The sequence below is a fragment of the Streptomyces sp. NPDC025721 genome (assembly GCF_055558595.1).
Genome location: NZ_JBVHMF010000036.1, coordinates 1 through 56,998, shown reverse-complemented (window position 1 = coordinate 56,998; position 56,998 = coordinate 1). Strand labels below are relative to the sequence as shown.

Annotated in this window: 48 protein-coding genes and 1 pseudogene; 28 read left to right on the top strand and 21 right to left on the bottom strand. The window is 72.6% G+C overall.

Annotation, left to right across the window (positions count from 1 at the left end; translation table 11 throughout):
* Positions 1 to 268 precede the first annotated feature (268 nt).
* The 6 genes from ACZ4EF_RS33585 to ACZ4EF_RS33560 all read left to right on the top strand — a co-directional run bounded on the left by ACZ4EF_RS33585 (position 269) and on the right by ACZ4EF_RS33560 (position 4,181).
* Entirely contained in the window at positions 269 to 700 is a 432-nt protein-coding gene (locus tag ACZ4EF_RS33585; RefSeq protein WP_467350003.1) for a hypothetical protein, read from the top strand.
* Positions 697 to 1,503 carry a transcriptional regulator gene (locus ACZ4EF_RS33580; protein WP_391162630.1) on the top strand — a complete coding sequence of 269 codons (807 nt, stop codon included), beginning with the start codon at positions 697 to 699 and terminating at the stop codon, positions 1,501 to 1,503. The genes ACZ4EF_RS33585 and ACZ4EF_RS33580 overlap by 4 nt, the downstream gene beginning before the upstream one ends.
* Positions 1,504 to 1,606: 103 nt before the next feature.
* Positions 1,607 to 2,008: a roadblock/LC7 domain-containing protein gene (locus ACZ4EF_RS33575; protein ID WP_467349955.1), complete on the top strand. Its 402-nt coding sequence runs from the start codon at positions 1,607 to 1,609 to the stop codon at positions 2,006 to 2,008.
* 170 nt (positions 2,009 to 2,178) lie between these two features.
* Positions 2,179 to 2,553, top strand: a complete 375-nt coding sequence (locus ACZ4EF_RS33570) for a hypothetical protein (protein WP_355334877.1) — start codon at positions 2,179 to 2,181, stop codon at positions 2,551 to 2,553.
* A 253-nt stretch (positions 2,554 to 2,806) separates the two neighbouring features.
* Complete coding sequence (locus tag ACZ4EF_RS33565) at positions 2,807 to 3,253, top strand: ATP-binding protein (protein ID WP_355334874.1); 447 nt, start codon at positions 2,807 to 2,809, stop codon at positions 3,251 to 3,253.
* Positions 3,254 to 3,518: 265 nt separating this feature from the next.
* Positions 3,519 to 4,181: a beta-glucanase gene (locus ACZ4EF_RS33560; RefSeq protein ID WP_391047733.1), complete on the top strand. Its 663-nt coding sequence runs from the start codon at positions 3,519 to 3,521 to the stop codon at positions 4,179 to 4,181.
* Between the two features lie 15 nt (positions 4,182 to 4,196).
* Here the strand turns inward: ACZ4EF_RS33560 and ACZ4EF_RS33555 are convergent, their stop codons facing one another.
* Complete coding sequence (locus ACZ4EF_RS33555; protein ID WP_355334871.1) at positions 4,197 to 4,532, bottom strand: STAS domain-containing protein; 336 nt, start codon at positions 4,530 to 4,532, stop codon at positions 4,197 to 4,199.
* Between the two features lie 167 nt (positions 4,533 to 4,699).
* A complete protein-coding gene (locus ACZ4EF_RS33550; RefSeq protein WP_401307379.1) occupies positions 4,700 to 5,416 on the bottom strand; it encodes an SDR family oxidoreductase in 717 nt (238 codons plus the stop codon).
* Between the two features lie 127 nt (positions 5,417 to 5,543).
* Here ACZ4EF_RS33550 and ACZ4EF_RS33545 point away from each other — a divergent pair, with 127 nt between their 5' ends.
* Entirely contained in the window at positions 5,544 to 6,155 is a 612-nt protein-coding gene (locus ACZ4EF_RS33545) for a TetR/AcrR family transcriptional regulator (protein WP_467349958.1), read from the top strand.
* A 40-nt stretch (positions 6,156 to 6,195) separates the two neighbouring features.
* Here ACZ4EF_RS33545 and ACZ4EF_RS33540 read toward each other — a convergent pair whose 3' ends face one another.
* The 4 genes from ACZ4EF_RS33540 to ACZ4EF_RS33525 form a co-directional block, all read right to left on the bottom strand.
* The gene (locus ACZ4EF_RS33540; RefSeq protein ID WP_401720502.1) at positions 6,196 to 7,032 is read right to left on the bottom strand and encodes a carbohydrate ABC transporter permease; all 837 of its coding nucleotides are present in this window, start codon (positions 7,030 to 7,032) and stop codon (positions 6,196 to 6,198) included.
* A 1-nt stretch (position 7,033) separates the two neighbouring features.
* Entirely contained in the window at positions 7,034 to 7,927 is an 894-nt protein-coding gene (locus ACZ4EF_RS33535) for a carbohydrate ABC transporter permease (protein ID WP_355334860.1), read from the bottom strand.
* Complete coding sequence (locus ACZ4EF_RS33530; RefSeq protein WP_401720505.1) at positions 7,924 to 9,183, bottom strand: ABC transporter substrate-binding protein; 1,260 nt, start codon at positions 9,181 to 9,183, stop codon at positions 7,924 to 7,926. Before ACZ4EF_RS33530 ends, ACZ4EF_RS33535 begins: the two co-directional genes overlap by 4 nt.
* 250 nt (positions 9,184 to 9,433) lie before the next feature.
* Positions 9,434 to 9,814 carry a MerR family transcriptional regulator gene (locus ACZ4EF_RS33525; protein ID WP_467507892.1) on the bottom strand — a complete coding sequence of 127 codons (381 nt, stop codon included), beginning with the start codon at positions 9,812 to 9,814 and terminating at the stop codon, positions 9,434 to 9,436.
* 205 nt (positions 9,815 to 10,019) lie between these two features.
* On the opposite strand from ACZ4EF_RS33525, the gene ACZ4EF_RS33520 reads away from it, so the two are divergent.
* On the top strand, positions 10,020 to 10,958 hold the full coding sequence (locus ACZ4EF_RS33520; RefSeq protein WP_467507890.1) for an alpha/beta hydrolase family protein: 939 nt from the start codon (positions 10,020 to 10,022) through the stop codon (positions 10,956 to 10,958).
* Positions 10,959 to 11,100: 142 nt separating this feature from the next.
* Here the strand turns inward: ACZ4EF_RS33520 and ACZ4EF_RS33515 are convergent, their stop codons facing one another.
* Positions 11,101 to 11,694 (bottom strand): TetR/AcrR family transcriptional regulator, encoded by a 594-nt coding sequence (locus ACZ4EF_RS33515; RefSeq protein WP_467507888.1) that lies wholly within the window; start codon positions 11,692 to 11,694, stop codon positions 11,101 to 11,103.
* 122 nt (positions 11,695 to 11,816) lie between these two features.
* On the opposite strand from ACZ4EF_RS33515, the gene ACZ4EF_RS33510 reads away from it, so the two are divergent.
* Positions 11,817 to 12,845, top strand: coding sequence for an NADP-dependent oxidoreductase (locus tag ACZ4EF_RS33510; RefSeq protein ID WP_467507907.1), 1,029 nt, complete (start codon positions 11,817 to 11,819; stop codon positions 12,843 to 12,845).
* On the opposite strand, the gene ACZ4EF_RS33505 is transcribed toward ACZ4EF_RS33510, so the two are convergent.
* The 5 genes and pseudogenes from ACZ4EF_RS33505 to ACZ4EF_RS33485 all read right to left on the bottom strand — a co-directional run bounded on the left by ACZ4EF_RS33505 (position 12,829) and on the right by ACZ4EF_RS33485 (position 16,632).
* Positions 12,829 to 13,503 carry a Type 1 glutamine amidotransferase-like domain-containing protein gene (locus ACZ4EF_RS33505; RefSeq protein ID WP_355334846.1) on the bottom strand — a complete coding sequence of 225 codons (675 nt, stop codon included), beginning with the start codon at positions 13,501 to 13,503 and terminating at the stop codon, positions 12,829 to 12,831. The two genes, ACZ4EF_RS33510 and ACZ4EF_RS33505, sit on opposite strands and share 17 nt — an antisense overlap.
* 90 nt (positions 13,504 to 13,593) lie before the next feature.
* Positions 13,594 to 14,655, bottom strand: a pseudogene (locus ACZ4EF_RS33500) (HAD-IC family P-type ATPase); the annotation flags it as partial.
* 81 nt (positions 14,656 to 14,736) lie between these two features.
* Positions 14,737 to 15,324 carry a DinB family protein gene (locus ACZ4EF_RS33495; protein WP_391162606.1) on the bottom strand — a complete coding sequence of 196 codons (588 nt, stop codon included), beginning with the start codon at positions 15,322 to 15,324 and terminating at the stop codon, positions 14,737 to 14,739.
* 40 nt (positions 15,325 to 15,364) lie between these two features.
* Positions 15,365 to 16,060 (bottom strand): class I SAM-dependent methyltransferase, encoded by a 696-nt coding sequence (locus tag ACZ4EF_RS33490; RefSeq protein ID WP_467507885.1) that lies wholly within the window; start codon positions 16,058 to 16,060, stop codon positions 15,365 to 15,367.
* Positions 16,061 to 16,230: 170 nt separating this feature from the next.
* The gene (locus tag ACZ4EF_RS33485; protein WP_355334838.1) at positions 16,231 to 16,632 is read right to left on the bottom strand and encodes an ATP-binding protein; all 402 of its coding nucleotides are present in this window, start codon (positions 16,630 to 16,632) and stop codon (positions 16,231 to 16,233) included.
* A 407-nt stretch (positions 16,633 to 17,039) separates the two neighbouring features.
* Between ACZ4EF_RS33485 and ACZ4EF_RS33480 the strand changes: the two genes are divergently transcribed.
* Positions 17,040 to 17,531, top strand: a complete 492-nt coding sequence (locus ACZ4EF_RS33480; RefSeq protein ID WP_355334835.1) for a peptidylprolyl isomerase — start codon at positions 17,040 to 17,042, stop codon at positions 17,529 to 17,531.
* 250 nt (positions 17,532 to 17,781) lie between these two features.
* Positions 17,782 to 18,816 carry an NAD(P)-dependent alcohol dehydrogenase gene (locus ACZ4EF_RS33475; RefSeq protein ID WP_467507905.1) on the top strand — a complete coding sequence of 345 codons (1,035 nt, stop codon included), beginning with the start codon at positions 17,782 to 17,784 and terminating at the stop codon, positions 18,814 to 18,816.
* Between the two features lie 87 nt (positions 18,817 to 18,903).
* On the opposite strand, the gene ACZ4EF_RS33470 is transcribed toward ACZ4EF_RS33475, so the two are convergent.
* Positions 18,904 to 20,397 (bottom strand): MFS transporter, encoded by a 1,494-nt coding sequence (locus ACZ4EF_RS33470; RefSeq protein ID WP_467507882.1) that lies wholly within the window; start codon positions 20,395 to 20,397, stop codon positions 18,904 to 18,906.
* A gap of 227 nt (positions 20,398 to 20,624) precedes the next feature.
* On the opposite strand from ACZ4EF_RS33470, the gene ACZ4EF_RS33465 reads away from it, so the two are divergent.
* Positions 20,625 to 21,038, top strand: coding sequence for a MarR family winged helix-turn-helix transcriptional regulator (locus ACZ4EF_RS33465; RefSeq protein ID WP_391048211.1), 414 nt, complete (start codon positions 20,625 to 20,627; stop codon positions 21,036 to 21,038).
* 42 nt (positions 21,039 to 21,080) lie between these two features.
* Here the strand turns inward: ACZ4EF_RS33465 and ACZ4EF_RS33460 are convergent, their stop codons facing one another.
* A complete protein-coding gene (locus ACZ4EF_RS33460; RefSeq protein ID WP_467507880.1) occupies positions 21,081 to 21,914 on the bottom strand; it encodes a phosphotransferase in 834 nt (277 codons plus the stop codon).
* A 214-nt stretch (positions 21,915 to 22,128) separates the two neighbouring features.
* Between ACZ4EF_RS33460 and ACZ4EF_RS33455 the strand changes: the two genes are divergently transcribed.
* The 4 genes from ACZ4EF_RS33455 to ACZ4EF_RS33440 all read left to right on the top strand — a co-directional run bounded on the left by ACZ4EF_RS33455 (position 22,129) and on the right by ACZ4EF_RS33440 (position 25,090).
* Positions 22,129 to 22,875 carry a DUF4232 domain-containing protein gene (locus ACZ4EF_RS33455; RefSeq protein ID WP_401307350.1) on the top strand — a complete coding sequence of 249 codons (747 nt, stop codon included), beginning with the start codon at positions 22,129 to 22,131 and terminating at the stop codon, positions 22,873 to 22,875.
* Positions 22,876 to 22,878: 3 nt separating this feature from the next.
* A complete protein-coding gene (locus tag ACZ4EF_RS33450; RefSeq protein ID WP_355334824.1) occupies positions 22,879 to 23,559 on the top strand; it encodes a class F sortase in 681 nt (226 codons plus the stop codon).
* A 189-nt stretch (positions 23,560 to 23,748) separates the two neighbouring features.
* Positions 23,749 to 24,252, top strand: coding sequence for an RNA polymerase sigma factor (locus tag ACZ4EF_RS33445; protein WP_355334821.1), 504 nt, complete (start codon positions 23,749 to 23,751; stop codon positions 24,250 to 24,252).
* Positions 24,236 to 25,090 carry a DUF4232 domain-containing protein gene (locus tag ACZ4EF_RS33440; RefSeq protein WP_401307343.1) on the top strand — a complete coding sequence of 285 codons (855 nt, stop codon included), beginning with the start codon at positions 24,236 to 24,238 and terminating at the stop codon, positions 25,088 to 25,090. Before ACZ4EF_RS33445 ends, ACZ4EF_RS33440 begins: the two co-directional genes overlap by 17 nt.
* 36 nt (positions 25,091 to 25,126) lie before the next feature.
* On the opposite strand, the gene ACZ4EF_RS33435 is transcribed toward ACZ4EF_RS33440, so the two are convergent.
* From ACZ4EF_RS33435 to ACZ4EF_RS33420, 4 genes are all read right to left on the bottom strand, one after another.
* Positions 25,127 to 25,399, bottom strand: a complete 273-nt coding sequence (locus ACZ4EF_RS33435) for a hypothetical protein (protein ID WP_391047703.1) — start codon at positions 25,397 to 25,399, stop codon at positions 25,127 to 25,129.
* Positions 25,396 to 27,102, bottom strand: coding sequence for an FAD-dependent oxidoreductase (locus ACZ4EF_RS33430; protein WP_467507877.1), 1,707 nt, complete (start codon positions 27,100 to 27,102; stop codon positions 25,396 to 25,398). Before ACZ4EF_RS33430 ends, ACZ4EF_RS33435 begins: the two co-directional genes overlap by 4 nt.
* Positions 27,099 to 27,857, bottom strand: a complete 759-nt coding sequence (locus ACZ4EF_RS33425) for a ferric reductase-like transmembrane domain-containing protein (RefSeq protein WP_402712620.1) — start codon at positions 27,855 to 27,857, stop codon at positions 27,099 to 27,101. Before ACZ4EF_RS33425 ends, ACZ4EF_RS33430 begins: the two co-directional genes overlap by 4 nt.
* Positions 27,858 to 28,234: 377 nt before the next feature.
* Positions 28,235 to 28,870, bottom strand: coding sequence for a TetR/AcrR family transcriptional regulator (locus ACZ4EF_RS33420; RefSeq protein WP_355334808.1), 636 nt, complete (start codon positions 28,868 to 28,870; stop codon positions 28,235 to 28,237).
* A 494-nt stretch (positions 28,871 to 29,364) separates the two neighbouring features.
* On the opposite strand from ACZ4EF_RS33420, the gene ACZ4EF_RS33415 reads away from it, so the two are divergent.
* Positions 29,365 to 30,030 (top strand): response regulator transcription factor, encoded by a 666-nt coding sequence (locus ACZ4EF_RS33415; protein ID WP_467507874.1) that lies wholly within the window; start codon positions 29,365 to 29,367, stop codon positions 30,028 to 30,030.
* On the opposite strand, the gene ACZ4EF_RS33410 is transcribed toward ACZ4EF_RS33415, so the two are convergent.
* The 3 genes from ACZ4EF_RS33410 to ACZ4EF_RS33400 all read right to left on the bottom strand — a co-directional run bounded on the left by ACZ4EF_RS33410 (position 30,010) and on the right by ACZ4EF_RS33400 (position 33,480).
* Positions 30,010 to 31,488: an amino acid adenylation domain-containing protein gene (locus tag ACZ4EF_RS33410; protein ID WP_391047695.1), complete on the bottom strand. Its 1,479-nt coding sequence runs from the start codon at positions 31,486 to 31,488 to the stop codon at positions 30,010 to 30,012. The two genes, ACZ4EF_RS33415 and ACZ4EF_RS33410, sit on opposite strands and share 21 nt — an antisense overlap.
* Positions 31,485 to 32,618: an acyl-CoA dehydrogenase family protein gene (locus ACZ4EF_RS33405; RefSeq protein ID WP_391047692.1), complete on the bottom strand. Its 1,134-nt coding sequence runs from the start codon at positions 32,616 to 32,618 to the stop codon at positions 31,485 to 31,487. Before ACZ4EF_RS33405 ends, ACZ4EF_RS33410 begins: the two co-directional genes overlap by 4 nt.
* 148 nt (positions 32,619 to 32,766) lie before the next feature.
* Positions 32,767 to 33,480, bottom strand: coding sequence for a thioesterase II family protein (locus tag ACZ4EF_RS33400; RefSeq protein WP_355334797.1), 714 nt, complete (start codon positions 33,478 to 33,480; stop codon positions 32,767 to 32,769).
* A 300-nt stretch (positions 33,481 to 33,780) separates the two neighbouring features.
* Between ACZ4EF_RS33400 and ACZ4EF_RS33395 the strand changes: the two genes are divergently transcribed.
* The 11 genes from ACZ4EF_RS33395 to ACZ4EF_RS33345 form a co-directional block, all read left to right on the top strand.
* Positions 33,781 to 34,074 carry an acyl carrier protein gene (locus ACZ4EF_RS33395; protein WP_355334794.1) on the top strand — a complete coding sequence of 98 codons (294 nt, stop codon included), beginning with the start codon at positions 33,781 to 33,783 and terminating at the stop codon, positions 34,072 to 34,074.
* Between the two features lie 116 nt (positions 34,075 to 34,190).
* A complete protein-coding gene (locus tag ACZ4EF_RS33390) occupies positions 34,191 to 35,534 on the top strand; it encodes an NAD(P)/FAD-dependent oxidoreductase (protein ID WP_355334791.1) in 1,344 nt (447 codons plus the stop codon).
* On the top strand, positions 35,534 to 44,440 hold the full coding sequence (locus tag ACZ4EF_RS33385; RefSeq protein WP_467507871.1) for a type I polyketide synthase: 8,907 nt from the start codon (positions 35,534 to 35,536) through the stop codon (positions 44,438 to 44,440). The genes ACZ4EF_RS33390 and ACZ4EF_RS33385 overlap by 1 nt, the downstream gene beginning before the upstream one ends.
* Positions 44,437 to 49,149, top strand: a complete 4,713-nt coding sequence (locus ACZ4EF_RS33380) for a type I polyketide synthase (protein WP_467507869.1) — start codon at positions 44,437 to 44,439, stop codon at positions 49,147 to 49,149. The genes ACZ4EF_RS33385 and ACZ4EF_RS33380 overlap by 4 nt, the downstream gene beginning before the upstream one ends.
* 64 nt (positions 49,150 to 49,213) lie before the next feature.
* Positions 49,214 to 50,851, top strand: coding sequence for an NAD(P)/FAD-dependent oxidoreductase (locus ACZ4EF_RS33375; protein WP_355334782.1), 1,638 nt, complete (start codon positions 49,214 to 49,216; stop codon positions 50,849 to 50,851).
* Positions 50,852 to 50,887: 36 nt separating this feature from the next.
* Positions 50,888 to 52,540, top strand: a complete 1,653-nt coding sequence (locus ACZ4EF_RS33370; protein ID WP_467507867.1) for an NAD(P)/FAD-dependent oxidoreductase — start codon at positions 50,888 to 50,890, stop codon at positions 52,538 to 52,540.
* Positions 52,530 to 53,114, top strand: a complete 585-nt coding sequence (locus ACZ4EF_RS33365) for a flavin reductase family protein (RefSeq protein WP_355334777.1) — start codon at positions 52,530 to 52,532, stop codon at positions 53,112 to 53,114. The genes ACZ4EF_RS33370 and ACZ4EF_RS33365 overlap by 11 nt, the downstream gene beginning before the upstream one ends.
* Before the next feature lie 2 nt (positions 53,115 to 53,116).
* On the top strand, positions 53,117 to 54,946 hold the full coding sequence (locus ACZ4EF_RS33360; RefSeq protein ID WP_467507865.1) for a fatty acyl-AMP ligase: 1,830 nt from the start codon (positions 53,117 to 53,119) through the stop codon (positions 54,944 to 54,946).
* Positions 54,947 to 54,980: 34 nt separating this feature from the next.
* A complete protein-coding gene (locus tag ACZ4EF_RS33355) occupies positions 54,981 to 56,582 on the top strand; it encodes an acyl-CoA carboxylase subunit beta (protein WP_391047674.1) in 1,602 nt (533 codons plus the stop codon).
* Positions 56,579 to 56,809: an acyl-CoA carboxylase subunit epsilon gene (locus tag ACZ4EF_RS33350; RefSeq protein ID WP_467507863.1), complete on the top strand. Its 231-nt coding sequence runs from the start codon at positions 56,579 to 56,581 to the stop codon at positions 56,807 to 56,809. Before ACZ4EF_RS33355 ends, ACZ4EF_RS33350 begins: the two co-directional genes overlap by 4 nt.
* 105 nt (positions 56,810 to 56,914) lie before the next feature.
* A partial coding sequence (locus tag ACZ4EF_RS33345; protein WP_355335748.1) for a biotin carboxylase N-terminal domain-containing protein occupies positions 56,915 to 56,998 on the top strand: 84 nt, incomplete at its 3' end.

Here is a 56,998-nt window from a genome sequence, read left to right as displayed (position 1 = left end):
GTCCCTGAGCACAACCGGCCCGGCCCCTCGCGTGCGATACGCGAGGGGCCGGTGGCGCTCCGGGGACGGCGACCAAGCGCGGACGGCCGGACGGAGGGGGAGCATTTTATGCCCAGTGCGGTCATGTACCGCTGGAAATTGCCAGAAGTCCTTCGCGCGAGTGCCACCGTGCGTAACGTGACGGTCACTGCCGATCCGTCGGCGGGCCAACAGCGGCCTCACGCAGGGGAGTCGGGTGTCCGGGATAGACGAGTGCCTGCGCGAGGCCATGACGCTGCCGGGAGCCCGGGGCGCCGCTCTCGTGGAGTGGATCAGCGGGCTCTCCCTCGGACAGGTCGGAGACGCGCCGGGCGGTGACCCCGAGACGGCGGCGGCCGAGACCGCGGAATTCGCGCGCATGGCCGTGGAGCACTCGGCGTTCGAACCGGCGGAACCCCTCGGCTCACCGCGCGGCGGGACCACGGGACCCGCCGCACCCGCCGCGCCCGCCGCTCCCTCAGGACCCGCAGACACCGCCAAGGGGCTGCCGGTCGAGGACGTCATCGTCGTCACCCGCACCGGCTACCACCTGCTGCGCTTCGTCGAAGCACCTTTCGACGGCGGGGTGTTCCTGCACCTGTGGCTCGACCGCGAGCACGCCAACCTCGCCCTCGCCATGATGCGCGTACGCGACCTCGCCGAACGGCTGGTGCTGGCATGACCGGGCCGCTGTCACCGATGCTGCTGCGCCTGGCCGAGGAGGGCGCGACCGGCGCGCTGCTCCGGGACAGCGGGGCGCTCTACCTCGCGGACGGCGTCGTGGTGCACGCCGAGAGCCCGGCCACCCCCGGCATCGACGTCCTGCTGACCGCCGGCGGCCGACTTCCCGTCGAGGTGTGGCAGGAGGCGGTGGACGCCGCCGGAGCCCGCTGCCGGACCGCCCGCCACCTCCTGGAGCACCGCAGGATCTCCGCCGCGGAACTGGAGATCAGCCACCTCGGCGCGCTCTACGACGCCGCCTTCTTCGTCCTCGCCGCGGGCAGCGGCCCCACGCGCTTCCGGCACGGTGTCGTCCACTGGTTCGGCCCCGTGCGCCCGGTGCGGGTGGCCGAGGTGGAGCGCGAGACCCGCCGCCGCCGCGGACTCCTCGACGCCCTGTGGCCGTATCCGCAGCTCGACACCGCCCCCGTCGTCCGCCGCAGGGCCGCGTGCCTGCCGCCCGTACCGCGTCGGCAGCGGGCCCTGCTGGACCTCGTGGACGGGGTACGCACCCCGTCCGCCATCGCCACCGTGCTCGGCAGGCCCACCTTCCACGCGCTGGTCGACGTACGGCGGCTGGCCGCCGCCGGGCACTGCGAGACCCCGCGGCGCGCGGCACCGCCACCAGGGCAGGGGCGGCCACCGGGACGGGCACAGGAAGCCGCATCCGCACCGGCCACCGCGGACCGCGCCGGGTACCTGCCGGGACCTCCCGACGTCGGCACGCTCCGCAGGGTCCTCGACGCCTTGGAGGCACGACCGTGAAGCGCACTCCCGCCCGCAGGACCGGGACCGCACAGATATGAGGCGCGTCGTGCGACAACGCGCCGACAAGAAGGTCGGAAGGAGAGAGGAGAGAAGGAATCTGATGGCGCAGGAGGCCGAGATACGCGAGGAACTGCGGCGGCTGCGGGCCCGGCTGCCGTACGCCACGGGCGCGCTCGCCGCGGGCGTCGACGGCATGGTGCTCGCCCAGGAGGCGGACACCGTGGAGGCCGAGGGAGTGGCGGCCCTCACCGCCGCGGCGCTGGGTGTCGGCCTGCGGCTGACCGACACCGCGTCCCACGGCCCCTTCCGGGAACTGCTGGTCCGCGGCGAGCAGGGATACGTCGCCATCTACGCCGCGGGCACCGCCTGCGTGCTCACCGTCCTGGCCGGACCGCAGGTCAACGTGGGCCGGCTGCACATGGAGGCCCGCCGCTCCGGCGCGCACATCGCGCACCTGGTCGACGGCGACCCCGAGCCACGGGAGGACGCCCCCACGCCATGACCACCCGACCCACCCGGACCAGCGGCGCCCGCCACCGCGCGCCCACCGCCCCCGACGCGGCAACGGCATCGACCGTATCCACCCCATCCACCCCATCGACCGCATCCACCGCGTCCACCGCATCCACGTCAGCACCGCACATGAACCGACCGGAAGGAAGCCCAGCCATCATGGCCAACACCGAAACCGCCCTCAAGGACGCGATGACCTCGATCGACGGCGTCATAGGCGTCGCACTCGTCGACTACACCAGCGGAATGGCGCTGGGCACCCTCGGCGGGGGCAAGGAACTCGACCTCAACGTCGCGGCGGCCGGCAACACCGACGTCGTCCGTGCCAAGGCGCGCACCATGGAACTGCTCGGCCTCAAGGACGAGATCGAGGACATCCTCATCACCCTGGGCTCGCAGTACCACCTGATCCGGCTGCTCAAGGGCCGGGGCAAGAACGGCCTCTTCCTGTACCTGGCGCTGGACAAGTCGCGCGCCAACCTGGCGATGGCCCGGCACCAGTTGAAGCGGATCGAGAACGACCTGGAGCTGTGACCGGGCCGTCGCGCCCGTACGCCGTCGGCCGTGCCCACCGGGCCGCCTGGAGACGGCCGTCCTGCCGGGCGGCCGTCTCCGCGCGTCATCCGTTCACGGCCCGCTCACCACCTGCCCGTTCCCCGAGCGCGCCGCCCGTCCGAGGCCCGCGTCCGGCCCAGAAGGAGAAGCCGAAAAAAAGATGGGTGTGAAGCGACTGGGGTGGGGCAGAAGCCCTGACGGTTGTGCCGGACAACCGGACAGGGGCAAGAACATGCGTTCCAGCGCGATGGCCGTGAACGGCCCGCATCAGCAGGCCGGGCAGGACATCTGGGCGGGAGCCGCGTACGACGGCGAGACCGGATCGATCGCGGCGGCCCGCGCCTTCACCGCCGACTTCCTGGCCGGTGTGACGGGCGGGCGCGCCCAGCCGATCCCCGCGGTCGTCGTCGCCGACGCGCAACTCGTGGTGAGCGAGCTGGTGACCAACGCGTGCAAATTCGCGCCGGGTCCCTGCGCGCTGAACCTGGAGATCCAGGGCACGGATCTGGTGATCACCGTGTGGGACACCGACTCGTCGATGCCGCTCGCGCGCGCGGCGGAGCCCGGCAGGATCGGCCAGCACGGCCTGGAGATCATCCTCGCGGTCTGCGAGGGCTTCGACGTCCGGCGCGAGCCGGTGGGCAAGCGGATCAAGGTGCGCGTCGCCCTCGGAGCGTGAGCGCCTGACCCGGTCAGGGGGCGTGGGCTGACGCGTTACGCGCCGCCCGCGCTTCTGCACGCTCCTGTTCGCGAGCCGCGCGGTGATCTTCACTGGGTACAGAGCGAGCTGCCCGCCTGAACTCTCGGCCGGATCTCGCCGAGCCACCAGGAGCACCGTGACCACCGGCCAGGACGCGGCTCAGCCGCCCCCTCAGCAACCGACCCCTCATGACCCGCCGCAGGCCCCGCCCCACGGTCCGCCGCCGCCCCGGCGCCCCCGGCGCGTGGTCTTCGACGCGCCCTTCACCGACCGCACGGCCTGGGCGGCGGGCCGCACCTCCGCCTACCCGGAGAGCGGCCGCAATCCCGGCGACAACAAACTCGACCAGATCGGCCCCGCCTACGCCCCCACCGCCGGGGGTGTCTTCCGCGCCCGGCGGGCGGCGGGCGGCGTCTGGCACACCGACCTGGTGTCGACCGAGTACGCCCCCGGCGGCTTCGAGCTGCTGCCGGGCGACGAACTCACCGCCACGTGCGTGGTGCACGCCCCGCAGGGCGCCTGGCCCGCGATCTGGACCTGGGGCCGCGACAGCGACGCGGGCCGCCCCCAGCCGGGCCACGGCGAGATCGACCTCTTCGAGTACCACCCCACCAACCCGCGGCTGCTCGAACTGTCCAACCACGTACGCCCCGGCGGGTTCGAGGCGGCCGACGTGATCGCGCCGGGCCGCCCCTTCGCACTCCGGGTCCGCTTCGACGCCGACGACGTCTGCTGGTCCATCGACGACGAGGTCGTCTTCCGCGACGGCCACGGCGTCGGCCCCGCCTGGCGCGCCTGGCCGGTGGTGAACATCAGCGTGTCCGCGGGCGCGTACGGGCACACCCCGCCCGACGCGCGCACGAGCCTGCTGCACTGGGAGTGCGCCGGACTCACCGTCACTCGCTGATCCGGACCCGGTGGCTCACGCCGTCGCCCGCAGTGCCTCCTCCGCCGTCGAGTACACCTTGAGGACGCGGTCCACGCCGACGATACGGAGCAGCCGCGCCAACTGCGGCGGCACGGCGGCGACTCGCAGGTCACCGTGCTGGTGGATGCTCAGCAGCAGATTGAGGAAGCTGGAATCGGCGAAGGTGATCCCGCTGGCGTCGAGCACCAGCACCCGGCCGGCCTCGGCCGCCTCGGTCAGCTCCTGCCGCAACGGCCCCAGCGTGTCCGCGTCGAGGTCGCCGTGCGGGGTGACAATGCGCGGGAGGTCGCCGACGACCGGGTCCCTATGCGCGTCGTGGTGTGTCGACATATGACAAGTATGTCCAGCGTCACGGGGGAGAGGAAAGAGCGGATCAGGGCGAACCCGAGTGCGCCCCCGTCGACGCGCGCCGGTGGAGCCCGATCCCAGGTCAGAAACTGATCGCAAGCGGTCGGAACCAGTCGCAAACCGATGGGCCCGCGGCGGCGGACCGTCCGCTAGGCGGAGCGGGCGTGGATCCCCATGCCGCCGGAGACGATCAGATTGTCGCCCGTGATGTAACCGGCGGCGTCGGAGGCGAGGAAGGCGACCGCCTCGGCGACATCGGCGGGAGCTCCGACGCGGCCGAGAGGAACGTCCTCGCCCCACGCGGCGACCGTCTCCCGGCCGATGCCCAGCTTGCCGTACGCGGGAGTGTCGATCAGGCCGGGGCTCACCGCGTTGACCCGGATACGGCGCGGGGCCAGTTCGATGGCGAGCGAGCGCATCAGAGGCAGCAGCGCTCCCTTGGCGGCGGTCATGGCCGCGCCGAGCCCCTCGCCCGCGCCGATGGTGAACACCACGGACGCGCCCTCGTTCAGCAGTGGGAGCGCCTTTCGCAGGGTGAAGAAGTTCCCCTTGACGTTGATGTCGAACAGGGCGTCGAAGGCGGCCTCGTCGGTGGACTCGATCGGTCCGGGCCGGGAGATGCCCGCGTTGAGATGGAGCAGGTCGAGGGAGCCCAGGTGCCCGCGCGCCCGCTCCACCGCCTGGTCGATGTCGGTGAGCGAACCGGCGTCGGCCCGGACGGCGACCACGTCGTGCGGCAGGCCGGAGCTGTCGACGCTGCCGAGGCCGGTGACCATGACGCGGTAGCCGCGCGCGTGGAGCAGTTCCGCGGTGGCCTTGCCGATCCCGCTGGTGCCGCCGGTGACGAGTGCTGTCTTCGCTGCCACGGTCGCTCTCCTTGTCGACGCGTGGGGCGCGTGGACGGCCCCACTGATTGTCACCGTACGCCCGCGTGGCAGCGACTGCCAAATGTCGCGTGAATGCCACGATGGCAGGCCGCGCTAAGGTGATGTCATGACGCAGGGAACAACGGGCGACGGGCCGGCCGCGCCCACACTGTGGGACCGGACGCGGCAGCTCGCGGCCCGGGAGATCCTCGACACCGCCCTGCGGCTGTTCACACGGCAGGGGTACGACGAGACGACCATCGCGCAGATCGCCCGCGAGGCCGGTGTCTCGCAGCGCACCCTCTTCCGCTACTTCGGCACCAAGGAAGACCTCATCGGCGGCAGCCAGGAGCAGTTCGTCACCCTCCTGACGGAGACCGTCCGCGAGCAGCCCGCCGACGCCGACGCCTGGCAGACCCTGCGCGCCGCCCTCAAGGCCGCGCTCTCCGTCCACACCGGTCCCGAACAGGCCCTGGAGCGCTTCCGGCTGATCCACCGCACCGACTCGCTGCGCGCCGCCTACCTCGGAAAGCGCGTGCGCTGCCAGGAGGAACTGCTCCCGCTCCTCGAAGCCAGGCTGGCAGCCTCGGGCGCCGACCGAGTACAGGTCCGCGCCGTCCTCGCCACGGCCTTCGGCTGCTTCGACGCCGCCACCGCGACCTGGATCGAGGGTGACGGCGAGGGCGACATCCTCGACCTCTACGACCGCGGCCTGGCCGCGGTCCGCGACGTCCGCTGACCGGGTCGCGGGGGTACCGCCGCGACTCCCCGGCGGGGGCTCAGTCGTCGATGCCGGAGCGTTCGATGCCCGCCACGATGTGCCGCTGGAGGAGCAGGAAGACCAGCAGCAGGGGCAGGATCGACACCGCCGCCGCGACGAACAGCTCGTGGATGTTGACCACTTGGGCGGTGGTGAAGGTGGACAGCGCCACCTGCACCGTCCAGGACGACGTGTCCTGGCCGATGACCAGAGGCCACAGGAAGGCGTTCCAGGCGCCGATGAAGACGATCGTGGACACGGCCGCGAAGACCGGCCGGGAGTTGGGCACCACGATCCGCCAGTAGGTGCGCCAGTAGCCGAGTCCGTCGACCTTCGCCGCGTCCTCCAACTCACCGGGAAAGCCCAGGAAGTACTGCCGGAAGATGAAGCAGGCGAACGCCGAGAAGATCGTCGGGATGATCAGGCCGCGCAACGTGGAGATCCAGCCGAGCGAGGACACCAGCACGAAGCTCGGCACGAAGGTGACCGCGGCGGGCACCATCAGCGTGCCGAGGATCGCGTAGAACACCTGGTTGGACCAGCGGTACGGGATACGGGCCAGTCCGTATCCCGCCAGCGACGCCAGCACCACCGTGCCCACCGTCGTGGTGACCGCGATCATGGCCGAGTTGAGCAGCGACCGGGCCATCGGCACCGCGGGGTCGTCGAACAGCTCGCGGATGTTGGACCACTGGAGGTGGGTGGGGAAGAACGTCCACTCGGGCGAGGTGATGTCCTGCTCGGCCGACAGGCCGTTGCGCACCAGCAGGTAGAACGGGATCAGGAACAGCAGCGCGAGTACCACGAGCAGCACCAGGCGCACCGCGCGCCCGAATCTGAGCAGGGCCTGCTCCATGTCAGTCCTCCCTCCTGCCGAGCCCGAACCAGCGGGCCTGGACGACGGTGACCACCGCGATGATCAGCGCGAGGACGACGGCGCCCGCGCTGCCCACGCCCAGGTTCTGCCCCCGCCCGAGCGCGGTGGTGTACAGGTACACCAACGGCGGCCGGGCGTACGGCGGATAGCCGCGGGAGTCGCTGAGCAGGTTGTAGAACTCGTCGAACGCCTGGAAGGCGTTGATGACCAGCAGCAGCGCCACCGCCACCGAGGTGGCCCGCAGTTGGGGCAACGTGATGTGGCGGAAGACCTGCCAGCCGGGCCGCGCGCCGTCCACCGCCGCCGCCTCGTACAACTGCGCCGGGATGCGCTGGAGTCCGGCGAGGAAGAGGATCATGTAGAACCCGGCCTGCAACCACAGCCGTACGGTCACGATCACCAGCCAGTACCACGGCGGGTGGGTGGTGGACAGCCACGCCGTCTGGTCGGCGCCGAACCAGCCCAGGACGGTGTTCGCCAGGCCGAACCGCACACCGTTGAAGATCGACAGCTTCCAGATCAGCGCCGCCACCACATAGGAGCAGGCGGCCGGCAGGAAGAACACCGAACGGAAGAACGCCTGCGCGTACCGGAGCCGGTTCACCATCAGCGCCAGGGCGAGCGAGAGCGCGTAGGTGGCGGGCACGATGAACAGCGCGAACACCCCGAAGGTGCGCAGGCTGTCGGTGAACGCCTGGTCGCCGAGGACGTCCGCGTAGTTGCCCAGGCCCACGAAGCGGTGCGGGGACACCGTGTTGTGCGCGTCGAAGAAGCTCAGATAGACGCTCCACAACAGCGGCACGTACGTGAACAGCGCGAGCCCGGCGGCGAATGGTCCGACGAAGACCCAGAACCACAGAGTGCGGTGTCTCACGACTTCTTCCGGACCCGCTGCAATTCGGAACTGGTCTTGCGCACCACCGACTTGAGCTCCGTGTCGGGGTTCGCGCCGTCCTTGATGATGCGGCTCAGCGCGTCCTGGTACGCGGTCTGGCTGGCCGGTGTCCACAACAGCGGCTGCGAGAAGCCGTGGTCGGTGGCGTACGAGACGGCGTCGGCCGCCGCGCCCTCCCGCAGTTTGGCCGCCTTCTTCGCCAGCGAGATCCGGGCCGGGATGTGGAAGCCGTAGGAGAGCGCGAAGTCCTCCTGGTACTCGGTCCTGTCGATCCACAGCCACTTGATGTACGCCTTGGCCTCGGCTTGGTGCTTGCTGCGGGAGTTGACGGCCGAGCTGTACGCGCCGACCGGCACCGTGGGCTTGCCCGCCGCGCCGTCCTTCGGGAACGGCAGCACCCCGAAGTCGTCCCCCAGGGCCTTCTTGACCGCGGGCAGCGCCCAGAGTCCGGACCACTGGAGCGCGGTGAGCCCCTGGATGAACGCCGAGGGGTCGGACCAGTCGGTCGGCGCGCCCAACAGCAGCGACTTGTCGGCGTAGAGCCGGTGGAACTTGGCCAGAGTGCGGGCGGCGGCCGGGTCGTCGAAGCCGACGGTGCCCTCCGGGGTCACCAGGCTGAGCCCGGCGGCGTAGAGCGGTGTACCGCCGAGCACCCCGGCGCCGCCGTCGTTGCCCAGGAACAGCCCCTTGACCTTCTTGGTGGTCAACTTCGCCGCCGCGTCGACCAGTTCGTCAAGCGTGGTCGGCGGCGCGATGTTCGCGGCAGTGAGCAGGCTCTTGCGGTAGTACAGGAGCTGCATGTCGATGACCTGCGGGACACCCCAGATCCTGTCCCCGTACGTCGTCACCACGGCCGGGTTGAAGTCGGCCTTCACCGGGCCGACCAGGTCGGTGACGTCGACCACTTGACCGCCCTGGATCTGGTCCAGCGTCGGGCCGCCCTCGAAGACGTCCGGTCCCGACGAGGTGAGCAGCGCCGCGGCGGTCTGCTGGTCGTAGTCGCCGGGCCGCCACTGCACCTTGACGTTCGCCGCGGTGTACGCGTCGGCGTACCGGCGCACCGCCTGCTCCGTACCCGCCTCGCCGTACTGGTGGTACCACTGCTGCAAGGTGACCTTGCCGCCCTTGCCGCCCCCGTCGTCCCGGCCGCTGTTCGACCCGCAGGCGGCGGCCAGCGCACCGGTCAGGGCCAGGCTGCCTCCGGTACCGAGCAGTTGTCTGCGGCTGAGCGTCACTGCGTATCCCCCTAGTCAGAGTGGGTCCCGGCGATCTTCGCGCTGGACCATGCACCAACCATGCAGGGGAATTACGACAGCGACATTGCGCCAACGTGGCGGCACCCTGGGTGGCGGCGCGGGCACTCTGCGCGGTCGTCCGCGTGGCGCGTGGGCGTCACCGTCGCACCTTGGAATCGCACCAGGCCGCTTGTCAGTCGGCGGGCGATGGGGGGATGAAGAGTGCCACCGCGGGACCGGCGCGACACCGTTAGCCGGACGTGTCCTGTCGGCAGGACGCGCCGGTGCGCAGGTTCACGGAGGCACCGGCGATGACCGAGTCGAGCCGGTCGCGGGTGTGTGTCAGATCCGCGATGTGCCGGTCGATCTGATCACGCTCGACGGTGAGGCGATCCAGAAGCTCGGGCGTGGCCCGGCCGTCGATGACGCAGGGCGTGAGCGCGGCGATGGTCTTACTGGACAGACCGGCCGCGTACAGCTCCCGGATCAGATTGATCCGGTCGACCGCGGCCTCCGCGTAGTGGCGCTGGCCGCTGTCGCTGCGCTCGGAGACCAGCAGATCCTGCTCCTCGTAATACCGCAGCGCCCTGGTGCGGACGCCCGTGCGACGAGCCAGTTCCCCGATGCGCATGTCCCACTCCACGTCCCTGCGATCCGCGTCACAGCCACTTGCCTTTGACGTCAACGTCAGGTTTTAGCGTAACCAATGCGCCCTTCTCCCGGAGTTTTCTCCCGGAGAGCCCCGCTTCCCGAGCCACCGCACGCCCGCCCGCACGCATGCCCGCCCGCCCGCACCTTCGCACCCCCGCACGCCCGCACCTCCGAAAGAGACACGCATGACCACGTATTCGGCGACCGGCCTCACCGGCCCCGCGCCCACCCCGACCGTCTCGGTCAAGCCGCTCGTCCTGCCCGCCCCGCACCGAGGCGCGGACCTGCGGGTACGGATCTCCGCCCCGGTCACCGGCACCCGCCTGCCGATCGTGCTGTTCGCGCACGGCTTCGGTTCCGACCTGGACGGCTACGCGCCGCTGGTCGACCACTGGGCCGCGCACGGCTTCGTGACCGTCCAGGCCACCCATCTGGACTCCAAGCGCTTCGGCCTCGCCGGGGACGACCCCCGTACGCCCGACCTGTGGCGCTACCGCGTCCAGGACATGAAGCGCGTGCTGGACGAACTCGGAACGCTGGAGGCGTCCGTGCCGGGCCTGGCGGGCCGGACCGACCACGGCCGTGTCGTCGCGGCGGGACACTCCTTCGGCGGTCAGACCGCGGGCATCCTGGTGGGGCTGCGCGTCAAGGACCCGCGGACCGGCCTCGCCGAAGACCTGTCCGACCCGCGGGTCATGGCCAGCGTCCAGCTCGCCACCGCGGGCAAGGGCGGCGCGGAACTCACCCCCTTCGCCCACGAGCACCTTCCCTGGCTCCGTGACCAGGACTTCTCCCACATCACCGCCCCCGGACTCGTCGTCGCGGGCGACCAGGACGACCTCCCCCTCTCGACCCGGGGTCCTGCGTGGACCACCGACCCCTACACGCTCAGCCGAGGCGACAAGAGCCTGCTCACCGTCCGCGGCGGCGAGCACTTCCTCGGCGGCATCTCCGGCTACCGGTCGGCCGAGACCACCGACGAGGACCCCGGCCGCGTCGCTCTCGTCCAGCAGGTCACCCTCGCCTACCTGCGCCACATCACCGGCGACGACCACACCGACTGGGAGACGGCCCGCTCCGTCCTCGCCGCCGCCCACCCCCTGGGACACCTGGAGTCCAAGTGACCCGTAGGCGCCGGGCCGCCTCCGACGATCGCGGCGACGCCGCTGATCCGCTGACGGCCCGCTCCTGTGCGGCGGCATCGCCGAGCCCGCGTGGACGGTGACACGTGCGGACCAGCCCGTCGCGGACCCCGGCGCGACGGCCTCAGCCGAGGACCGGGGGGCGCGGCTGCCGACCGGTGTCGGCGCTGTCCGCGCTCGTGAGGATCGCGCTCGCGATCACGTCGAAGAGGTGGTCGGCGCGGGGGGCGAGGGAGGGCTGGTCGCCGAGCCAGGCGAGCATGGCGACGAGGGCGAACAGGTCGGCGCCGTCGATGTCGTCGCGTGCCACGCCCGCCGCCTGGGCGCGGGTGAGGAGCCGCGCTCCGGCCGCGCGCAGGGTGACGCACGAGGCGTGGAGCGCGGATTCGGTGTCCTCGATGGCGGCGGCCATCAGGACGGTCACACCCCGGTACTCGGTCGTCCAGGCGACGCAGTCGCGCAGCCACGAGACGAGGGCGTCCTCGGGTGACCCCTGTGTCTCCAAGTCGGCCGCCCGCGACGTCAGTTCACCGAAACTCGTGTGGAGCAGGGCTTCGAGCAGGGCCTCCCGGGTGGGGAAGTGCCGGAGCAGTGTCGCCAGGCCCATGCCTGACCTGCGGGCGATGTCGCGCAGCGAGACGTCGACACCGTGCTCGGCGATGACGGCGCCCGCGACGTCGAGCAGGTGGTCGCGGTTCTTCCTGGCGTCGGCGCGCATGGGTCCCTCTTGACTATCCGGATCAGTGGTCCATATATTCGGATCAGTGGTTCGGATAGATGGACCACTGATCCGTTCAGCGTATCCCCCGGTGGGGGCAGGAGACGACGATGCCCACGAAGATGCCGTCAGACACGATGCGGGCGATCCGGCTGCACGAGCACGGCGGCCCCGAGGTGCTGCGTGAGGACCGGGTGCCTATTCCCGAACCGGGACCGGGCGAGGTGCTCGTCCGCGTCCACGCGGTGGGCGTCAATCCTCCGGACTGGTACCTGCGCGGCGGGCTGACCTCGGTGCCGGGGGAGCCGGAGTCGACCGTCAGGCTGCCCGCCGTTCCGGGAACGGACGTGTCGGGTGTCGTCGAAGCCGTCGCTCCGGACGTGGACGACCTCGCCGTGGGCGACGAGGTCTTCGGTCTTCTGCGCTTCCCCGGCTTCCACGGCAGCGCCTACGCCGAGTACGTGGCCGCGCCCGCGTCGGACCTCGCGCGCAAGCCGTCCGGCATCGACCACGTGCACGCCGCCGGGGCGCCCATGGCCGGGCTCACGGCGTGGCAGTTCCTCATCGAGGCAGGACACGACCACCCCTCGCCCTTCCAGGCGGCGCGGCACCGCCCGACGCCGCTCGACGCCGACAGCAAGGTGCTCGTCAACGGCGCCGCGGGCGGCGTGGGGCACTTCGCCGTGCAGTTGGCGAAGTGGAAGGGCGCGCATGTCACCGCCGTGGCGTCCGGCGCGCACGAGGCGTTCCTGCGCGATCTCGGCGCCGACCGGTTCATCGACTACACCAAGAGCCGTCCCGAGGAGCTGGTGCACGACGTCGACCTCGTACTCGACGCCGTCGGCGGCCCCGACAGCAGGCGGTTCCTGCGCACCCTCAAGCGCGGCGGCGCCCAATTCCCCGTGCTTCCCGGGGACTTCGACGCCGAGGAGACCGCGAGGCTGGGCGTCACCGTCTCGACCGCCCAGGTCCGCTCGAACGGCGCGCAACTCGCCGAACTGCGACGCCTGCTCGACGCGGGCACGGTACGCGTCGCCGTCGACAGCACCTTCCCGCTCGCCCGCGCGCGGGCGGCGCATGAACGGGCCGCCCGCGGACACCTCCAGGGCAAGATCGTGCTCACGGTCGAGCAGGTCACGGCGCCGCGTTGAACAGCTTCCAGTTCCCCTCGGAGACGATCTCGACGCCGTCGTCGGTCACCTTGATGGCGGTCTGGTTGTCGATGGCGTACGCCGGGGCCTTGAGCGCGGCGGCCCACCGCTCCGCCTCGGCCATGGTGTTCTCGGGGCAGCCCGGACTGTCGAGATGCGGGAAAAGGGAGAAGTCGACGACTCCCAGGGCGCGGTCGTCACCGGTGGGCGGCTGCCAGGCGACGAAGTGCTCCCCGACGCGGGGAGTCAGCACCATGCTCCCGGCGCTGAGCCCCACATAGACCGTGTCGTGCAGCGAGGGGAACAGGTCGGCCAGGCCGGACTCCCGCATCCAGTGAGACAGGTACAGCGCGTCGCCGCCGTTCACCAGCAGGACGTCCGTCTCCCGGACCCAGGAGACCCACCGCTCCTTGTCGATGCCGGGCAGCGCCGTGAGCTCCAGTACGCCGACCGACTTCCAGCCCAGCCCGGTCATGGGGTGAAGGGACTGTCCGCTGATGAAACGCCACGGCCCGCCCGGATCGCCGTACGGGCCCCCGTACCCGGCGGTGGGAATGCACAGGGCGTTGGCCTCGGCGATCGGTTTGCCCAGGAGATCGAGGAGCGCCGCCAGAATGCTGGCGTTCTTGACACCGGAGTCGGTAAGGAGAAGCTTCATGACGCCCCCGCACTGATCGCTCTGTGAAAGTGAGCGAGCGACGCTAACACACCCGCTGTCGGCAGAGCAGGCGCGCCGAGACCGGCCACCTCACGGCCGGGTCCAGGCGGTGTCGCGCAGCAGCCGGAGCCCGTTGAGGGCGACGACGAGAGTGGAGCCCTCGTGACCCGCGACCCCGAGGGGGAGCGGGAGAGCGGCGGTCAGGTCCCAGACGGCCAGGGCGGCGATGAAGACCGCGGCGATCGTCAGATTCTGGATCACCAGACGGTGGGCGGCGCGCGAGAGCTTCACGACGGCCGGGACGGTGGCCAACTCGTCGCGGATCACCACGGCGTCGGCGGTCTCCAGCGCGAGGTCGGACCCGGCCCTGCCCATGGCGACGCCGGTGTGTGCGGCGGCCAGCGCGGGCGCGTCGCCGACGACCAGCACCTTGCGACCGCGTGCCTCCCACGCGCGTACGGCCGCTGCCTTGTCCTGTGGCAGCAGGCCGGCGCGTACGTCGGTGATGCCGACCTCTGCGGCCAACTGCCGGGCGGCCCGTACGTTGTCGCCGGTCAGCAGGACCGGGGGGAGGTCGGTCATACGGGCGAGGGCGGCGACGGTGGCGGCGGCGTCCGGGCGCAGCCGGTCCGCGATGCCCAGCACTCCCAGCGGCGTACCGTCGCGCAGCACCGCGACGGCCGTACGCCCGGCGGCCTCCACCTCCCGCACTGCCTCGCGCACCCCGTCCCGCAGCCCGCCCTGCGCCGCCTCGCCGGTCCCGAGGGGGAGGAGGCGGCCGGGGGAGCCGACCTGGACCGTGCGGCCGCCGACGGTGGCCGTGACGCCCTGGCCGGGGGCCGAGGTGAAGCCGTCGGCGGCGGACAGCGGAAGGCCGCGCTCGCGGGCCGCGTCCACCACCGCGCGGGCCAGCGGGTGTTCGCTCGGGTGCCCGGCCGACGCGGCGAGCCGGAGCAGGGCGTCCGCTTCGAGGCCGCTGCCGGGCAGCGGCCGGATGTCGGTGACGCGGGGCGTCCCCTCGGTGAGCGTGCCGGTCTTGTCCAGCGCGACGCTGTCGGTCTGCCCGAGGCGCTCCATCACGACGGCCGACTTGACGAGAACCCCGTGCCGGCCGGCGTTGGCCATCGCGGACAGCAGCGGCGGCATCGTGGACCTGCCGGAGGCGGTCGCGGCCGACTGAGGCCGCGCGCGTGCCGTGACGCCGGGCGGTCGGTGAAGGACGGTCCTACGGCCTTACGCGTCGGCCTCCCGGGCCGCCCGCTCCAGGCGGTCACGGTGGTTCTCCCACCAGGCCGCGTCGCCCGGCGGCAGGCTGCCGTTGTTCTCGTTCATGCCCACCGCGCCGTCGGTGAGTTCGCGCAGGATGTCCGCGTGCCCCGCGTGCCGGTGGGTATCGGAGATCACCCGCACCACGGCGTGATGCAACGTCACCTCGTCCCGGCCGTCGGGCCACCACGGCACCCGGCCGGTCGCGTCCAGGGCCAGCGCGTCGATCGTCGCGTCCGCCTGGGCCCACGCCCGGTGGTAGAGGCCCACGATGTACTCGCGTGACTCGTCGGCGGCGGCCCACATGTCCGCGTTCGCCTCGGCCCCCGCGTCGAGCCAGGGCAACGGCTCGCCCGAGGGCCGCCCGAAGGTGTCGCCGAGGTAGCCGAACTCCACACTGGCCACATGCTTCACCAGGCCCAGCAGATTCGTGCCGGTCGGCGTCATCGGGCGGCGCACTTCGTACTCCGAGAGCCCTTCCAGCTTCCACAGCAGGGCGTCGCGCGCGGACTGGAGGTAGAAGCGCAGGTCGGTCTTGGCATCCGTAACGGTCATGCGGCCAGTCTCGCGCCCGCCCGACCACCGGTCACGCCGTTTACGCCGTCGGTGCGGGGCCCGCGCCGGGCGGCGGTTCCGCGACGCCGACGAGGAACCCGGCCCTGGTGCGGACGCTGACCGACCACTTCAGCGCGGTGAGGTCGTCGGTGAGCGTCCGGGCGTCGTGGAACACCTTGACGATGCGGTACCGACCGCCGTCGTCGGTCCTGCGCAGCGCCGCCGGGGTCGCATGGCCGGTGAGGACGTCCTCGTACGTCGCCGCGCCGGGGCCGTCGTCGACGAAGACGGCCCTGCCGCCCGGGGCGAGCGCGGCGGCGACGGTGCTCCAGAACCCGGGCAGCCGGGCGGGCGGGACGTGGGAGAGCCAGAAGGCGAAGAAGACCGTGTCGTAGCGGCGCGGCGGCTGCCACGCGAACACGTCGGCCTCGACGAACCGGACGGTGGAGGACGCGGTACGGGTACGGGCGATGGCCAGCACCTCGGCCGCCGCGTCGACCGCCGTCACCGACCGTGCCCGCGCCGCGAGCCTCGGGGTCCACTGGCCCGTCCCGCAGGCCAACTCCAGCACGTCCCCGGTGATGGGGAGTTCGTCGACCACCTCCAGCAGGTCCCGCAGCTCCTGGTACTGCGCGTAGGTCCGGTCGTACTCGCCCGCCCGCGCCCGGTAGTGGCGCGGCTGCGGTGGACGGCGCTGGGGGACACCACGCGGCGGACGCCCGTGGTGATGCTCCACGGCGGTCCTGGGCTGCCGGACTATCTCGGCGAGGTGGCCGCCATGGTGACGGACCTGGCGCCGGTGTACCGGTACGACCAGCGCGGCACCCGCCACTCGCCGTAGCAGGGCCCACCTGCGGCGAATCGTGCGCGCCGCGGCGGAGGCGTAGGCCGCCGCGCGCGCCGGGTTCAGTACAGCGGCAGGATGAGGGTGATCCGCTTGCCGCGCGGGGTGCCGTCGGGCGCGGGGTCGTGCGGGGTGACGGTCACCCTCAGGGCGAGCTGCTGGATCAGACGCCAGCCGAATCCGCCGCCCACGTAAGGGGCTTCGGTGCCCGGCGGGCGTTCGGTGAGGCGGGGGAGCGCGGGGCTCAGGTCGTCGATGCTCACCTCGACGCCGAGCGGCACGAGGCGGGCCTGGCAGTGGGTGATACCGCCGCCGTGCACGATGGCGTTGGTGGCGAGTTCCGAGGTGGCGAGCACCGCGTCGCCCATGGCTCTGGGATCGCACGGCTCGGGGTCGGCCGCCACGGTCTCCCGCACCAGAGCGCGTACGGCGGCGGCCGTGAAGGGGGCCCGAAGCGCTCGCATACCGGTGGGGGGCGTTTGCGTGGAGCGCTGCCCACCACCCGGCGGCGGCCTGTCAGCGGCCATCTGATCTCCAGGAATTCGACATCGGGTCGCAACGGACGGCGACGGTCCGGGGAGGTCGCCCGCGGTGCGCGGTGACACCTGCGGACGTTTTTCCCAGGTCTGTCGTCAACGGGGCGTCTTGCCGACGTGCCATGACCGAAACGCATCCGCCACAGTTGGGACCCGCGCAGTTTGCCACCGGTCGCACGGGCAAGGCGACGAGGTTGACCCGGTCGGCCTTCCGAGGGCGCCCGGACGCCCCCGGAGGCCCTGGGGCACCTCCGGTACGGCTGTGACCTGCGGATCTGCCGTGTTGGGCCGCTCTGGGCGCGGCGTCTCCCGCTGGGGATGCAAGGATGGTGCCCATGGACAACGTGTACTTCGACATCTCCATTGACGGCGCTCCGGCCGGTCGGATCGTCTTCCGTCTCTTCGACGACGTCGTGCCCGAGACGGCGCGGAACTTCCGTGAGCTGGCCACCGGCGAGCACGGCTTCGGCTACGCGGGCTCGGCGTTCCACCGGATCATCCCGTCCTTCATGCTCCAGGGCGGCGACTTCACCAGCGGCGACGGCCGCGGCGGCAAGAGCATCTACGGCAACAAGTTCGCGGACGAGAACTTCAAGCTCAAGCACGACCGCCCGTTCCTGCTGTCGATGGCGAACGCCGGGCCGAACTCCAACGGCTCGCAGTTCTTCGTCACCACCGTGGTCACCGACTGGCTCGACGGCAAGCACGTCGTCTTCGGCGAGGTCGTCGAGGGCGAGGAACTGGTCAAGCAGATCGAGGGCAAGGGCTCGCGCAGCGGCACGCCCTCCGCCAAGGTCGTCATCTCCGCATCCGGCACCGTCGCGTAAGCACCCCACCAGCGACCTCGTAGGCCCGAAGGCCCCCGGCGACCCGCCGGGGGCCTTCCGCGTTCGCTGAGCGGGGCGGGCGGGACCGGGGGAAAATCGAAGAGCCGGGAGGGGGGTCCCGGCAGCGGGACCGGGAGCAGAAGCGGGGGAGCGAGAGCCGGAGAGAGGTCACCGAATGTCGACATCAGCAAGCCCTGAAGGGACGACGGCCACGACTCGGGCCGGGACGACAGCGGAGCCGCAGGCCGAGATGAAGGCGGTTCAGTACCGCACCGTGGGCGCCGCCCCCGAAGTGGTGACCGTCCCGCGCCCCGAGCCGGGCCCCGGCCAGGTGCTGCTCAAGGTCACGGCGGCCGGGGTGTGCCACTCCGACATCGCCGTCATGAGCTGGCCCGCCGAGGCCCTGCCCTTCGCGCTGCCGCTCACCCTCGGCCACGAGGGCGCGGGCACCGTCGCCGCGCTCGGCGAGGGCGTCGGCGGGCTGGAGCCGGGCGAGTCGGTCGCCGTCTACGGCCCGTGGGGCTGCGGCGGCTGCCTGATGTGCGCGCAGGGCAAGGAGAACTACTGTCTGCGCGCCGAGGAGCTGGGCATCCGCCCGCCCGGCCTCGGCGCGCCCGGCGCCATCGCCGAGTACATGATCGTCGACGACCCCCGGCACCTGGTGCCGCTCGGTGACCTCGACCCCGTCGCCTCGGTGCCGCTGACCGACGCGGGCCTCACGCCGTACCACGCGATCAAGACCTCGCTGCCGAAGCTGGTCCCCGGCAGCACCGCCGTCGTCATCGGCACCGGCGGCCTCGGCCACGTCGCCGTGCAGCTGCTGCGGGTGCTCAGCCCGGCCCGCGTCATCGCCCTCGACGTCAGCGACGAGAAGCTGGAGCTGGCGCGCGCGGTCGGTGCCCACGAGACCGTCCTGTCCGACGCCGACGCGGCCGACCGGGTCCGCGCGCTGACCGACGGCGTCGGCGCCCAGGCCGTCTTCGACTTCGTGGGAGCCGCCCCCACGGTCGCCACCGCCACCGCCTGCGCCGCCGTCGAGTCCGACGTGACGATCGTCGGCATCGGCGGCGGCAGCGCCACGGTCGGCTTCGGCACCATCGCCTACGACGCGGCCGTCCGCGCCCCCTACTGGGGCTCGCGCGCCGAGCTGATCGAGGTGCTCGACCTCGCCCGCTCCGGCGCGGTCGAGGTCCACGTCGAGACGTACTCCCTGGACGACGCTCCGCTCGCCTACGAGCGGCTGCACGCCGGGAAGATCAACGGCCGCGCCGTGATCCTGCCCTGAAGGTCGACCTCACGTTGAGCTTCTGGGACCTTCTGTGACCTTCTGTGACTTTCTGGGGCCTTCGGACCGGGTACGGCCGAGGACCGCTCAGACCGGCTCGTCCGCCGGCGCCGGTGCCGGGACCTTCGCCGTACCGCCGCCCGTGGCGCGCACGTGCCGCGCCGGGATGAACGCGGCGATGAACAGCGCCGCGACGGCCGCGCCGCAGGCGACGGCGAAGGCCACCCGGAAGCCGCTGAGCGAGGGCAGCGGCGCGCCGTGGTACGTGGTGGTCATGTGGGCGAGGATCACGCCGACGACCGCGCTGGACGACGAGGTGCCGATGGACCGCATCAGGGTGTTGAGCCCGTTGGCGGCGGCGGTCTCCGCCAGCGGCACCGCGCCCATGATGAGCGCGGGCATGGCCGCGTAGGCGAGGGCGATCCCGCAGCCGATGACGGAGGCGACGACCACCACCTGCCACACGGCGTGGGTGAGGAACAGGCCGAGCCCGTAGCCGACCGCGACGACGGCCATGCCGATCATCAGGGACACGCGCGGGCCGCGGGCCGCCGAGATCCGCGCCGACAGCGGCGACACGGCCATCATCACCAGCCCGGACGGGGCCAGGCACAGACCGGCCACGAGCATGGACCGGCCGAGCCCGTACCCCGTCTCCTCGGGGAGCTGGAGGAGTTGGGGCAGGACCAGCGACATCGCGAAGAGCGAGAAACCGGCCATGACGGAGGCGATGTTGGTGAGCAGCACCTGCGGCCTGGCCGTCGTGCGCAGATCCACCAGCGGCGCGGTGGTGCGCAGTTCGAACATGCCCCAGCCGACGAGTACGACGACGGCCGCGGCCAGCAGTCCCAGCGTGGTGCCCGAGGCCCAGCCCCAGTCGCCGCCCTTGGAGATCGCCAGCAACAGGCAGACCAGGCCCACGGACAGCCCGATCGCGCCCGGCACGTCGAACCGGCTCGGCGTGCGCACCGGGGACTCCGGCACGAGGAACAGGACCAGCGCCATCGCCGCCACGCCGAGCCCCGCGGAGGTGTAGAACAGCGCGTGCCAGTCGGCGTGCTGCGCGATCAGCGCGGCGCTGGGCAGGCCGAGCGCGCCGCCGATGCCCAGCGACGAGCTCATCAGCGCCATCGCGGAACCGAGCCGTTCCGCGGGCAGTTCGTCGCGCATGATGCTGATGCCCAGCGGGATGACGCCCGTCGCGCCGCCCTGGAGCGCCCGGCCCACGACCATCGGGACCAGCGACGAGGTGAAGGCGCAGACCAGCGAGCCGACGACCAGCAGACCGAGGCTGAGCAGCAGGATGCGGCGCTTGCCGTACATGTCGCCGAGCCGTCCGGTGACCGGGGTGGCGACCGCTCCGGCGAGCAGGGTGGCGGTGATCACCCATGAGGTGTCGGAGGCCGAGGCGTGCAGCAGGCCGGGCAGTTCGGGCAGCAGCGGGACGACCAGCGTCTGCATGAGGGCGACCACGATGCCCGCGAAGGCCAGCACGGCGACGACCGCGCCACTCGCGGGCCGGTGGACACCGGCGGTGTGACCGGCTGCCGGTATGCCGGTGCCGCTTGCTGAGTCGGACATGTCGTCGCCTTCGGTGGGGGTCGTCGGGCCGCGGGGCCGTGGACGAGGTGGGCAGGGAGATGTGCATGATACATAGGATGTGCGTCATGCACATTGCCCAGGTCGTGGGTACTCTCGGGAGGTGGGAGCACGGACGTCACGGCGCGCGCCCCGGGTTCGTACGTCCCACGTCGTGCGTCCATACGTCATGCGGAGGCGGTGTGCTGGAGCGGCTGGAGCGGGAACTGATGCTGGTGGCCCGCCACCATGTGCTGACGCGCCGGGACAGCTCGGCCGAGCGGCTGGACAAGTCCGCGTATCTGCTGCTCGCGCGCCTCGACTCGGAGGGCCCGATGTCCATCGGACAGCTCGCCGACGCCTTCGCGCTCGACACCTCGACGGTCAACCGGCAGACCGCCGCCCTCCTGAGGGCCGACCTCGCCGAGCGCGTCCCCGACCCCGACGGCGGCCTCGCCCGCAAGCTCCGCATCACCGAAGAGGGCGCCAAACGGCTCGCGGCCGACCGCGCGTTCTACATCGCGGGCATCGACAGCGTCCTGACCGACTGGTCGCCGCAGGACGTGGAACTCCTCAGCGACATGCTCGCCCGCTTCAACCGCAGCATCGAGTCCCGCGAAGGGCGGCAGTGGCCGCGGCCGTGAGACCGCGCTCGGCGGACCGTCCGCGCGAGGGCGTACGGCCGGTCAGCCGAGCAGGGCCAGCAGACGGCCCGCCTGCCGCCGCGCCGTACCCGGCGGATTGCGCCGGGCGGCGGGATCTCCCGAGGCCAGGTCCTCGAAGGACAGCAGGAACAGCCACACCAGCGCGATCAGCCGTCGGCAGTCCCGCAGCCGTACGGTCTCCGCCGCCGTCAGCTCGACGTGCGACAGGAACGCCGCGACGTCCAGCGGGTGTTCCACCCAGCTCGCCACATGCTCGGTGATCTCCGCCAGTTCATAGGCGCGGTCGCTGCGGCCGGAGTCCTCGAAGTCCACGACCCGCACACGCGAGCCGTCCCAGAGGTAGTTGGCGAGATTGCCGTCACCGGGGCCGAAGACCGCGGGCACGGCGGCCTGTTCCGTACGGTCCAGGCCCGACGCGTCCAGCCAGGCGAGGCCCGCGTCGACAGCGGCCCCCACGGCCGCGTCCACCCGTCCCCGCACCCGCGGCGCCCAACCGCGCAGCCGCGCGCCGAGTTCCGGCGGACCTTCCGGCCGTACGGGCACCCGCGCGAGGACGTCGGCGGGCAGCGCGCTGTGCAGCGCGTTCACCGTCCGCGCGAGACGCGTCAGCCGCTCGCCGTCCAACGGCGCGCCCCGGAGCGGCACTCCGGGCAGCAGGGACATCGAGACCACCGGCTCCGCGTCGCCCAGGTCGAAGGAGTACGGCCGCGGCGCCAGCCCCGGCGCGTGCCGGTCGAGCAGCGTCAACGCCCGCCACTCGCGCACGGCGCGCTCGTGGGCGGTGGCCGGGAACCGCTTGGTCACGCCGCCGGCCGCGAACGTCACCGCGTGCGTGCCCCACTGATGCGCGCCCATGGCAACCGATCCTGCCAGGCCCGCCGTTGGACCCGCCGGGAGGCGGCGCGGGAAACCCCGTGCGCGAAGTGCCGCCGCTCGCCGCTCGATCGATTTGGCAATCTCTTTACAACCCGGCCCTACCCCGCGTCGTCTCTCCCCTGCGAATCCCCTTACGGCCCGGCCGGCGCTCGTTCCGGAGCGCGGCAGCCGGGGGGAGAAGGGAAGACCGGACATGCGCATGAGTTCACTCGCCGTCGGCGCCGCCGCGTTCTCGACCGCGGCCAGTTTCGCCGTACTCGGAGCGTCCCCGGCGACCGCCGTCGCCCCCGCGAGCGACACATCGAGCACTCCGATGTGCGCCACCTCCCAGCTCACCGCGTCCCTCGGCGGTCAGGACGCCGGAGCGGGCAACCTCTACCGCTACCTGGTGCTGACCAACCACAGCGGCACCACCTGTCACCTCACCGGATTCCCCGGCCTGTCGCTGCTCGACGCGAGCGGCAAGCAGATAGGCGCGCCCGCCACCCGCGAGCACAACGGCTACGCGGCGGTCGTGCTGCGCCCCGGCGGCAAGGTGAGCGACACCATCCACACCATCAACCACCAGGGAACCTGCCTGCCGACCTCCACGAGCCTGCGGATCTACCCGCCGGGTAACAAGGCGTCGCTGGTCTTCGCGGGGAAGATCACCAACTGCGACAACCAGTTCTCCGTCACCCCGCTCGTCGCGGGCACCGGCGGCAACCCCTCCAACTCCGCGCCCGCGCCGACGCCCACCACCACGTCCTCCGGCTCCGGCTCGCAGGTCACCGCCGTACCCAGCGGCGCCCCCGACACCGGCCTCGCCGAGACCGCGCACTCCTCGGGCACCCACGACAAGGACACCCTCGCGCTGGCCGGCGCCGGTGTGCTGGCCGTCGGCGCCCTCGGCCTGGTCACCGGGATGCGCCGCAGGTCGCACGGCCGGGCACAGGACTGACCGTTGCCGACCGTCACCTCCCTCAGCCGTTCCGTCCCGGTACGGGCCTGGTGCGTGCTCGCCGCCGCCGTACTGGTGCTGCTGAGCGGCTGCCAGTCCGACCCGCCCGCTCGGGCCACCCCGGGCGGGACGGAGCGGACACCGTCCGCCTCGGCGTCCGCGACCTCGACGCCGTCGTCCGGCGGCACGACCCCGGCGACCACCGGGGCCGTACCGCTGGCCCGCTCCGTCCCGGTCCGGCTGCGGATCGCGGCCATCGGCGTCGACACCCCGGTGATGTCACTGGGGCTCAACTCCGACGGCACCGTGGCCGTACCGCCGATCGAGGCGCGCTCGCCCGCGGGCTGGTACAGCGGCTCGCCGACGCCCGGCGTCACCGGACCCTCGGTGATCCTCGGCCACGTCACGGTCGGACAGTACGGCGACGGCGTCTTCCGCCACCTGTCCGAGCTCGCCGCCGGCGACCGGATCGAGATCGGCCTCAAGGACGGCGCCACGGCCGCCTTCACCGTCGACTCCGTCCAGACGGTCGCCAAAGCGCGATTTCCGACGGACCGCGTGTACGGGAACGTCGACCACCCCGCTCTGCGTCTCATCACCTGTGGCGGCACCCGGATCACCGGGAGCGGCTATCAGGACAACGTGATCGTCTACGCGTCCCTGTCGTCGGGAGCGGGAACCTGAACAGGACCCCGCACCCGTCCGCCGTCCGGACACCCACCGCTCGTACGCACCGGACCCGGTCCGCGCGTACGTCCCCGGCCCCGGCCCCGGCCCCGATCCGGGGCCGGCGCGGGGCGGACGGCACCGGGCGGCCCGGGAGGTCTGCCCCGGCGCCACCGGGGCAGACGACGATCACCACGAGGACGACGAGTGAGGAGAGCGGCCATCCGGTCCCAAGAGCGCGCGGCCGCCGAGCTGTTCGAGGCCGTCTATCCGCGCCTGGCGGGCTGGTGCCGCCGTCTGGTGGACGACGACGGGACCGCGCACGAGATCGCGTCCGAGGCCTTCACCCGGCTGTGGGCGCGCTGGACCAAGGTCGAGGAGCCCAGCGGATACCTCTATGTGACCGCGGCCAACCTGGTCAGGGACCACTGGCGCAGACTGGAGCGGGAGCGCCGCGCCATGCGCCGATTCACCACGGAGGAAGCCGTGAAGGAGCAGCAGGACAGCAGCGACCCCTCGGTGCGCATGCTCGTCCAGTCCCTCCCGGAGCGACTGCGCGACCCGGCACTGCTGTACTACTACGCGGACCTGCCCGTACAGCAGGTGGCCGCGCTGCTCGGCCGGAACGAGGGCACGGTCAAGGCCGACCTGCACGCGGCCCGCGAACTGCTGCGCGCCAGGCTGGGGGAACACCATGACCGGACTGTCTGACGACGGTCCCGGCGGGGAGCCCTTCGACCCGCTGGAGCCGCTGCTGCGCCCGCCCGCGGTCTATCTGCCGCCGCCCGCGGGCTCGTTCGAGCTGATCCGCCGCCGCGCGGCCAGGCGCCGCCGCTCCCGCGCGATGGTCGGCGGCACGCTCGCCGCCGCCGTCATCACCGGTGCCTTCTACGTGGCCGGCACGCTCAACAGGGACGACTCGCAGGAGGTCGTCCCCACACCGGCCAACAGCAGCGGGCCCGTCACCACGGCCCCCGGACCGACGACCCCGCCCGTCGTGCCGCCGCCCGCGCCCACCCCGACGCGGACCACGCCCACCAAGGGCCCGGGCGACGGTACGACCGTCACGTCCGAGCCGTCAGGGACCACCCCGCCCACCTCGCCGACCAGCACCAGCACCGGCACCGACTCCGCCGCCACACCGCTGTGCACGGCCGCGCAGCTCACCGCCTCCCTCGGCGACGGTGACGCGGGCGCGGGCAACCTCTACCGCTACCTGCTGCTCACCAACCACAGCGATACGGTCTGCCATGTCACCGGCTTCCCCGGCCTGTCGCTGCTGGACGCGAACGGCAAGCAGATCGGTGCCCCCGCCACGTACCAGAATCTCCCGCACGGGCCCGTCGTGCTGCGGCCCGGCGAGTCCGCGAGCGACACCATCCACACCGTCAACCAGCAGGGGACCTGCCTGCCGACCTCCACGAGCCTGCGGATCTACCCGCCGGGCAGCAGGGCGTCGCTGGTCTTCCCGGGGAAGATCACCAACTGCGACAACGAGTTCGTGGTCACCCCCTTCACCGCGGGCGCGACGGGCAACCCGCCGTCCTGACGGGGACGGCGGGGGTCGGTCCGCGCCGGCGCCGGCTCAGTGCACGTCCGGCGGGCTGGAGGTCGCGGGCGGCATCGAGTAGGTGGGGGACGCGGGGGAACCCGAACGGACGCCCGGCGGTTTGCTGGGCGGCATCGGCGCCGCGGTGATCAGCACCCTGCCGTACGCCGCCATCGCCGCCGCCATCACGAGCAGGATCATCAGCCAGCGCAGGTGCAGCCGGGCGGGGACGCTGAGCAGCCACGACAGCATCCCGCCGGACAGCAGCAGCCCGGAACGACTCCTGCGGTTGACGCCGCGACGGCTCATCGGCGCCCCCTTCCGCCGGTGGGCCGGGTATGGGGCAGGGTGCGTCCGATCTGGTCGCGGTAGCGCAGGAGTTCCAGCGGCATGTCGAAGGCGACGGCCGCCACGATCTGCGGACCGTACGCGGTCTGCCGGGAGTAGCGGACGAGGAAGCGGTCGGAGCGCATCGAGCCCGCCATGACCTCGGTGTCCGTGCCGAGCGCGGGGATGCCCACCGCCTGGATCCGGATGCCGTGCTGTTCCGACCAGAAGCGCGGCACCGGAGTGAAGCGCGCCGCGCGTCCGGGGCCGCGCAGCAACGAGTCGGCGGCGTGCTGCCCCATCTCCACGGCGTGGATGAGATGTTCGACCCGGCGCGGCTCGGTGTCGAACCGCGGGTTCGGCCAGCGGGCCACGTCCCCGGCCGCCACCACATGCGGCGTGGTCCTGCCCCACTGGTCCACCGCGTGGCAGGTCGGCCCGCAGAGCACGCCGTCGGAGATCTCCAGACCACTGCCCCGCAGCCACTCGGTACGGGGCTGGCCGCCGAGACCGAGCACCACGAAGTCGCAGTCGAGGACCGCGCCGTCGTCGAGCCGCAGCCGCAGCCCGTCGCCGTGGTCCTGCCAGTCGGTGATCTTCGTGCCGAGGCGGACGTCGACACCCGCGCGGCGCTGGAGCGAGCCGACCACCGCGCCGACCCTGGCGCCGAGCACCCGGCGCAGCAGCGGCGCGCTGTGGACGACGAGCGTCACGTCCATCCCGTTCTCCCGCGCGGTGCAGGCGAGTTCGCAGCCGATGAAGCCGCCGCCGAGGATCACCACCCGACGGGCGCGCGCCGCGTGCATCGCCCGCCGTATCGCCGCCGCGTCCTCGATCGTGCGGACGGTACGGACCCGGTCGCTGAACACCGGCGCCTCGGGCAGCCGCTTGGCGTCCACACCGGTCGCCACCACCAGCCCGTCGAACGGCAGATACTCCCCGCCGCGCAGTTCGATCGCGGACTTCGCCAGGTCCAGCCCCGTCATCCGGGTGTCGAGCAGCCAGTGCGCGTCCAGCGCCGCGTCCGCCCGGAAGGGCAACTGCTGTTCGGCGAGCCGGCCCGACAGATACTGCTTGGACAGCGGCGGACGGCTGTACGGCCGGTGCGGCTCCTCGCCGACCATCACCAACTCCCCGTCGAAGCCGCGCTCCCTGAGTCGGGTCGCGGCGCTCAGCCCGGCGAGCCCGGCGCCCGCGACGACGATCCGCCGCAGGCTCGCCCGCGCCGCGGAGCCGCTGCGCAGCGGCCTCGCCGCCCGCCGCCCGATCGTGGCGGGACCGCCGGACGGGCTCTGCCCGCCGTGGACGGTGATGGCCTGCATCGGGCAACACCGCACCGCCTGGCGGGCCTTGGCCGCGTAGTCGGCGGGCACGCTGCGCGTGTAGTGCAGCGAACCGCTCTCGGCGATCCGGAAGACCTCGGGCGCCTCTTGCTGGCAGATGCCGTAGATGTGGCACCGGTTGTTGTCGACGCTGATCCGTACCGGCTCCGCCTCGGGCACCAGTACGGGCCTGGCGGGCGCGAACGACTCGGCGGCGATGGGGGCTTGGGGGAGCGGCGGCGCGGTGCGCGCGGGCGGGCGGCCCTGGTGGACGACGACCGGTGTGGTGGGCCGTGCGGCGGGCGTCTGACCCGGTGGCCAGGGCGCCGGGGGGACACGGCCCGGGGGAGGCGGCTGGATCATTCGGCGGCTCCCGGCCTGCCGAGGTAGGTGCGCTGTCTGAGCCGGGAGCGGGACGGGAAGGCGCGGATCAGGAAGGCCAGCAACACCGTGCCCGCGCCGGTGGCGATGCCGACCGACACCAGATTCAGATGGCGCGGCTCCGGGTGCACCAGGAAGACGTGCAGCCAGATCAACCCGAAGGCCACGTAAGCGAACTGATGAGTCCTCAGCCAGCGGTGGTAGCCCAGTCTGCGCTGGAGCCACACCGAACATCCCACGGCGATGGCCAGTTCGGTGCCGAGGATGCCGAAGCCCACCGGGAGCCGCTGCACACCGCCGGTGAACGGCACGGTCAGCTCACGGCCGCCGATCCGCCAGACCGGCTGGTAGAGAAAGGTCGCGCCGTGCACGACACCGAAGATCATCGCGGAGAGCGCCAGCGTCATGTGCGCGCCGTAGAAGGTGGCCCGGTTGACCGCGTGCTGCAGGAATCTCAGCCGCAGCAGCACACCGAGGACGACGGTGGCCACCATCAGCACATACGCGATCAGAGCCGCGAGTCTCGCGATCTTGTGGACGCCCATGTCGTAGGGGACCTGCTTGTCGTACGCGTCCAGCGGAGAACCGGGGATGGGAGCGGCGGCGGAAGTGCCGCGCGCCAGGAGCAACCCCACCGTGAAAAGCACCAATACCGAGAAAAGCACCAGCAGAAGACGGGAAGCACCGCTGAGCGCGGGGGCCTTCTTACGGCTGTCGAATGCCGCGACCGTGACCATATCCTGTGACTCCTCGTATCGACGCGACTGCGACACGCGCAGGGCGAAGACCTGGGGCGATACCCGGAGTCGAGCTGTCCCGTTACCATTTTGTGCATTCGCCGATGAATGCGGCAAAGGTGTTCGGGGCAGGCTTCTCTTCGGGCCCTTTCCCCTGAAGGACACGCTGCTTGGCGGCAGACGCTACACCAAGATTCGCGCGCGGTCGATGCATGGCCAACGGGCCCCGGCCCGGCTCGATATGACGCTAAATCACCATTGTGACGGCGAATCACCGGCCCGGATCGCGTAGCTCGCGTAAAGGCTTTGCGCGGCGATGGTGAATCACGAACCGGTGTACTGCGCGGCGAATGGTGAAGGACCGGGCCGGGCGCGGCTCAGCCCGCGCCGCCCGGACGGTCGGCCGTGCGGGGGAGCGGCAGGTCGCCGGTGAGGGAATTCTGGATCACCGGCGCGTACACGGCGATCAGCGACGGCGTGCTCGCGGATGCCAGCGGCTCGACGCGGATGATGTAGCGGGCCATGACCAGACCGATGAGCTGGGAGCCCAACAGGGCCGAGCGCAAAGCGCGTTGTGGCTCGGCCAGTGCCTGGGCCAGCGGGCCGAGCACTTCGCGGCCGAGGAATTCCCGCAGGATCCCGGCGGCCGTCTCGTGCGAGACCGCCGACCGGATCACCGCCAGCAGCGCGTCGTGCCGCTCGGCCGACTCCCACAGGCCGAGGACCGTCGTCAGCAGCCGCTCGCCCGAGGTGGCGGGATCCCCGGCGAGCACCGGCAGCAACTCCATCGGGCGCACCGCCTCGTGGACGGCGGCGGCGAACACCCCTTCCTTGGACCGGAAGAAGTGGTGCACGAGCGCCGCGTCGACCTTCGCTTCGCGGGCGATGCCGCGCACCGTCGTCCGCTCGTAGCCGTACTCGGCGAATTTCAGCCGCGCCGCCCGCAGGATCGCCTCCCTGCTGCCGCTGCGGCCCGGCCGTCGGCCGGGCCGTCCGGTGACCGCCTCTCCCATGACCGCCGCCCTGTCACGTAAATTCACCGTTCGGTGATTTATGAGAGTAGCCTCGGCGGGGTGAAACGCCAACCACCCGCCGGCCGTGCGCCGGCCACCGCCGGCGCCGCGGGCGCGGACCGCGTGCGGACCGGGCGCCGGTCCGGTCCGGCGCCGACGCGGCCCGGCCGCCCGCCGGGCGCTCGACACGCCTCGCCGAACCCGGAAGAATTACCCGCGAGGGTCGCTTGAAACCTCTTTGGGACGCAAACGGGCGACCTGTCCGCGAGGGGAGTTTATCGGCGCGCCGTGACCTGTGCGGCGGCTCGGGGCATTGCCCGAAAGGGCTATAGATTTAACTTTCAATCATAACGAGCTCAAATGTTCCATGTTGATGCTGGTCAGGCGTGCGTGCTAGAGTCGAAATAACGTGCTGTTTGCTGAAGGTCGGGGGCTCGATGCTTCAGGATGGGATCACGAGAGTTCTTCTCGTCGACTCCAGAGCGGTTTCCCGTGTGGGACTCAGTGTCCTGCTGAGCAGGGAAACCGATCTGGAAGTCGTGGGCGAGGTTGCCGATATTCGGCACGCTCTGCCCTGCGTGGCAAGGTTGTCTCCGCATGTGGTGATCATCGACGCGCTGGACGTGGCGCCGGATGTTCCGCATGCCATCCAGCAGCTCATCGTCGGCGGCGCCGACGGCTGCCCTAAGATATTAGCCCTGGTCCAGAGCCTGGAGCAGTGCGCTCAGCGCTGGCAGGCGGCCGGTGCCAGGGGTGTGCTCGACAGTCAGGCGAGTCCGGAGCGGATCATCGCCGCCGTCCGGATGGTCGCCGCCGGTTATCGACTGGTGATTCCCACCGTCGGGGCCGCCACTGCCGCCGCCACCGCGGCGGCCATCACGCCGGAACCGCCGCAAGCGGAAACATCGGAGACCGATCTGGTGTCCAGTGGAATAACCCGGCGTGAGCGCGACGTGCTCCAGCTCATCATCCGCGGCTATTCGAACGCGGAAATATCAGAAGCACTTTTTCTGAGTGAGAGCACCGTGAAATCACACGTTCAGCGCATGCTGGACAAGCTGGCTCTGCGCAATCGAGTACACGCCGTTATATATGCTTATGAAAAAGGAATTGTCAGAGCCGGCGGCAATTTAGAATCTTTAGTCGGTACCAGTATGTGACACCATTTTCGCGACCTGGGAACGGTCTTTCTTGCCGTTCCCGGTTCGGGGTATCTCGTCGAAAAGGCTGAGGCTGTCGACGAGCATGTAGGTGGGGAGCCGTTCGGCGCTCCACCGCTTGAGCGCGAGCAGGCCCGGAGCGCTGTCCGGGGCCGGGACCACCACGGCGTGCAGCCGTGCCGTGAGCCCGGTCCCGAGCACGACCACGGCCACGTCCCTGACCTGCGGGTGCAGGCTCAGGACGCTCTCGATCTCGCCCAGCTCCACCCGGTTGCCGCGGATCTTCACCATGTGGTCGCGGCGCCCCAGGTACTCCAGCATGCCCGCGTCGTCGTACCGCACGAGGTCGCCGGTCGCGTACGGGCCGCTCTGCGGCGGATGGCCCCAGTACCCGAGCATCACCGTGGGGCCGGAGACCAGCAGCTCCCGCCCCGCCTGGCCCGCGACCTCGGGGCCCAGCTCCAGGGTGTCGCCCGAGCAGACCGCGCCGATCGGCAGGGCGCCCGCGCGGTCGAGATCGGCGGCGCAGACCTCGTACGACGTACAGACATTCGTCTCGGTCGGGCCGTACCAGTTGAGCAGCCTGACGTCCTGCCAGGCCGCGCGCAGCCGCCGCACATGGGCGATCGGGAACGCCTCGCCCGCGAAGACGCAGGCCCGCAGCGCGCGCGGCGGCGGCCCGTCCAGCAGCCCGCCCTTGGTGATCATCAAGGTGAGCGCCGACGGCACCGAGTACCAGACGGTGATCGCGTGCTCGTCCATGAAGCGGACGAGCTGGGCCGGCGCGTAGGCCAGCGCCTCGGGCACCAGATGGACGCTGGCGCCCGCCAGGAACGCCGCGTAGAGGTCGAAGACCGACAGGTCGAAATTGAACGGCGCGTGGTTGGAGAGCCGGTCCGAGGGGACCAGCCGCAGATCGGCCGCCGCCCACCGCACGAACGCCAGCGCGTTGAGGTGGCTCAGGCACACACCCTTGGGCTCACCGGTCGAACCCGACGTGAACAGGATGTACGCCGGATCGTGCTCGGAGCCCTCGACCGGCGACGGTACGGGCTGGCCCTCGCCCGTCGCCAGCAGGTCCGCGAAGGTACGGCAGGGCGCCGCGTCCCAGCCCGCGTCGGCCGCCGCGTCCGCGCCGTCCTCGTCGGTCACCACCAGCGCGGGGGCGCAGGCCGCGACGATCCGCGCCAGCCGCGACGGCGGGTTCGAGGACGCCACCGGTACGTAGACCGCGCCGCCGCGCAGGCACGCCTGCATCAGCGCCACGACGTGCAGGCTCTTCGCGCTCCACAGCACGACCCGGTCGCCCGGCCGCACCCCGCTCGCGGCCAGCGCCGCGCCGTAACGCGCCGCGAGCGCGTCCAGTTCGCCGTAGGTCAGCCGTCCGTCGACGGCGTCGACCGCGAGGGAATCCGGCGCCCTGCGGGCGGCGGCGGTGACGAATTCGTGCAGCCTCACAGTCCCAGCTCCTTCGCGACGAGCTCCTTCTGGATCTCCGAGGTACCGGAGAACAGCACGCTCGGCACCGCGTCCCGCAGCGCCGCCTCCACACCCGACTCCGACCGGTATCCGCGACCGCCGAGAATCCGTACGGCGTCCAGCGCGCTCTGCACCGCGGCCTCGGAGACGGCGAGCTTCGACAGCGCCACCGGCAAGGTCGCCCTGCCGCCGCGGTCCATCTCCCAACAGGCCCGGTAGAGCAGGAGTCTGGCGCTCTCCAGCCGCAGCTTCATGTCCACGATGCGGTGCGAGACCGCCTGGAAGCCGGAGATGCGACGGCCGAACTGCCGCCGCTCGCGGGCGAATCGGACGCACTCCTCGACCAGCCGGTCCATCAGGCCCAGATAGCCCGCGAAGAGGCAGGCGCGCTCCCAGCCCATGGACGTCTGGAAGATCGTCGCGCCCATCCCCTCGACGCCCAGCACCTGGTCGTCGGGGACGAAGCACTCCTGGAAGGTCACCGTGCCCGCCAGGCAGGAGGACAGGCCCATCTTCTCGAAGGGCTCACCGCGCAGCACCCCGGGGGCGTCGGCCGGCACGACGAAGGCGGTCTGGCCGAGGTGTCCCGAGTCGGGGTCGCTGGTCGCGTACGTGACCAGGACGTCGGCGGCCGGGCCGTTGCTGACGAAGCTCTTCTCGCCGTCCAGGACGAATCCGCCGGGCACTTCGGTCGCCGTCACCCGCAGCCGCGAGACGTCGGAGCCGGACTCCGGCTCCGTCATGGCGTTGCCCGCGATCATCCGGCCGGACGCCAGCTCCGGCAGGAAGCGCTTCTTGAGGTCCGCGCTGCCGAACTCCGCGATCGGCACGGCGCAGGCGAAGAGGTGGGCGCTGGCCGCGAAGACCAGCCCGGTGTCGTGGCAGCCGCGGCCCACGGCCTCGATGACCCGCGCGGTGTCGAGCGCGCCGAGGCCGTCCCCGCCGTACTCGGCGGGAAGACAGGCGCCCAGGGCGCCGATCCGGCCGAGTTCCCGCCAGTCGGACCGTTCACCGGGGCGCCGCGGACGGTCCGCGGGGAACGCGTCGGCGGCCCGGCGGACGGTCTCCTCGTACCGCGCGGTCTGCTCGGTGCTCCAACTGAAGTCCACGCTGGCTCCTGCATCGGGAGGGGGGAGGGAGGGAGAAACGGAAAGTGGGGTGCTGCGCTCAGGGCTCAGGGCTCAGGGCTCAGGGCTCGGGGCTCGGGGCTGGGGCTCGGGGCCGAGGGCTCCGCGCTCAGGGCTCAGGGCTCGCGGATCACATCGCGCCCACCGTGAGCAGGTCCGCCAGCGCGGAGCGCAGTTCGGCGCTGGCGAGCATCATGTGGCCGCCCCGCACGGTGGTGACCCGGCACGGCCCGGTGGTCTCCGCCGCCCACGCGGCCAGCCCCGGCGCGTCCACCACCGGGTCCAGGTCGCCGGCGAAGACATGCACCGGGCAGGACAGCGGCGGCAGTTCGGTGGGACGGCGGTAGGTCTCCGTCATCCGCAGGTCGGCGCGGAGCGGCGGAAGGAACAGGTCGAGCAGCTCAGGACTGTCCTCGACGGCGGGCAGTGCGCCCTCCAACGTCCGCAGGCCGCTCAGCAGTTGGGCGGGCGGAGCGTTGTGCAGCGGCGGCAGCGCGTGCGGGGTGCGGGGCGAATTGCGTCCCGAGACGATCAGGGCAGCGGGCGGCCCGACCAACTGCGAGAGCCGGTGGGTCAGTTCGAAGGCGACCACGGCGCCGAAGCTGTGCCCGAACACCGCGTAGGGTCCCTCGATACCGGGTGCCAGCTCGGCCGCGAGGGTACGGGTCAGCGTGCCGATGTCCTGGGCGAGCGGTTCGCGCCTGCGGCTGCCGTGGCCCGGCAGGTCGACCGGGCGGACCCGCGCCACCTCGGCGAGGCCGGGCCGCCACGCGTGGTACATCACCGCGCTGCCGCCGGCATGGGGCAGGCACAGCAACTGGGGCCGTAGGGCGGGAAGCAGCACGGCCGCGGACCTCCTGTGATCGGGCGCACCGGATGGTCCCTCGATCCTCGCCGTTGCGGCGGCACGGGGCCACGGCCGTGAGTACTCATCATTAATGAGGACCCGCACGTGAAGCGGAAGCGGCGCCTCCCCCGTAAGTACGCACTTCGGGGCGTGTGTGCGCGGGCGTAATTCATCAGGTCTGGTGAAGTCCTCCGGCGGCGCCCGTAGCTACGTTTGGGGCCCTGGCCGAGCCGACCGCGACTTCGTGGAGTCGGGGGTTCCGCCGTGTCAACCCCGGACTCCGGAAGGTCGCTACGCATGTCCGACAGTTCTGATCCGCAGCTCGGCTACGACGAAGTCCTCGCGGAGCTGAAGGAGTTCGTCGAAACGCGATTCCTGCCCGAGGGCGAGGAGGGAATCGAGCCCGATTCCCCGCTGCTCCAGCTCGGAATCCTCACGTCGCTGAACACCACCGAGCTGATCGCCCATATCCACGACAGGTACGGGCTGTTCATGCCGCCCGAGTACATCGTCGGCAGGAACTTCAAGAGCCTGGACGCCATCAGCAAGCTCGTGGTCCGGATCCAGACCGACCCCGCCGCCATGGCCTGACGCTCTGTCCGACGCCGCTGTGCCGCCGCCGCTTTGACGCGGACGCGAACCGCCCGACCGGAAGCGCGGCCCGTGCCGAGGCAGGGCCCGTCCGATCCGACTCAAGAGGAGCAGTCTTGTCCGCAGTCGACTATGACATCGGGATCATCGGTGGAGGCCCGGCAGGCTCCACCGCGGCCTCATACCTGACCAGGGCCGGACTCACCGTCGCGGTCTTCGAGGGGGAGACCTTCCCCCGCGAGCACGTCGGCGAGTCACTGGTGCCCGCCACCACCCCCGTACTGCGCGACATCGGCGCGCTCGACCTCGTCGAGCAGGCCGGATTCCCCCGCAAATTCGGCGCGGCCTGGACGTCCGCGGCACCGGCCGGCATCCCCACCATGGGCTTCGGCGGCCTCTCGCACGGGCTCGGCGCCGCCGAGATCGAATTCGACGAGCGCGACCAGCCCGGCGTCCTCCAGTCCCACACGTACCACGTGGACCGGGGCAAGTTCGACCAGCTCCTGCTCCAGCACGCCGCCTCCTGCGGCGCGAAGGTCTTCGAGAACACCCGCATTGGCAGCGTCGACTTCTCCGGCGAGCACCCGGTGATCCACCCCGTCCGCGACAAGGACACCGGTGTCACCGTCCGCATGGTCGTGGACGCCAGCGGGCGCGGCACGATGCTCGGCCGCCAGCTCAAGCTCAAGGTCCCCGACCCGGTGTTCAACCAGTACGCGGTGCACACCTGGTTCGACGGCCTGGACCGCACGGCCCTCTCGCACGACAAGAAGAAGGCCGACTACATCTTCATCCACTTCCTGCCGCTGACCGACACCTGGGTCTGGCAGATCCCGATCACCGACACCATCACCAGCGTCGGCGTCGTCACGCAGAAGAAGCACTTCACCGCCTCCAAGGACGACCTGGAGGGCTTCTTCTGGGAGTGCGTGGGAAGCCGCCCCGAACTGCGCGCCGCGCTCGAGGACTCCGAGCGCGTACGCCCCTTCAAGGCCGAGGGCGACTACAGCTACGGCATGAAGGAGATCACCGGCGACAACTTCGTGCTGATCGGCGACGCCGCGCGCTTCGTGGACCCGATCTTCTCCAGCGGCGTCAGCGTCGCGCTCAACAGCGCCCGCATCGCGACCAAGGACATCATCGCGGCGGCGGAGGCCGGGGACTTCAGCAAGTCCCGCTTCACCGAGTACGAGCGGACGCTGCGGCGCGGGGTGAGCAACTGGTACGAGTTCATCTCCATCTACTACCGGCTGAACATCCTGTTCACCGCCTTCGTGCAGGACCCCAGGTACCGGCTCGACGTCCTCAAGATGCTCCAGGGCGACGTCTACGACGACGACGAACCGCGCGCGCTCGCCGCGATGCGGAAGATCGTCGCCACGGTCGAGAACGATCCCGACCACCTCTGGTACAAGCACCTGGGCAGCCTGTCCGCGCCCTCAGCGGCGGCGCTGTTCTGATGACCGATCAGGCCCCGGAGGCGGTGGCGATCATCGGTGCCGGCTGCCGCTTCCCGGGCGGCGTGGCGGACCTGGCCGGATTCTGGCGGGTGCTGCGGGACGGTACGGAAGTGATCACCGAGATCCCGCCGTCCCGCTCCGACCTCGCCCGGCACTACGACCCGGACCCCGACGCGCCAGGCCGGACGTACACGCGCTGGGGCGGTTTCATCGAGGACGAGACGCGTTTCGACGCGGAGTTCTTCGGTATCGCCCCGCGCGAGGCCCGGCAGATCGACCCGCAGCAGCGGATGCTCATCGAGGTCGCCTGGGACGCGCTGGAACACGCCGGGATCGTCCCCGGCAGCCTCGCCGGCACCCGTACCTCCGTCTTCTCCGGCGGCCTGAGCGTCGACTACTTCCTGCGGCACTCCCGCGAGGCGGGCGTCCGCGGCATCGACCCCTGGTACGCCTCGGGCAAGGAGGCCAGCTTCGGCCCCGGCCGGCTGTCGTACCTGCTCGGCCTCAACGGCCCGAGCGTGGCGCTGAGCACCGCCTGCTCCTCGTCGCTGGTCGCCGTGCACCTCGCGCGGCAGAGCCTGCTCACGGGGGAGTCCGACACCGCGCTGGTCGGCGGCGTCAATCTGCTGCTCTCCGCCGAGCTGACGGTGTTCATGTCGAAGGTCGGCGCCATGGCCAAGGACGGGCACTGCAAGGTCTTCGACGCGGCGGCCGACGGAATCGTCCGCGGCGACGGCTGCGTGGTGCTCGTCCTCAAGCGGCTGACCGACGCACTCGCCGACGGCGACCGCGTGCTGTCCGTGATCCGCGGCTCCGCCGTCAACCACGACGGGCACAGCGCGGGACTGACCGTGCCCAGCGCCGCCGCCCAGCAGTCGCTGCTGCGGGACGCCCTGGCCGCCGCGGACGTACGGCCCGACGAGATCGGCTACGTCGAGGCGCACGGCACCGGCACCCCGCTCGGCGACCCCATCGAGATGAGCGCGCTCGCCCGGATTCTCGGCGAAGGACGCGACGCGGAACACCCGCTGCTGGTCGGCTCGTTGAAGACCAACTTCGGGCACACCGACGGCGCGGCGGGCGCGGCCGGGCTCCTCAAGGCGGCACTGGCCGCACAGCACGGCGAGATCCCCCCGCATCTGCACCTGGACCGGCTCAACCCCGGTATCCGCTGGGACCGCTGGCCGGTGCGGGTGCCGACGGACCTCACCGCGTGGCCGGACGGCGGCGGGCGGCGACTGGCCGGCGTCAGCGCCTTCGGGCTCAGCGGCACCAACGCCCATGTGATCGTCGAGGCACCGCCCGCGGTCGCCCCGCCCGCCGAGGCGGCACAGGACCGGCCGTCCCGGCTGCTCCTGCCGGTCTCCGCGCGCTCCGGCGCCGCGCTGCGCGAACTGGCCCGTGCGCACCGCGACCGGCTGCTCGACCAGCCGGAGGCCGAACTGGCCGCGTACGTCACGGCGGCGGGCACCCGGCGCACCCAGCACCGCGAGCACCGCATCGCCGTCACCGGCAGGACGGCCGCCGAACTCGCCCAGGAACTCGGCGCGTTGCTGGAGACGTCTCTCGACTCCGCCGTGCCGGACCTGGCGGCGGAAGAGCGAGGCGGCGCGCAGTGGGGCGGCACGGACGCCGGGGACTTCGGCGACCCGGGCGACTCGGGCGACGACCTGCCGCAGGTCTGCTTCGTCTTCTCCGGGCAGGGCGGCCAGTGGACGGGCATGGGCCGCGAACTGCTGGCCCACGAGGACGCCTTCCGGACCGAACTGACCCGCGTGGACGAGCTGATCGCCGCGGAGGCGGGCTGGTCGGTGATCGGCGAACTGACCGCGGACGCCGAGCACTCCCGGCTGACCCGGACCGAATTCGCCCAGCCCGTCGTCTTCGCCGTGCAGGTGGCCGCCGCCGCGCTCTGGCGCTCCTGGGGCGTGGAGCCCGCCGCCGTCATCGGGCACAGCATGGGCGAGATCGCCGCCGCCCACGTGGCGGGCGCACTGACCCTCACCGACGCCGTACGCGTCATCGTGCACCGCGGACGCCTCCTCCAACGGGCCGAGGGCGGCGGCCGGATGGCCTCCGTGGCCCTCCCCGAAGCCGACCTGCTGCCGCTGCTCGCCGCATACGGCGACGACGTGACCGTGGCCGCCGTCAACGGTCCCGCGAGCACCGTCGTCTCCGGACGCACCGAGGCCGTCGAGGCCCTGGGCGCCGAACTGGCCGAGCTCGGCCACGGCTACCGCGCGATGCCTGGCGAATACGCCTTCCACAGCGCGCAGATGGCGCCCTACCAGGACGAACTCGTCGCACTGCTCGGCGAGATCACCCCGGCGAAGCCGCGCGTGCCGGTCCACCTCACCTGCGAGCCGGGCGCCGATGGCCCCTTCGGCGCCGACTACTGGGGACGCAACCTCCGCCAGCCGGTCCGCTTCTCCGCCGCGCTCGGCCGCGCGCTCGACGCCGGTCACCGCCTCTTCGTGGAGCTGGGCCCGCACCCGGTGCTCGCCCAGCCCGTCGTCCAGAGCCTGGAGGACCGGGGAGTCGACGGGCTCGTCGTCCCCACCCTGCGCCGCGACACCGACGACGTCGCCACCGCGCGCACCTCGCTGGCCGGGCTCTACGCCGCCGGGGTCGACATCCGTTGGCCCGAGGTCAATCCGGGACCCACGTCCGTCACTGACCTGCCCGGCTACCCGTGGCAGGGCGACAAGCTGTGGTTCGACATCCCCGCGCCCGACGCGAACGCCGATGCCGACACCCTGCCGCGACTGAGCGCACTGCACGGCGAGTTGAAGCTGTACGACGAGGCCGGGCGGCTCGTCGCCGAGACCGTGGGGCTGCGCCTGAGCACACCGGGCGCGCCGCTGTCCGAGACGGCGCCGCCCGCCCTGCCCGCGCCGGTGGACGCCGCTCCCACCGCTCCGGCGACCCCGGCGCGCCCCAGCCGCGACCAGCTCGCCGACCTGGTCGCGGACGCCGCCGCGGAGGTGCTGGGGCTGGCCTCCGGCACCACCGTGGCGCGCGGTCGCGGCTTCACCGACCTCGGCATGGACAGCCTCGGCGCCGTCGAGCTGTGCAAGGTGCTGGAACGGTCCGTGCCGCTGCGGCTGCCGAAGACCGCGGCCTTCGACCACCCCACTGTGCGGCGGTTCGCCGACTACCTCGACGGCCTGCTCGGCGACGCCCCGGCTCCCGCGCCCGCCGTGGCCCGTACGACCGGTACGGCGGCCGTGTCCCGTACGACCGCCACGCCCGCGGCTCCGGCCGCGCCGACCGGTACGCCCGGCGCGCCCGAGCCGATCGCCGTCATCGGCGTCGGCTGCCGCTTCCCCGGCGGCGCCGAGGGCCCGGACGCCTACTGGCGGCTGCTGACCGCGGGCCGCGACGCCGTACGCCGCGCCCCCGACGGCCGCTTCGACGACCCGCGCGTGTGGTGGGGCGGCTTCCTGGACGACGACCCGGCGGGCTTCGACGCGCCGTTCTTCCGGATCCCGCCGCGCGAGGCCAAGGTGATGGACCCGCAGCAGCGGATGTTCCTCGAAGTGGCCTGGGAGGCGCTGGAACACGCGGGCGTCCCGCCGACCTCGCTCGCCGAGTCCCGCACCGGGGTCTTCCTCGGCATGAACTCCACCGACTACGCCCAGATCGTGGGCAGCCACCCCGACAACGTGGACGCCTTCTACGGCACCGGCACCTCCTTCAGCGCCGCCGCCGGCCGCCTGTCGTACCTGCTCGGCATGCGCGGCCCGAGCCTGGCCGTCGACACCGCCTGCTCGTCCTCGCTGGTCGCGGTGCACCTCGCGGTGGCCAGTCTGCGCTCGGGTGAGAGCGACCTCGCGGTCGCCGCGGGCGTCAATCTCATCCTCGGCCCCACCATCCACCGGGCCAGCGACGCCGCCGGGGCCCTCGCGGCCGACGGCCGGTGCAAGACCTTCGACGCCACCGCCGACGGATACACGCGGGGCGAGGGCTGCGGAGCCGTCATCCTCAAGCCGCTGTCCGCCGCCCGGCGCGACGGCGACCGGGTCCTGGCGCTGATCCTCGGCTCCGCCGTCAACCAGGACGGCGCCAGCAGCGGCTTCACCGCCCCCAACGGTCCCGCGCAGGAGACACTGCTGCGCGCCGCACTCGCCGACGCCCGCGTCGGCGCCGACGACATGGACTACGTCGAGGCGCACGGCACCGGCACCCCGCTCGGCGACCCGATCGAACTGCGGGCGCTCGGCGCCGCGTTGGCCGGACGGACGACCCAGCAGCCCTGCCTGGTCGGCTCGGTGAAGACCAACATCGGCCACCTGGAAGCCGCGTCCGGCATCGCGGGACTCATCAAGACCGTCCTGGCCCTGCGGCACGAGACGGTGCCCGCGCACCTGCACTTCACGCGGCCGAGCCCCGACATCCCCTGGGACGAACTGCCCCTGGACGTCCCGACCGAGGCCCGCCCGTGGGCCCGCGGCGAGCGCCGCAGGGTCGCCGGGGTCAGCGCCTTCGGCTTCAGCGGCACCAACGCGCACATCGTGCTCGCCGAGGCCCCCGCGACCGACGCCTCCGACGCATCCGACGTCCCCGATGCTTCCGGCACCTCCGACGCGGACGACGGCGCCGCCCTGACCGCCCGCCTCCACGTCCTGCCGCTGTCCGCCGCGTCCCCCGCCGCACTGCGCGACCGGGCCGCCGCCCTGCGCTCACTGCTCACCGCCGAGCCGGACGGCGACGCGATACGGGACGCGCACGGCGCGGAACCGGCCGCCGTGGCGCGGACCCTGGCCGTACACCGCTCCCACCTCGACCACCGGCTGGTCGTCGTGGGCCGCGACCGCGCCGCGCTCGCCGAACGACTGACCGCCGTCGCCGACGGTGACAGCGTCCCCGGCACCGTCCTCGGCAAGGCCGCCGCACGCGCACGCGGACCCGTCTTCGTCTTCTCCGGACACGGCTCCTACTGGCCCGCCATGGGCCGCTCCCTGCTGGCCGCCGACCCGGTGTTCCGGGACGCGATCGCGGACTGCGACGCCGCGCTCGCCCGCCACCTGGACTGGTCGGTGCGCGAAGCGCTGGAATCCGCGCGCGAGCCTTCGAACGAACTCGACCAGCAGATCATGCTCTTCGCCACCCAGTACGGCCTGACGGCGAGCTGGCGCGCCCTGGGCGTCGAGCCCGCCGCCGTGCTCGGCCACAGCATGGGCGAGGTGTCGGCCGCCCTGTGCGCGGGCGCGCTCGACCTGGCGCAGGCCGCGGAGATCATGGTGCGCCGCACCCACCTGCTGCGGGCCCTGGTCGGCCAGGGCGGCATGGCCGTGGTCGGCCTCGACGCCGACCGCACCGAGGACGAACTGGCACCGTACGGCGACCGGTTGTGCGTCGCCGTGGTCAACAGCCGACAGTCGACGGTGGTGTCGGGAGAGACGACCGCACTGGAGGAACTGGGCGCCCGAATGCGCGCGCGCAACGTGTTCTTCCGTGCGGTCAACGCCGGCGGCCCGGCCCACAGCCCCTGGGCCGAGCCGCTGCGCGAACAGCTTGTACACGCCCTGACCGGCCTGGCCCCGGCCGCCCCGCGCCTGCCGATGTACTCCTCGGTGGACGGCGCGCCGCTCGCCGCCGACACCCCCCTGGACGCCGCCTACTGGGGCCGGAACCTGCGGCAGACCGTACGGTTCGCCGACGCCGTACGGGCAGCGGCGGCGGACGGACACGACACCTTCGTGGAGCTGTCCGCCCACCCCATCCAACTCGTGCCCATCGAGCAGGAGTTGCGGGCCGCGGGCACCGACGGACTGTTCGTGCCGTCACTGCTGCGCGACCAGGACGGCCCGGAGTCGCTGCTCACCGGGCTCGGCGCCCTGCACGTCGGCGGCCAGGCCGTGGACTGGCCGCGGCTGCACCCCGGGAACGGCCCGCTCGCCGAGCTGCCGACCTACCCGTGGGAGCACAAGCGGTACTGGGTCGACCAGCGCGACGCCGCCCCCGCGAACAAGGGCGCCCACCCGCTGCTGACCCGCGACGTCCGCACCCCGTCGGGCCGCGTCGTGGAGACGGACCTCGACGCCCGTACCGCCACCCGGCTCGGCGCCGAACCCGTGGGCGCCGCACTGCGGGTGCCCGGCGCCACCTGGCTGGAGCTGGCCGTCGCCGCGGCCGGGACCGCCTTCGGCCCCGTCCGCCCCGTCCGCCTTGAGGACATCACCCTCGACCGCCCCCTGCTGGTCCCGGCCGACGGCTCCGTCACCACCCAACTCACCCTGGAACGGGTCGCGTCGGGCGACCAGCCGGGTCTGGCGCTCACCTTGTGGGAGCCCGCCAGCGACACCGCGCCGCGCCCCCGCCGCCTCGTCTCGGGCCGCGCCCTGCCAGGACGCGCGCCGTCCGACACCGCTGCGGACGCCCCGCCGCACCCGCGCGGCCCGGTCGACGAGGCCCTGCGCGCCTGGGTGGCCCGGCACGCCACCGGGGACTGCGCGCCGACCCCGGAATCGGCCCGGACCGCCGACGGCCGCATCGAACTCGAACTGCGGCTGCGCCCGGCCACCATGCGCTGGCACCTCGCCCCCGACCTCCTCGAACTCGCCCTGCGGCTGCCCGCGTTCCTGCTGTCCGCCGACCCCGCCGACCCGGCGCCGCTCCCCGCCTCCCTCGACAGCCTCACCCTGTACGCGGCCCCCGACGACCGCGTCCTCGTCACCGCCGCCCTGCGCCCCGACACCGCGGGCGACCCGACCGCCGACATCCGCCTGACCACCCCCGAGGGCCGGCCGCTCGCCGAGATCACCGGCCTGCGCCTCGCCCCGCCGCGAGGCCGCGTCCTCAACCAGGAGGAGACCGCGCGCCTCACCACCAGCCTGTACGTCCTCGGCTGGCAGGAGCGCCCGCTGACGGTCCGTCAGCCCGAGCAGCGGCCGGCCGAAACCCCGGCTCGGCTCGAAGCCGGGCCTCCGCAGCGCGGCTTGACCGCCCATGTCCCGGCCCAGCGGGACGGCCTCGGCGCATCACGGACCGACGACGACCCGTCCACAGCCGCCGGGGGAGCGGGGGCGCTCCTGACCGGACCTGTCACCGTCGTCCTCGCGGACCGCGGCGGCGTCGCCGAAGAACTGGCACGGGCACTGGCCGCACAAGGCCGGCCCACGACCCTGCTGGCGGCCGACGGCGAGCCCGACGCCGTACGGCAGCGACTCGCCGACGCGCTGCGGGAGTTGCGCACCGGGCCCGGCTGCCGGGACGTCGTGCACCTCGGGGCGCTGGACCTGCCGGAGCGGGACGAGCCCGACCCCCTCGCCGTGGCCGACGCGTGCGCGGGGGTGACGGCGGTCGCCTCCGTGACGGCGGCGGTCGGCAGCGGCGCACGCGTGCTGTACGTGACGCGGGGCGCGGTCGCGGTGGACGAGCTGGAACTGCCCGCCGCCGCACAGGCACCGCTGCGGCAGTCCGCGATCGTCTCCGGCGTGGAACGCCCCACCGCCTGGGGCGCCGCGCTCGACCTGGACCCGCTGACCTCGGGTGTGGAGGAGGACGCGGCGGCCGTCGCGGCCGAACTGCTCGCCCACGGCGCCGACCGCGCCGGAGGCGAGGACGTCGAGGACCAGATCGCGCTGCGCGCCGGACGCAGGCTCACCGCCCGGGTGCTGCGCGCCCCGGCCCCGCCGCCGCTGTTCGAGCCGGTCGAACTGGCCGCCGACCGCAGCTATCTGGTGGCGGGCGCGGAAGGACCGCTGCCCGACCGGGTGGCCGCCTGGCTGACCGCGCGCGGCGCGGGCCGCACGCTGGTCGTGCCCCGCGTGGAGGACGCCAAGCAGGCGACCCGGCTGATCGAGGACGAGGCCGCGGCCGGACACCCCGTCGCGGGCGTGATCTGGCTCGGCGTCGGCTGGAATCTGCCGATCGACCAGGAGCCGACCGCCGCCGCGATCGCCGAGGCGGTCGAGGACCGCGCCCGCGGCGCGTGGCTGCTGCACCAAGCAGCGCTCGACACGCGTACCGACCTGGACCTCTTCCAGGTATGGGGCACCGTGGCGTCGGCCTGGGCGGCGATCGGGGCGGGCGTGCAGGCCCCGGTGGACGCGCTGCTCACCGCCCTCGCCGGGCACCGGCGCGCCCTGGGCCTGCCGGTCTGCGCCATCGCCTGGGCGCCCTGGCTCGACGTGGATCTGCTGGACCGCGACAGCGCCAACCGGCTGACGCGCAGCGGCATGCGCCCGCTCCCGCCCGGCATCGCCGTGGAACTGCTCGACCGGATCACCGCGGCGGGCCTGACCGGCGCCGCCGCGGCCGACGCCGACTGGGGCCTGCTGCTGCCGCTCTACCAACAGGCCCGTCCCTGGCCGCTCTTCGACGCCCTGGCCGCCGAGGCGGCGGCTGCGCCCGGTGACTCCGGCGCGCTGCTGGACAAGCTGCGCTCGTTGCCCGACGCGGCGCGCGGCGATCTGCTGCTGGAGTGCGTCCTGGAGGAGGTGGCGGTGGTGCTCGGCCTGGACGGACCCGGCGAACTCGAGCCCCGGCAGGGCTTCTTCGAACTGGGCCTGAACTCCATCACGGCGCTGGAGATGAAGGTACGGCTGGAGCGCCGCTTCGGCAGCGCGCTCCCCGCGACACTCGCCTTCGAATACCCGACGGGCGACGCCGTGGCCGGATTCCTCGCCGCCGAGGTGGTCGGCGGATCGGGCGACGAGCGGTCTGACGCGCCGCAGCCCGCCGCCGACAGCGTCACCCGTACCGAAGACACCGGACGCGCAGAGAACGCCGCGACCACCGGACGCGCCGAAAGCGCCGAAGGCACCGCGGACAACGCCACCGTCACCGGCGACCTCACCGATGAAGACGACTACGACGACCCCGACGACGCGGACCTCTTCGCCCGTCTGGACGCCGAAGTCGCCGCCGTGAACGCCCTCATCGAGGGAGACAAGCGATGAACCAGCCCACCGACGGTGCCGGACCCCGCACATCGGACCGTACGCCGGAGCGCGCACCGGACCAACGGTCCCGCCTCGCCCAGGCACTGGAGACCATCGGGCGGCTGCGCACGATGGTCGAGGACCAACGGGCCGCGCTGCACAGCCCGGTGGCCGTCATCGGCGTCGGCTGCCGCTTCCCCGGCGGCGCCGACTCGCCCGAGCGCATGTGGGACCTGCTGCGCGACGGCGTGGACGCCATCGGCCCCTTCCCGCGCGACCGTTGGGACACCGACCCGTACTACGACCCCGACCCCGAGGCGCCCGCGAAGGCGTACGTCGTGGAAGGCGGCTTCCTGGACAGCGCCGACACCTTCGACGCGCAGCTCTTCGGGATCGCGCCGGGCGAAGCGCTCGGAATGGACCCCCAGCAGCGGATCGCGCTCGAAGTCGCCTGGGAGGCGCTGGAGCGGGCCGGCATCCCGCACGACTCGCTGGACGGCTCCCGCACCGGCGTCTACATCGGCGCGAGCACCAGCGACTACGTACGGCTGCGGCAGCAGTACGGCGACCCGGCCGCGATCGACGGCTACCAACTCCTCGGCGAGAACAGCTTCATCGCCGGACGCATCGCGCACACCTTCGGGCTGCGCGGACCCGCGCAGGTCGTCGACACCGCCTGCTCCTCCTCACTGGTCGCCGTCCACCAGGCGTGCCAGGCCCTGCGCCTGGGCGAGACCGATCTGGCACTTGCGGGCGGGGTCAACGTCATCCTGTCCCCGTACGGCTTCGTGCTGGTCAGCAAGGCCGGGGCGGTCTCGCCCGACGCCCGCTGCAAGGCGTTCGACGCCTCCGCCGACGGCTACGCACGCGGCGAGGGCTGCGGTCTGGTGGTGCTCAAGCGGCTCAGCGACGCGGTGGCCGACGGCGACCGGGTGCTCGCCGTCATCCGGGGCAGCGCCGTCAACCACGACGGCCACGCCAGCGGCATCTCCGTACCCAGCGGCAAGGCGCAGCAGGAGGTCATCCGCGCGGCCCTCGCCGACGCGGGAGTCACCGCAGACCGGATCGGCTACGTCGAGGCGCACGGCACCGGCACCGCCCTCGGCGACCCCATCGAACTGCGCAGCCTGGAGACCGTCCTCGGCACCGGCCGTTCGGCGGATCACCCCGTCTACGTCGGGTCGGTGAAGACCAACGTCGGCCACCTGGAGGCGGCGGCGGGCATCGCCGGGCTGATCAAGAGCGTGCTGGCCGTCGGCCACGGCGAGATCCCGGCGAGCCTGCACTTCCGCACGCCCAACCCCAACGTCGACTGGGACGCGCTGCACCTGCGGGTCGCCGCCGAGCACACCCCGTGGCCGTCCGACGGGCAGCCGCGCACCGCGGGCCTCAGCTCGTTCGGCGCCAGCGGCACCAATGTCCACCTCGTCATCGAGGAACCGCCCGCCATGACCACCGAGCAGCCCGAGCCGGACCCGCGGCCGGGGCGGCAGGCAGAAGTGTTCGTCGCGTCGGCCCGCAGCGAACCGGCGCTGCGTGAACTCTCCCTGCGCTGGGCCGACTTCCTGCGCGCCAACCCGGCGACCCCGCTGGACTCCGTGGCCCGCACCATCGCCGCCGGCCGCTCACCGCAGCAGGTCCGCGCCGCCTTCACCGCCCGCGACACCGCCTCGCTCGCCGACCGGCTGCACGACTTCGGGACCGGCGACGGCGGCCCCGCCCCCCGCCGCGCCCAGGCCGCGCACCGCGTGAAGACCGCCTTCATGTTCACCGGCCAGGGCGCCCAGTTCGCGGGCATGGGACGGGAGTTGTACGAGTCCGAGCCGGTGTTCCGGCAGGCTCTGGAGCGCTGCGCCGAGATCGTCGACCCGGTCCTGGACCGACCGCTGCTGGAGATCGTCCACCCCGTCGAGCCCGACGGCTCGCTCGACAGGACCGGCTACACCCAACCCGCGCTGTTCGCCGTCGAATTCGCGCTCGCCGAGCTGTGGGCGTCCTGGGGTGTCCGCCCCGCCGCCGTGATCGGCCACAGCGTCGGCGAGTACGCGGCGGCGTGCGTCGCCGGAGCGGTGGACCTGGAGGACGCGCTCGGGCTGATCGCCCTGCGGGCCCGGCTGATGGAGTCGGTGACCGCGCCCGGCGCGATGCTCGCCGTACAACTGGACGCGCAGGCCGCCGAGCGGGCCATCGGCTCCCGCGCCGACCTGGTCGCCGTCGCCGCCGTCAACGGGCCCCAGGACACGGTCCTTTCCGGCGATGCCGATGCCATCGCGGAGATCCGGGCGGAGCTGGCCCGCGAGGGTGTGACCGCCAAACCGCTGACCGTCTCGCACGCCTTCCACTCGCCGCTGCTCGACCCGGTCCTCGCCCCGCTGGAGGAGGCGGCGGCGAAGATCACCTTCCGTGAGCCGCGCGTCCCGCTGATCTCCAACCTCACCGGCCGGCCGCTGGACCGCGCCACCCTCGCGGACCCCGGCTACTGGGCCCGGCACGCCCGGCAGCCCGTCCGCTTCCACGACGGCGTGCTGGCACTGCGCGAGACCGGTGTCGGCGCCTTCGTGGAGATCGGCCCCGGCCGGACCCTGCTCGGCCTGGCCGCCCGCGCCCTGCCCGACCCCGACCTGCTGTGGCTGCCGTCCCTGCGGCGCGGCCGGCCCGAGGCCGAGCAGGTCCTGGGAAGCCTGGGCGCGCTGCACGCCTGGGGCGTACCCGTCGACTGGTCGCGGGTGCACCCGGCCACCGCCGACCGGCACGTGCCGCTGCCCACGTACGCCTTCCAGCGGCTGCGACTGAACTTCCCGCTGGCCGACGGCACCTCTCCGGTACTGCCAGGACCCGGCGGGGCGGTCGCGGACCCCGAAGCCGGGGACTACCCGCAGTACGCGGTGGAGTGGCGCCGCTCGCCGCGCGCGGGCCGCGCCGCGGATCCGGCCGGGCGCACCCTGCTGTTCACCGACACCACGGGGGTCGGTGAGCGGCTGGCGGCGGAGCTGTCCTCGCTCGGCGGGGAGTGCGTGCTGGCCAGGATCGGCGACGGTCCGGCCGGGCTGCCGGGCGCCAGGAGCGTCCCCGCGGGCGATCCCGCCGCGCTGCGCGCTCTGCTGGCCGACGTCGGCCCGGTCGACCGGATCGTGCACCTGGCGGCCCTCGACGCGCCCGGCGGCGACAAGACCACCGTCGAGGACCTGGCGCGGGCCCGTGTGACGGGACCCGAGACCGTGGTGCACCTGATCCAGGCGCTCGCCGAAGGTGCCTCTCAGGCGCCTCCCGGCTCCGCCTCCGAAGCCGCCACCGCCGGGGCCCGGCCGCCCCGGCTGTGGCTGGTCACCCGCGGCGCGCAGGCCACCGGCGAGGAGGAGGCCCCCGAGGGCCTGGCGGGATCGCTGCTCACCGGCCTCGCCAAGGTCGTCTCGCTGGAACACGCCGACCTGTGGGGCGGGGCCGTCGACCTGGACCCGCAAGGCGGCGCGGCCGACAGCGGCGCCGCGGAACTGGCCGAGGAACTGCTCCTCGGCGACGAGGACGACGAGGTCGCCTACCGCGGCGGCGCCCGCCTCGTCCCCCGTCTGATCCGCTCCGGCCCCCCGGCCGACGACGCCCCGCGCCTCCAAGTGACCGGCGAAGGAAGCTACTTGATCACCGGCGGGCTCGGCGGCCTCGGGCTGACGCTGGCCGAGTGGCTGGTCGGCCTCGGCGCCCGGCACCTGGTCCTCACCGGCCGCGCGGGCCTGCCCCCGCGTCAGAGCTGGGACGACCCGGCGCTCCCCGCGCCCGTCGCCGAGCGGGTCGCCGCCATCCGCGCCCTGGAGACCGAGGGCGCGCGGGTGACCGTCGCCGCCGCCGACGTGGGCGACGAGGCGGGCATGGCGGCGGTCCTCGCGGACATCGCCGACAGCGGGCAGCCGCTGCGCGGCGTCATCCACGCCGCGGGCCTGGCCGGGGCGCAGAACATCGCGGAGGCCGACCCCGAGTCGCTGCACGCCGTGCTGCTGCCCAAGGTCGAGGGAGCCTGGACGCTGCACCGGCTGCTGGACGGCGCACCGCTGGACTTCTTCCTGCTGATGTCGTCCATCGCCTCCGTGTGGGGTTCGGCGCACCTGGGCGCGTACGCCTCGGCCAACCGCTTCCTCGACGCGCTCGCCGCCTACCGGCGCGGCACCGGCGCCACCGCGCTCAGCGTGAGCTGGGGCCCCTGGCGGGTGGCCAGCGGCCTGGGCGGCGACGAGCTGATGGCCCGTCTGGAGGCCCTGGGGCTCCGGGCGATCGACCCGGAGACCGGGCTGCGGCACCTGGGCCCGCTGCTCGCCTCCGACACCGCGCACGCCGTGGTCTCCGGCGCCGACTGGACGACGCTCGGCCCGCTGCTGGAATCGCGCCGCGCCCGCCCGCTGCTGACCGAGGTCCGCGCCGACAGCGCCGGTCCCGGCCAGGACCAGGGTCCCTCCGAACACCTGCGGGCCGTCCTGGACGCGCCCGCCGACCAGCGCGAACCGCTGCTCGACGGCTACGTCAGAACCGTCCTCGCCGACCACCTCGGCGTCGCGCTCACCGAGATCACCGACGACATCAGCCTGCTCGACCTGGGACTGGACTCGCTGGGGGTGACGCAGGTCATCGCCCGCTACCGCGCCGACCTGGCCCTGCGCCTGGAACCCCGTCCCTTCTTCGAGGAACCGGCCGTCCACTGGGCACGGCTGCTCGCCGCCGAGGTCGCCCGTCAGCACTGACCCACCGATCCGGCTGCACCGGCCGAAGCCCCAGGACACACCGCCGTATCCCAGGAGGTCGCAGATGAACACCCGCCACGACGTAGCCATTCTCGGCGCAGGCATCGCCGGTTCGATCCTGGGCGCCGTGCTCGCCCGCAACGGCGCCAAGGTGCTGCTGCTGGACGCCGGCACCCACCCGCGGTTCGCCATCGGGGAGTCCACCATCCCCTACACCTCGGTGCTGATGAAGGTCGTCAGCGCCCGCTACGACGTGCCGGAGATCGCCCACCTCGCCAGCTTCCAGAGCGTACGCAAGCACGTGACCGGGGCCTGCGGCGTCAAGCGCAACTTCGGCTTCGTCTACCAGCGCGAGGGCCAGGCCCAACGGCCCGACGAGGTCAACCAGTTCGTCATCCCGAAGATGCTGCACACCGAGAACCACTTCTACCGGCAGGACATCGACGCCTACATGGCGTACACCGCCGCCTCCTACGGCGCGGTCCTGCGGCAGCAGACCCGGATCCAGGACGTCGACATCGACGGCTCGGGCGTCACCTTGACCACCGACCGCGGCGAGACCTTCCAGGCCCGCTACGTGGTCGATGCCAGCGGCCACCGCTCCCCGGTCGCCGAGCACTTCGGCCTGCGCGAACAGCCCACCCGCTTCAAGCACCACTCGCGCTCGCTGTTCACGCACATGGTGGGCGTCACCCCGTACGACGACGTCATGCGCAACCCGTCGCAGTACGGCAACCCCAGCCCGTGGCACCAGGGCACCTTGCACCACGTCTTCGACGGCGGCTGGCTGTGGGTGATCCCCTTCGACAACAACAAGGGCGGCACCAACCGGCTGTGCAGCGTCGGCCTCACCCTGGACCCGCGCCGCCACCCGCGGCCCGACGGCCCGCCGCAGCAGGAATTCGACGAATTCCTCAGCCGGTTCCCCGACATCGCACCGCAGTTCAAGAACGCCCGCCCGGTCCGCGAGTGGGTCTCCACCGGCCGGTTGCAGTACTCGACCACCAGCACCGTCGGCGACCGCTTCTGCATCACCGCGCACGCCGCCGGATTCATCGACGCGCTCTACTCCCGCGGCCTGACCAACACCCTCGAAGTCGTCAACGTCCTGGGCTACCGGCTGCTCGACGCGATCCGCGACGACGACTTCTCCCGCGAACGCTTCGCCTTCGTCGAGCAGTTGGAGCAGGGCCTGCTCAGCGCCAACGACGACCTGGTCAACAGCTCCTTCATCGCCTTCCGCGACTACGAGATGTGGAACGCGGTCTTCAGGACCTGGGCGATCTCCACCGTGCTCGGCACCTTCCACCTCGAAGGCGTCTACGACCGGCTGCGGCGCGGCGGCGACACCGGCCCGCTGCGCGAGATGGAGCACTCCAAGTACCTCGGCTCGCCCTTCCCCACCCACGACGGCTGCAACGAACTGCTGCGCCACACCACCGCCGTCAGCGAGCAGGTGGAGAACGGCACCATCACACCGCAGGAGGCGACCCGGCGGCTGTTCGCGCAGCTCTCCGCCGCCGACTTCATCCCGCCGCCGCTCAACCTCGACAAGCCGGGCAACCACTTCTTCCACGCGACCCCCGCGCGCATGGCGCGCACCGTCGCCTGGGCCCGGACCAAGGCACCCGCCGACATCGCGGGCACGGTGACCCACGCCATGCGCGGCTTCGCCATGGAACGCGTCGCGCACGGCGGCTGACCCATCCGTATCCGACCCGAACAGGTGATGGGCACCATGAGAACCGACCCCGACCACATCGGAGACGACCAGCGTGACCCGGACGTCACCGTCCTGGGCACCGGGATCACGGCCACCTCGCTGGCCGTGATCCTCGCCCGGCACGGCCTGCGCGTCCTGCTGCTCGGCGAGCACGACACGTCCGGCAGCGAGCCGGGTGAGATGACGCTGCCGTGCACCTCGTTCCTCTACGAGGTGATCGCCGAGCGCTTCCGGGTGCCGGAGATCGCGCTGCTCGCCGACGCGGGACGGGTCGGGCGCGAACTGTCGTACAACTGCGGCGTGCAGCGCACCCTCGGCTTCGTGCACCACCACGAGGGCGCCGGGCACCGGCGGGCCGACTCCCTCCAGTTCAACATCCCCTCGGAGCACGGCGAGAGCCGCTTCTACCGGCCCGACCTGGACGCCTGGATGCTCGCCGCGGCCGTCGGGTACGGCGCCCGGGTACGGCAGCGGGTCCGGGTCGACAAGGCCGTCGCCGAGGACGACCGGGTACGCCTGACCCTGACCTCGGGTGAGGAGATACGCACCCGCTTCGTGGTCGACACCGGCGGCCCCGACTCGGCCGTGGCCCGCGCGCTCGGCGCCGAGCGGGTCTCCGGGGGCACCGGCACGCGGGTGATCGGCGCGCACGCCGTCGGCGTACGGCCGTACGAGCGGGTCGCGCCGGTCCTCAAGGGCTCGCACCCCTGGTCGCAGGGCACCTTGCACCACGTCTTCGACGGCGGCTGGATACAGGTGGGCCACTTCCGCAACGGCTCGGGTACGCCGGCCGGCTCCGCGCTCGCCACCGTCACCCTGTCGCTGGACGCCGCCCGCTTCCCCCGGCAGGGGACCGACGGCTGGGAGGAGATCCTCGCCCGCGCCGCCCGTCACCCGGCCGTCGCCGCCCAACTCGCCGACGCGCAGCCGATGTTCTGCTGGACGGCCGACTCCGGCCAGTGGCACGCCTCGCGCACCGTGGGCGACCGCATGCTGCTGCTCGACGGCTCCGCGCTCGGCGGCGACCCGGTCCTCGGCCGCGACCTCTACACCTCCGCCCAACTCGTCTACTCCGCGGCCTCCGACATCCTCGCCGCGGCCAGGGACGACGACTGGTCGGCGGGCCGCTTCCGTTATCTGGAGCGTTTGCAGCACGGCATGGCGGACCGTCAGGACCGCCTGGTGGACGCCGCGTTGGCCGCCAGTTCGCACCCCGCGCTGTGGAGTGCGACGGCCAGGGTCTGGCTGCTGGGCACCATGTTCGACGCGCTCTCCCTCAAGCGGAGCGCCAAGACGATGGCGTCCGGCGCCGCCGAGGCCGCCCTCACCTCGCTGCGCGCCGACCCCGCCACCGGTGTCTGCCACGAGACGCTGCCGGAATACCGCGAGCTGCTCGACTTCACCCTCGCCGCCTGCCGCGACACCGCCGAGGGCCGCGCCACCGCCCGCCAGAGCGCCGACCGGATCTTCGTCCGCCTGCGGAACGAAGCGATGGTGCCGCCGATCTACGGCTTCGGCGACCCCACCGACCGCGAGTACGTCCTCACCACCCCGCAACGGGTGCGCACCCTGCTGTGGGCGCGCAAGGAAGCACCACCGGGAGTGCTGCGCCTGGTGCGGCCCTACGGTGCGCGCGGCGGCGGAAAAGACCTCGGCCATGACGACTGACCAGGAACAGGACATCCGACGCAGACTCGCCCACCTGGGGATCGTGGACATGGAAGCAGACACCGGAACCAAGAGGTTCCCCGCCCAGGCCCTGCCGCCGGAGCCGTCCGCCATGCGCCAGGTGTGCGGGCACTTCACCACCGGCATCACCGTCGTCACCAGCGTGATCGACGGGCAGTGGGTCGGCGCCACCGTCAACTCCTTCACCTCCGTCTCGCTGGAACCGCCCCTGGTGCTGTTCTGCCTGCGGCACGACTCCCGGCTGCTGGCCGCCGTCCGCGCCACCGGGACCTTCGCCGTGAGCATCCTCGGCGCGGCACAGGGCCCGGTCGCCATGGGCTTCGCCGCACCGGGGCCGACCCGCTTCGACGGGCTGGACTGCCTCAGCGGCAGCGTCGGCGCGCCCATCCTGCGCGACGCCATCGGCTACCTGGAGTGCAAGGTCGCCGACGAGTACCACGGCGGTGACCACCGGATCGTGGTCGGCGCCGTCACCTCGCTCGGCACGCTGGAGGACGACGGCCCGCTCACCTTCTACCGCGGACGGCTCGCCCGGCTCGACAAGGAGCGCTGACCATGAGCATCGACCTGACGCGACAGCCCGTCGCCGAGGCCGTGCCCCCGTACCCCGACCCCTCCGCGCCGCTCGACCTGCGCACCCTGCCCGAGGTGCGCACCCTGGTGGACGCGCTGCGGCTGCGCGCCGCGACACGGCCGGACGACACCGCCTTCGTCTTCCTGCACGACGGCGAGGAGCCGCAGGACCCGCTGACCTACGGCGCCCTCGACGCCGACGCCCGGCGGCACGCCGCCGCGCTCATCGCGGCGGGACTCGCCGGCCGCAACGCCGTACTGCTCTACCCCTCAGGATTCGATTTCGTCCGCGCCCTGCTCGGCTGCATGTACGCGGGCATCGCCGCGGCGCCGGTCCAGGTGCCCAGCCGGGTCAGCGGACTCCAGCGGCTGCGCGGCATCGCCGACGACGCGGCAACCCACGCCGTCCTCACCACGGCCGCCGTGGCACGCGAGCTGCGGGAGCGGTTCGGCGACCGCCCGGAGCTGACCGGCCTGACGCTGATCCCCACCGACGAACTGCCCGAGGACGCCGCCGGGGGCGCGGACCCGGAGCAGTGGCACGGCACGCTGCCGGGACCGGGCGACACCGCGCTGCTCCAGTACACCTCGGGGTCGACCGGCGACCCCAAGGGCGTGATGGTCACCCACGCCAACTTCATGGCCAACGCGCGGGAGACCGACGACCTGTGGCCCTGCGGCCCCGGCGCCACCGTGGTGTCCTGGCTGCCGCTCTTCCACGACATGGGCATGCTGTTCGGGATCGTGCTGCCGCTGTGGGCGGGCCCGACCTCGTATCTGATGACACCCGAGGCGTTCATCCGCCGCCCGGCCCGCTGGCTGGAGGCGATCTCGCGGTTCCGCGGCACGCACGCCGCCGCGCCCGGCTTCGCGTACGACCTGTGCGTGTCAGCCGCCGCGGAGGGCCGGATCGGCCCGGGCCTCGACCTGTCCAGTTGGCAGGTCGCGGGCAACGGCGCGGAACCGGTGCGCTGGCGGACCATCGAGAACTTCGCCGCCGCCTTCGCCCCCGCGCGCTTCGACCCGCGCGCGATGTGCCCCGGCTACGGGCTCGCCGAGAACACCCTGAAGGCCACCGGCGACCGCGTCGACCGGGAACCCGCCGCCCTGTGGGTCTCCGACGACGCCCTGCGGGACGGCGTGGTCCGGCAGGTCGACGCGGACGCGCCCGGCGCCGTGCCGATCGTCGGCTGCGGCGCGCCGGAGCCTGGGACCCGGATCAGGATCGTCGACCCCGCGACCCTGAACCCGCTGCCCGACGGCCGCGTCGGCGAGATCTGGATCAACGGGCCCTGCGTGGCGGCCGGCTACTGGGGCCGCCCGGAGGCGAGCAAGGAGACCTTCTGGGCCCGCACCGCCCCCGCCGCCGACGACAGCCACGAATATCTGCGCACCGGCGACCTCGGCTTCCTCCACGACGGCACCCTGTACATCAACGGGCGGCTCAAGGACCTCGTCATCCGCGCGGGCCGCAACCACTACCCGCAGGACATCGAACTGTCCGCCGAGACCGCCGCCCCCGGCCTGCGCCCCAACTGCGCGGCGGCCTTCTCCGTGGACGACGGCAGCACCGAGAAACTGGTCGTCGTCGTGGAGGCCGACGGGCGGACCTTGCGCGAGACCGGTACGGAACGGCTGCACAGGCTTGTACGTGAGGCGGTCTGGGACAATCATCGGCTGGAGGCGGACGACGTACTGCTGGTGCGGCGCGGCACTCTGCCCAAGACCTCCAGCGGCAAGGTGCGACGCCGCGCCTGCCGACAGCTCTACACGGACGGATCGCTGGCCGACGCCGTCGTACGAAGCGGCTGACGTCCGGGCCCCGCGACGCCCGCACGGCCAGGTCATGACGCACCGAGGAGACACCGTGTCCGCAAGCCCAGGAAGAGGAACCACCGCCGAGCGGCTGTCCGAACTCACCCGCAGGCGGGCCGAGTCGGCGCGGCTGGCGACCGACGCACCAGCCGTCGCGCGCCAGCACGACAAGGGCAAGCTCACCGCCCGCGAACGCATCGACGCCCTGGTCGACCCGGGCAGCTTCGTCGAGCTGGACGCCATGGCCAGGCACCGCTGCCACGACTTCGGCATGGACCGCCAGCGTCCGCTCGGCGACGGCGTGATCACCGGATACGCCACGATCGACGGCCGCCGGGTCTGCCTGTTCGCCCAGGACTTCACCGTCTTCGGCGGCAGCCTCGGCGAGGTCTACGGCGAGAAGATCCTCAAGGTGATGGACCTGGCGCTGCGCACCGGCTGTCCCATCATCGGCATCAACGACTCGGGCGGCGCCCGCATCCAGGAGGGCGTGGTCTCCCTCGCCCTCTACGCCGAACTGGTCAAGCGGCACGTCCAGGCGTCCGGCGTCATCCCGCAGATCTCCCTGATGACCGGCCCCTGCGCGGGCGGCGCCGTCTACGCCCCGGCGATCACCGACTTCATCGTCATGGTCGAGGGCATCTCCCACATGTTCGTCACCGGGCCCGACGTGCTGAAGACGGTGACCGGCCACCAGATCGACCGCGAGGAACTGGGCGGCGGCTACAGCCACAACGCCGTCTCGGGCAACGCCCACCACCTCGCGCGCGACGAGAAGGAGGCGTTCGAGTACGTCCGCCTGCTCCTCGGCTACCTCCCGTCGAACAACATGGACGACGCGCCCGACTACGAGGTGCGCGCCGCGGAGGAGTTCACCGCCGCCGACCTCGCGCTCGACGAGCTGATCCCCGACGAGGCCAACCGGCCCTACGACATGCACCAGGTGATCCACACCGTCCTCGACGACGGCGAGCTCCTCGAAACGCAGGAACTGTTCGCCCGCAACATCATCTGCGGTTTCGGCCGGGTGGAGGGCCGCAGTGTCGGCGTGGTCGCCAACCAGCCCTCTCACATGGCCGGGGCGCTCGACATCGACGCCAGCGAGAAGGCCGCCCGCTTCATCCGCACCTGCGACGCCTTCCACATCCCCGTCCTCACCTTCGTGGACGTCCCCGGCTTTCTGCCGGGCCTGGAGCAGGAACGCGGCGGCATCATCCGGCGCGGCGCCAAGCTGATCTACGCCTACGCCGAGGCCACCGTCCCCATGGTCACGGTCGTCACCCGCAAGGCGTACGGCGGCGGGTACGGCGTCATGGGCTCCAAGCACCTCGGCACCGACGTCAACCTCGCCTGGCCCACCGCCGAGATCGCCGTCATGGGCGGCGAGAGCGCGGTCACCGTCCTGCACCGCCGCGCCGTCGAGCAGGCCGAGGACCCGGCCGCCGAGCGCGACCGGCTGCGCGCCGAGTACGAACAGGCGCTGTGCAACCCGTACGTCGCCGCCGAGCGGGGCTACGTGGACGCGGTGATCATGCCGCACGAGACCCGCGGGCAGGTGGCCCAGGCGCTACGCGCGCTCGCCGACAAGCGGGTGACGCGGCTGCCGCGCAAGCACGGGAACATCCCGCTGTGAGCGGCGCGCGCGACCCCGACATCCGGGTGGTGCGGGGCGAGCCCACCGCCGAGGAGCTGGCCGCACTGCTCGCGGTGTGGGCGGGCGCCGGCGCCGCGCTCGGTGACGAGCCGGCGGCGCGGCGGTCGCCTTCGCGGCGATCGTGGCGGCGGGGCACGGTCCCCGCCTCGGACCGCGGCCCCGGCCAGTGGCGGCGCGGCGGCCGGAGCGGCGGCTGGACGCCGTGAGCGCGGCCGTCCGTCGCGCGGCCCCTGACCGCCGCGGGGCGTCGGAGCCGGGAAGCCGCCGGAGTCGGGGAAGCCGAACCAGCCAAATGAGCCAAGGGAGCCATCGTGCGCAAGGTGCTCATCGCGAACCGCGGTGAAATTGCTGTCCGCGTTGCCCGTGCCTGCCGGGATGCGGGGATCGCGAGTGTG

Excerpts from the sequence above, each read along its gene's own strand:
- ACZ4EF_RS33585 (WP_467350003.1), top strand. The coding sequence starts at position 269 with ATGACGCTGCCGGGAGCCCGGGGCGCCGCTCTCGTGGAGTGGATCAGC.
- ACZ4EF_RS33580 (WP_391162630.1), top strand. The coding sequence starts at position 697 with ATGACCGGGCCGCTGTCACCGATGCTGCTGCGCCTGGCCGAGGAGGGC.
- ACZ4EF_RS33575 (WP_467349955.1), top strand. The coding sequence starts at position 1,607 with ATGGCGCAGGAGGCCGAGATACGCGAGGAACTGCGGCGGCTGCGGGCC.
- ACZ4EF_RS33570 (WP_355334877.1), top strand. The coding sequence starts at position 2,179 with ATGGCCAACACCGAAACCGCCCTCAAGGACGCGATGACCTCGATCGAC.
- ACZ4EF_RS33565 (WP_355334874.1), top strand. The coding sequence starts at position 2,807 with ATGCGTTCCAGCGCGATGGCCGTGAACGGCCCGCATCAGCAGGCCGGG.
- ACZ4EF_RS33555 (WP_355334871.1), bottom strand. The coding sequence starts at position 4,532 with ATGTCGACACACCACGACGCGCATAGGGACCCGGTCGTCGGCGACCTC.
- ACZ4EF_RS33545 (WP_467349958.1), top strand. The coding sequence starts at position 5,544 with ATGACGCAGGGAACAACGGGCGACGGGCCGGCCGCGCCCACACTGTGG.
- ACZ4EF_RS33540 (WP_401720502.1), bottom strand. The coding sequence starts at position 7,032 with ATGGAGCAGGCCCTGCTCAGATTCGGGCGCGCGGTGCGCCTGGTGCTG.
- ACZ4EF_RS33525 (WP_467507892.1), bottom strand. The coding sequence starts at position 9,814 with ATGCGCATCGGGGAACTGGCTCGTCGCACGGGCGTCCGCACCAGGGCG.
- ACZ4EF_RS33520 (WP_467507890.1), top strand. The coding sequence starts at position 10,020 with ATGACCACGTATTCGGCGACCGGCCTCACCGGCCCCGCGCCCACCCCG.
- ACZ4EF_RS33515 (WP_467507888.1), bottom strand. The coding sequence starts at position 11,694 with ATGCGCGCCGACGCCAGGAAGAACCGCGACCACCTGCTCGACGTCGCG.
- ACZ4EF_RS33510 (WP_467507907.1), top strand. The coding sequence starts at position 11,817 with ATGCCGTCAGACACGATGCGGGCGATCCGGCTGCACGAGCACGGCGGC.
- ACZ4EF_RS33505 (WP_355334846.1), bottom strand. The coding sequence starts at position 13,503 with ATGAAGCTTCTCCTTACCGACTCCGGTGTCAAGAACGCCAGCATTCTG.
- ACZ4EF_RS33495 (WP_391162606.1), bottom strand. The coding sequence starts at position 15,324 with ATGACCGTTACGGATGCCAAGACCGACCTGCGCTTCTACCTCCAGTCC.
- ACZ4EF_RS33485 (WP_355334838.1), bottom strand. The coding sequence starts at position 16,632 with ATGCGAGCGCTTCGGGCCCCCTTCACGGCCGCCGCCGTACGCGCTCTG.
- ACZ4EF_RS33480 (WP_355334835.1), top strand. The coding sequence starts at position 17,040 with ATGGACAACGTGTACTTCGACATCTCCATTGACGGCGCTCCGGCCGGT.
- ACZ4EF_RS33475 (WP_467507905.1), top strand. The coding sequence starts at position 17,782 with ATGAAGGCGGTTCAGTACCGCACCGTGGGCGCCGCCCCCGAAGTGGTG.
- ACZ4EF_RS33470 (WP_467507882.1), bottom strand. The coding sequence starts at position 20,397 with ATGTCCGACTCAGCAAGCGGCACCGGCATACCGGCAGCCGGTCACACC.
- ACZ4EF_RS33465 (WP_391048211.1), top strand. The coding sequence starts at position 20,625 with ATGCTGGTGGCCCGCCACCATGTGCTGACGCGCCGGGACAGCTCGGCC.
- ACZ4EF_RS33460 (WP_467507880.1), bottom strand. The coding sequence starts at position 21,914 with ATGGGCGCGCATCAGTGGGGCACGCACGCGGTGACGTTCGCGGCCGGC.
- ACZ4EF_RS33455 (WP_401307350.1), top strand. The coding sequence starts at position 22,129 with ATGCGCATGAGTTCACTCGCCGTCGGCGCCGCCGCGTTCTCGACCGCG.
- ACZ4EF_RS33440 (WP_401307343.1), top strand. The coding sequence starts at position 24,236 with ATGACCGGACTGTCTGACGACGGTCCCGGCGGGGAGCCCTTCGACCCG.
- ACZ4EF_RS33435 (WP_391047703.1), bottom strand. The coding sequence starts at position 25,399 with ATGAGCCGTCGCGGCGTCAACCGCAGGAGTCGTTCCGGGCTGCTGCTG.
- ACZ4EF_RS33430 (WP_467507877.1), bottom strand. The coding sequence starts at position 27,102 with ATGATCCAGCCGCCTCCCCCGGGCCGTGTCCCCCCGGCGCCCTGGCCA.
- ACZ4EF_RS33425 (WP_402712620.1), bottom strand. The coding sequence starts at position 27,857 with ATGGTCACGGTCGCGGCATTCGACAGCCGTAAGAAGGCCCCCGCGCTC.
- ACZ4EF_RS33420 (WP_355334808.1), bottom strand. The coding sequence starts at position 28,870 with ATGGGAGAGGCGGTCACCGGACGGCCCGGCCGACGGCCGGGCCGCAGC.
- ACZ4EF_RS33395 (WP_355334794.1), top strand. The coding sequence starts at position 33,781 with ATGTCCGACAGTTCTGATCCGCAGCTCGGCTACGACGAAGTCCTCGCG.
- ACZ4EF_RS33385 (WP_467507871.1), top strand. The coding sequence starts at position 35,534 with ATGACCGATCAGGCCCCGGAGGCGGTGGCGATCATCGGTGCCGGCTGC.
- ACZ4EF_RS33380 (WP_467507869.1), top strand. The coding sequence starts at position 44,437 with ATGAACCAGCCCACCGACGGTGCCGGACCCCGCACATCGGACCGTACG.
- ACZ4EF_RS33375 (WP_355334782.1), top strand. The coding sequence starts at position 49,214 with ATGAACACCCGCCACGACGTAGCCATTCTCGGCGCAGGCATCGCCGGT.
- ACZ4EF_RS33370 (WP_467507867.1), top strand. The coding sequence starts at position 50,888 with ATGAGAACCGACCCCGACCACATCGGAGACGACCAGCGTGACCCGGAC.
- ACZ4EF_RS33365 (WP_355334777.1), top strand. The coding sequence starts at position 52,530 with ATGACGACTGACCAGGAACAGGACATCCGACGCAGACTCGCCCACCTG.
- ACZ4EF_RS33360 (WP_467507865.1), top strand. The coding sequence starts at position 53,117 with ATGAGCATCGACCTGACGCGACAGCCCGTCGCCGAGGCCGTGCCCCCG.
- ACZ4EF_RS33355 (WP_391047674.1), top strand. The coding sequence starts at position 54,981 with ATGACGCACCGAGGAGACACCGTGTCCGCAAGCCCAGGAAGAGGAACC.